Here is a 57671-nt window from a genome sequence, read left to right on the forward strand (position 1 = left end):
TAGTAGTATTAATGAACGTACAAAGTCACTTAATGGTATTGTTAACTTAATTAATGATGTTAATTTTAAGTCTGATGATGGTAAGGATATTCTTGGTGAAATTTATGAATATCTTATTGGTCAGTTTGCAGCAAATGCTGGTAAGAAAGGTGGAGAATTCTATACACCACACCAGGTAAGTAATATTTTAGCAAAGATTGTTACAAGTGATGTTGATGCAAATGATGAAGCTTTCTATGTATATGATCCTACTATGGGTTCTGGTTCTCTTCTTTTAACTGTAGGACAACAACTTGATTGTGATGTTCCAATTAAGTATTATGGTCAGGAGAAAAATACCACTACATACAACCTTGCACGTATGAATCTTATGATGCACGATGTATCATATAAAAATATGGATCTTAGTAATGCAGATACTCTAGAGTCTGACTGGCCTAATGGAATTGATGAAAATTGTATTGATCAGCCACGTGTATTTGATGCTATTGTTGCAAATCCACCATATTCTCAGAAGTGGGATAATGATTCATCAAAACTTAAAGATCCAAGATTTTCAGATTATGGAAAGCTTGCACCTAAAAGTCGTGCAGATTATGCATTCCTTCTTCATAGTCTTTATCACTTAAATGAAACAGGTACAATGGCAATTATTCTACCTCATGGTGTACTCTTCCGTGGAGGAGCAGAAGAGAAAATTAGAAAAACTCTTATTGAAAAAAATTATCTTGACACTGTTCTTGGTGTTCCTGCAAATTTATTCTATGGTACAAGTATTCCTACTGTTATTCTTGTTCTTAGAAAAAATAGGCAAAATCGTGACATCTTATTTATTGATGCAAGTAAGGAATTTAAGAAAGGTAAAAATCAGAATGAACTAACAGATGAACATATTGATAAGATCATAAAAACATACAAGGATAGATGTGATGTTGATAAGTATGCTCATGTTGCAAGCTTTGATGAAATTGAGGAAAATGATTTTAACTTAAATATTCCACGTTATGTTGATACATTTGAAGAGGAAGAACCTATTGATCTTGATGAGGTTTTAGCAAATCTTAAAGAGGATGATGAAAAGATTGCAAAACTTGAAGATGAAATTAATGAACAACTAAAAATACTTGGAGTAATAAAATAATTTGAGGAGTGTGTTATATTTGGCAGATAGTTTAAAACTTGTATTAAAATGTATTGATAAGGATGGTTTTGGTAATCTTTATGCATTAAATCAGAAATTAGATGATGAAACACTTGAAACAGTTAAGGATTACTTCCATAACTACCAGCTTGAGGATTATAAGGATATTATGGAAATTGAGGGAAATCCTCGGGGTTGGATGTGTAAGGAATGTGATGTTGCTAAAGTTGAGGAAATTCTTGGAATTACTGACACTATTCAGAAACAAAAAGATACAATGGAAGCTCGTCAAAAAGAGGCAGATAAGCTTCGTGAAGTTAAAAATAAGGCAATGGATGAAATTGAAGCTGCATTTGCCGGTGCTATGCGTCCATCTAAATTCCTTAAAAAATTACTTAAAAAAGCTGATGTTGTATATGATCCACAGGATGTTTATTATACAGATCATGATGTAGGTGAAGGTCAGCTTTTCATTATTGATTATTCTGGTGGTTATATCTGGTATATTATTAATAATGGTCGTAAAGATGATGATTATGCACTTAATAATATTAAAACTGATGGGAAAGGTGCTGTTGGTTTTAGAGTAGAGTATTCAGACCATCTTCATGATCTTATTAAGATTGTTTCAAATGAAAATATCTATAAGGGTAAATAGATACTTCTATCCCTTATTCTACTTTTTTTTATATTACTACTATTTTGTGAATTAAATACTTTTTTTTACTACTAGTTATAAATGTATATATTAATTATTCAAATAAATTATAAAATTTTTTTTTAATTTATTATTTAGGGGAAAATTTTTTATGACTGATATTATTAAAAGAGCTGATGGTGAAGGTAAGATCTATTCAATAGATCCTAACAGTGAAAATAAAGTTTACAGTATGTCAATAGTTGAGATGCTTAAACAACATTATATGTACTTATATGATAGTATAATTGATGAGAAATATAAAATTTATGAAGATGAAGAATGTATGCTATTTAAGGAAATTGTACATATAGATGAAGTGGTAGGTTTTAGTGCATATAAAGGATCTGATGTTAACCAAACACAAACACTTGTACTTCAACATATCTATGTACTTCCAGAATATCGTGGAAATAATCTACTCATGAAAGATATCTATGATACAATATCACTAGGACGATACGTTTCAATTGAACTACCAACACATTTCATGGTAAATTCACTAATTGAAGCAGGTGTTGCAAAAGTATTTGACGATCGTTTTGTAATAAGTAAAGTACCATTTTCTGCACCACTACATAACTTCTCAGAAGAAGAAAAACAACATCTTAAAAAGGAATATAACATTCCAGATCCAACAGGAATTAGTCGTGAATCATCAATATATGATCTTAAATATTCAGCTATTGTATGTCCACCATTTGATGGATCAACACGTGCATATAATCCAGAAGATCCAACAACTAAGGCAGTTGAAGATGGATATATAAGCCAACCACTAGATGTTGATAATACCTACTTTGATGCTCAAAAAATAAGAGATGAAGATGGCGAACAATATACAAGCCAGTATTTTAAAAGACTTCAAGATACACTTCAAAATAACAATGAAGCAATACATGAATTCTTAAATGAAGAATAAATAAAAAAAAATAGTTTAAATGTTGGAAGTATTTAGTAAATTTAAGTAGTAGCATCTTCCAACATCTAATTAAATTAAAATCTTACTACTACCCTTTTCTTTTTTTATTATTACAAGTTTTTTTTTCTTAGTCTATATTTCATCTTTGTGAGGTGAATTTTTCAATATTATCTAATGATCCTTTAAAGATTATCACATCATCACAGCGGAGATTGAATGAATCATCAATTTTATGAATAATTTTCTTATCACGAATAACAGATATAGCACTAAGATTAAAGTCACTAAATTTGAAATCACCAAGATTTTCCTGACAATCTACACAGGTAGATTCAAGATATTCACCATCAGGTGTTTCAATAAAGTTACTATTCACATCACTAAAGCTTCTAAGTGTTGTGTAATGATCGCCTCTAAGTTCTTGAAGCAAGTCATTTACATCTTCAAGATCCTTATCATAATAGTCCATAATAAGACGGAACATCATAATACTTGTCTCAAATTCCTCAGGTATTACTTCATCTGCACCAGCATCATATAATTCATTAACATTTTTCACATACTTTGTACGTACAATTACATGAATATTAGGATTAAGTCTTTTTGCTGCATCTACAATCTGGATAAGATGATCAGATACAGATGTTGCAACAACAAGTACATTTGCAGATTTAACCTTTAATTCTTCAAGTACACTTTCTGAAAATCCATCACCATATATTATTGGTATGTTATTAAGTTGTCCTTTTTCAACAACTATAGGATCATTATCAACACAGATATATGGAACATCCATTTGCTGACATGAATATGCAATGTTTCGTCCTGTAAGACCATAACCTACAACTATTGTATGGTTTTCAAGGTCATCTGATATTTCATCATCAACAGTTTTAATTTCCTTAATTTCCTCACAACTTTTACCTTTAAGTTTAAGTTTATGATCTGCTTTTTTAAAGTATGGTATTTTCATAAGCATGTCACATACTGCTGGTGCATACTTTGTAAGTAGTGGTGTTAGTGACATTGTAATTATGCTTATTGTAAGGAATGTTGTAAATAATTCACTGCTTATTATTCCATAGCTTATTCCTTCACGTGCAAGTACAAATGAAAATTCCCCAATTTGGCTTAGTAGTATCGATATTGTAACTGTTGTATCAAGTGATAATTTAAGTGCACGTCCTGTGAGGAATGTTGCAATAAATTTAATTGCAATAATAAGAAGTGCCATTGCAACAATAATTACTATGTTTGATATGAAGTAATGTATGTCAATTAAAAATCCTATTGATATGAAAAATAGGCTCATAAATACATCCTGGAATGGTTGAATATAGCCTAGTGTCTGGTGGCTGAACTCTGTATTTGATATGATAAGTCCTGCAATAAATGCTCCAAGTTCTGGTGAAATTCCTAGATTTGATGTTGCAAATGTTGTACCAAGACATATGAATAATATGAGAAGCATAAATAAGTCACGATTCTTTGTTGATGCTGCCTCTTTAAGTGCATATGGTACGATATATTTACCCATTGCAACTATTATAATAACAAGTCCTAAGACATTTAGCAATGTTCTTGGAAGTGTTGAAATATCAATACTTTGTCCACCAAGAAGTGGTGTGAAAAGAAGTACTAATATAACTGCAATGTCCTGGAATATAAGAATACCCAGTGTAACTTTACCTTTAAGTGTATGGTTTAAACCATTTTTCTGTATTATCTTCATAACAATAGCTGTACTGCTGAAACATATTAAAAATCCCATGAAGATTGCACTATTAAGTGGGAATCCTAGGATAAATGTTATAACTGCTACTATTATTGTGGTTATTAAAACTTGTAGTACTCCACCAATTAAAGCATAATGTTTAATGGATGAAAACTTCTCTATTGAAAATTCAAGACCTATAATGAACAATAGAAATATTACACCTAATTCTGAAATTGCACTAATTAGATCTGTTGAATGCATAAAGAAATTTAATATTATACCAGTTAAAAATAAGCCTATCATGGATGGAAGTTTAAGTTTATTAAATATTAGTAATACTATGACTGCTGTTATAAGTACAACAGACATTAGTTTTAGTAGTTCTAAGTCCATGTTATTTCATCCGTAAAATAATAATTTCTCTATATTTTTAGTTAATTTTACTATGTACTATTTATGTTATTAGTTTTTTAAAAAACTTTTTAAATATAGTTTTAAGAAGTTAGAACTATTATTTTTAAGTTATATTTATTTAAATTAAATATTGATCAAAAAATATGAAAAAAAAAGAAAAAATGGGGGGATTAAGTGTTGTTGTTTGTTGTGTTATTTTTCACTTTTGATGTGGAATTACTAACTGGATCTGGAGCTTCATCAAGTATAGCACCACCAGCTACAGCACCAGTTTGTGCATCAATTTCAACATATCCAACAATTGTACCACCTTTAATGAAGTTATAAAGGTAATAAGTTTTACCATCGGAAACATCACTTGAATGATATACAGGTGATATACCTTGAAGTACAGGACTACTACTTGCCCATTTTTGAGCTTTAACTAATCCTTCAGTTATTGAAATTGTTTTAGTTGTATTATTTCCACTAGGTGTTACGTTTGTACCGTTTGTACCATTTCCACTAGGTGTTATGTTAGTACCATTTGTACCATTAGCACCTGGTGTTGTATTAGTTCCATTTCCACTACTATTTCCACTACCGTTTCCACTTGGTGTAGTGTTGGTTCCATTTCCACCTGGTGTTATGTTTCCACTTCCACCACTATGGCCTCCACTACCTTGTGATGATCCACCACTACTGCTACCACTACCTCTTTTAGAACTTTGCTGTTGTGCAGGATTTACTATTGAATCTACACTATATGCAGGATAGTTATAAGGTAGTTTAAGTGAATTTTGTGAATCTCCAGCACCTTGTGCTTGTTGTGAATCAGCAACACCTTGAGATTGTTGTGCATCACCTGCACCTTCTGATCCTGATGGATTTACATCACTTTCAACAGGTGTATTTTCAGTTAATGCTTTACTAAATGCTGTTACTCCATCTGAAACTTGATCATGATATGTTCCAGTTACAACACCAATAAGAGCAACAACTAAAACTGCTAATATAATCTTATTATCCAACTTTATACACCCTCCTATTAAATTATATTTTCTAATATAATGTTTTAATTTTTGTTATTTAAATACAATTCTATAATATCTATGTACTAATTTAAGAGATTTTAGAAAATAGTTAATTATAAGTTAAATAAGATTTAATAAGATAGTTTTAAGTTCTAGATAAATTTCTAAAAAAAAATAAAATAAGAGAGAGGAGGTCAAGGGATGGATTAAATCAAGGGTGGTTAAATTTTTTTTATGGATTAAGTTTTTTTTGATATAATTCCTTTTTAAAGTATATTTTTTATATGAATTGTTATGGAATAATTATTTCAAGTTATTGCCTGATTTGAAATAAAAAAATATTTTCTAATACTTATTAGAAATAATGTGTGGGGTTATAAGAAACCCCGTTGGTTATGAAACCATTATAGTAGAAAGGGATTTTATAGGAGGTAAAGCCCCTAGATAGCTTTATCTCCCACTTCACCAGTTCTAATTCTTACTACTTGTTCAACATCTGTTACGAAGATCTTACCGTCTCCAACATGTCCTGTTTTTGCTGCTTCTACTATTGCATCAATTACACTTTGAACATTATCAGATGATACTACGATTTCAATCTTCACTTTTGGTAGTAAGTCAATTCTGTATTTTGTTCCACGGTAGCTTTCTTCAACTCCTAGCTGATTTCCTCTACCTTTTACATCTGTAATTGTAATTCCGTTACAATTAATTTTTTCTAGTGCAGTTTTCACTGCATCTAATCTTTCGTTTCTTATTATGGCTGTGATTCGTTTCATGATAAATCAAATCCTTTTAATTTATACTCTGTAACCAAGTTCTTCATGTTCGTTAACATCAAGACCTTCGATTTCACTTTTCTCTTCAACTCTAAGTCCCATAGTTTTATCAAGTACTTTAGCAATTACATATGTTACTATGAATGAGTATACTGCAACTGCTACAATACTTATTATTTGTATTACGAGTTGATTAGGGTTTCCATATAATAATCCTGCTGCTCCATTAATTGCTGGACATGCAAATACTCCTGTAAGTATTGCTCCCCATGTTCCTGAAAGACCGTGTACACCGAATGAATCGAGTGCATCGTCGTATCCAAATTTTGGTTTGAGGTATGAGATTGCAAAGTAGGATACAAATGATGTTGTAAATCCTATTACTATTGATGCTGCTACATCTACAAATCCTGCTGCAGGTGTAATTGCTACAAGTCCTGCTACAGCTCCTGTGATTGCACCAAGTACTGTTGGTTTTCCTGTTTTTAATATATCGATTATCATCCAAGATATCATTGCAGCTGCTGCTGCTGTGTTTGTTGTTATGAATGCGTTTGCTGCAAGTCCATTTGCTCCGAGTGCTGATCCTCCGTTGAATCCGAACCATCCGAACCATAGGAGTGCTGCACCTATAACTGCATATCCAAGGTTATGTGGAAGTAATCTTGTATCTTTCCTTTTTCCGAGTACCAGTATTAATGCCAGTGCTGCTATACCTGAGTTAAGGTGTACTACTGCTCCTCCTGCGAAGTCTAATGCTCCGAGTTGCATGAGCCATCCTCCACCCCATACCCAGTGTGCGATTGGTATGTATACGAGTGTAATCCATATTGCTACAAAAGCAATCCATGCTTTTGCTTTCATTCTTCCTGCTACTGCTCCTGATATTAATGCAACTGTAATTGCTGCAAATGTTGCTTGGAATACTACGAATAATAGTTCTGGAATTCCTGTATCAGGATGTAACATATCTATTCCGATTCCTTGTAAGAATAGATTTACTGGTGTTCCTATTAGACCACCTATCGTTGCCCCGAATGAGAATTGATAACCATAGCAGACCCATATGACTGCTGCGATTGCGAATCCCACTAGTGACATGAACATTGTGTTAAGTACATTTTTCTTCTTACTCATTCCACCATAGAATAGAGCTAGTCCTGGAAGTGTCATTAGCATAACTAGTGCTGCTGATATTAAAATCCAGGCTGTATCACCTGTGTTTAGTAACGTTTCTGCTACCACTTATAAATCCTCCTGTTTTATTTAAGATAAGTTAATAAAATTTAATCAAATTTTAATTTTTTCATTTGGTTTTTCTCTTTTAATGTTGTTTTTTTGTTTTTTGAAAAAATTATTTTTATATTTATTTTTTAATCGGAAGTAGGAAATATACTTCCGTTACTAATAGTTTAATGTACATACTATATAAAGGTTTCGTATAACTATGAAAAAATAATTAAAAAATAGAAAAATTAAGTAAAAAATAAAAAAAATAAGAAAAAAAGTTAAAATTAATTTAACTTTCTAGTTTTTGAGATATACTTCTTCAAGTGCAGCTACTCCAGCTCCAGTTTCAAATTCGAAACCAAACTCTTTAAGAGTCATTTCAAGACATGTGAATGTTGCAGATAATTCGAAAAGACCTGTAAGACCCATGTGTCCAATTCTGAATACATTACCTTTAAGGTGATCTTGTCCACCTGCAAGTTCAATGTTGTATTTGTTTCTCATTGTACCACGGAGTTGATCATCAGTTACACCTTCAGGCATTTTAATAGCTGTAAGTGTGTTTGAATAATCTCCTTCATTAGCAAATAATTCTAAACCTAAAGCTTGAGCTGCAGCACGTGTTGCTTCAGCACCAACATGGTGACGTTTAATACGTGCATCGAGTCCTTCTTCAAGTACCATAGTTAATGCTTCTTTCATAGCATATGTCATTGATACATTAGGTGTGTATGGAGTTTGTGCTGGTTGTTTTTCTCCACTTTTTTTCATTTTTAATAAGTCAAGATAGTATCTTGGTGAATTTGTTTTTTCAATAACATTCCATGCATCATCATTAACTGTAATAGCAGCCATTCCAGGTGGTGCTGCAATACATTTTTGTGATCCTGTAAGACAAATATCAAGTCCATAATCTTGTACTTTTACATTGTCCCCTGCAAGTGAGGATACTGTGTCAACAACAAATAATGTATCATAATCTTTCATTATTTCTCCAACTTCTTTAATTGGGTTTACAACAGCTGTTGAACTTTCATTATGTACAAGTGTTAATGCTTTTGCATCATCGTTTTCTTCAACTACTCTTTTAACTTCAGCAGGATCCACTGCATGTCCCCATGGAACTGTGATTTCTATGGATTCTCCACCATATACTTCTGTTAATTGTTGTAATCTCTGACCGAATTTTCCACCAACTACGTTGATAACTTTGTCACCTTTTTCAACGATGTTAGCAATTGCTGCTTCCATAGCTGATGTTCCGGATCCTGTTAATAAGTATGATGGATTGTCTGTTTGAAATACATCAGACATCATTGCGGTTGTTTCACCTAAAATTTCACCATATTCTGCTCCTCTGTGATTTACAATAGGTTGACTCATTGCATCTAATACTCTTTTTGGAACAGTTGTTGGTCCTGGAATCATCAATAAAGTTGTATCATCCATTTGAAATATTCCTCCAAATAATATAATTTTTTTTCTATAAACGTTTATTTTTAAAAAAATTGTATAATAAAGTTAGTCTAAAATAAATAGTCTGCTTTATTTTTATTGGATTATAAAAATAATTTCCTAAAAAAAATAAAAAAATTATTTTCCTTTTTATTTCTTCCATATCTACTAAAAAAATAGCACTATCCTTTACTATAAACATTATTTATGTTTATACTTCTTAATAAAAATATTACTCTTAAAAAAGACAAATATCATTAACATCTAAAATAAAGTAATTTTTTTGTGATATAATATGTGTAATGATTATAATAACTGGAATATGTGGTATGAGAAAATATTAGATGATTTTAATTTTAGTCGGTGTGATGATGAGTATGTTGCATCGTTTCTTAATGATAAAATTTCAGAACTTCCACATTTTTCAATAGAAGATGTAGATGTCAAGGATAAGTCAATTGTATTTGGAGCAGGACCTTCAATTAAAAAACATATAACATACATTAAAGATAACTTTTCACTTAACAATTATAATTTAATTGCTGCTGATGGTACAACAGAGGCACTTATGGAGGAAGGGATAATTCCTGATATTATTGTAACAGACCTTGATGGAAAAATTGATAAAATAAAACAAGCAAATAAAAAAGGTTCAATATTGTATGTACATGCACATGGTGATAATCTTGATAAAATAAAGATGTATGTTGATGAATTAGAAAATATTATACCAACAACACAGGCAAAAAAGCATGGTTATCTTAAAAACTATGGTGGATTTACAGATGGTGATCGTGCATTACATATTGCAGTTTATGGGCTAAAGTCAACTGAAGTTATCATGGCTGGTATGGATTTTGGTAATGTGGTAACTCGTTATTCTCGACCAAATATAAAAGGTGATACTGGTTTTGCTGATGATTTTAAAAGATTAAAACTAGAGTATGCTGAAATTTTAACAAATTCACTTATTGAAAATAATTCTAATGTCAACTTTGTTAATCTTGTTGATATTGTCTAAAATAATTTCTATAAAAAAAAGAGTTTTCAGATTTTAAAAAGAATATAATTAAAATTGTGAGGAGTTATAATTTCTTAAAACATTTTTAATGGAATTATAAGTGATCACAATAATTATATGTTTTTGTGGGTATGCATTATAGTTTGTATGTTACTATTAATATAAAGTAACACATTTAAGGTTAATTTTTATTTAAATGTTGTAAAAATACTTTAAAAGTACAAAAATATACGAACTATATAATAAATTATACGGACATACAAATTTATTTTAAAATATTGCACAAAAATTATATGCCTAAAAAATAGTTAAATAATATCTGAAAATTTCTCTTTAAAAAAAGTCATTAAAAATAAAAATAATAAACAGTGACAAATTATAAAAATTTGATTTATCACTAGTTTTTTTAAATAATTAGTTTTGTGGGTACAAGTAATATTATCTCTAAACTAAAATATATAACATTCTACATATTAACTAAAAAATACATTAAATTCATTAAAAAAAAATTTAATAAAATTTAGAATATATAAAATATAATACTAATTTTTAATTAACACTACTTTTTAATAATAATTCTTACAACATCATGATCTTCAAGAACATGATCAAGTCCAACTTTTTGTCCAGGGAATTTAACAGAATCTCCCCAAACTTTAGCATACTTAAAGTTTTTAACAAAATCTCTGTGAAGCTTATGAGCAACATCCTCAATTGTAGATCCACGTCTAATAATTAAAGGCTCATCCATATCAGCCTTCTTACCCTGTGGTTTAAGATAAAGACGTATTAAATCTAAATCAACAAAGATTCTCTCTTTAAGCTCACTCATATTTATTCCAGCATTAGCAGAAACAAACAATGCATTAGGAAGTTTACGACGTACATCTTCAAGCTGCTCTTTTGTTGCAAGATCAATCTTATTTACAACAACAGTCATAGGAATATATGCACGGTTTGGCTCCATAGCATCAATAAATCTGTCAATTGTAACATCCTCACGAAGAACTACATCTGCACTGTGAATACCATACTGGCTGAGAATAGAATGAATAGTTTTCTCATCAAGATGTGTTAATTCAACAGTAGATACGATGTTAAGTCCACCCATTTTCTTTTTAGATACCTTTACATTAGGTTTCTTTTCATTAGGACGAACACCAATATTACGAACTTCATCTAAAATAACATCCATATGTTCAAGCTGGAATACATCAAGAACCATAATAATAAGATCAGCATTACGTGTTGCAGATAATATTTCACGACCCTTACCTTTACCTTTAGATGCACCTTTAATAATACCAGGAATATCTAAAATCTGAATATTAGCATCATCATATTCCATAATACCAGGAACAATATCAAGAGTTGTAAATTCATATGCACCAACTTTAGAATTTGCATTTGTAAGATAATTTAGAATTGTAGATTTTCCTACAGATGGAAATCCGAGAAGTACTGCTGTTGAATCTCCACTTTTACGTACAAGAAAACCTTCACCTTTAGTTGATGATGAATTACTTTTTTCAATTTTCTCTTTAAGCTGAGCAATTTGTGCTTTAAGTTTACCTATATGGTGTGATGTTGCCTTATTTTTCTGAGTCTTTTTAATTTCCTCTTCTATCTGTTTTATTCGATCCTCTGCTGCTGACATATTAATTTCACACTATTTGTTTTTATTGTTATCTGAAAAATATTTTCATTTTTTCGTGTTTTTTTCTTATCTTATAATCAAAAATATTTTATTTTATAATCTAACTCTTTATATTTATTTGTCTTTCATAATTAATATTATTTTATATAATCATTACACATAATAGGAAATTTAGTTTATATAAATAAACACATAATAGGAAATAAATTTTTTAATTTTAGATAATTATTTATATACATATAAATATAATATTTTGTATAGAGATTATGGCATTTTTATTAAGTTTTAATAAAACTTTTCAGAATAAAAAAGATAACTTTTCAAATAAATGTCTAAATTATTAGACAATTTTCAATAATGAACCAATATTTTGTATTGATTTTTTACAATATAGAAAAATTTGAAAATTTAGATATTTTTCTTTTAAAAGGGAGCCCATATAATGGTATATGAATTAACAATAGAAAAAGAATTAGAAGAAGAATTAAATGAATTAAAACGTATAAATATAAGAGAATACACAATACTACAAAAGAAATTCGAAGAAATGAAACTTCATGCATCAGTGATAGTAAATCATAAGGCAAAGTTCAATTCATTTGAAAAACCATTACAAGACTATAAATGGATTGAAATCAATGAAAAAATTCTTATATTTAAAGTAGATCCTAACGATCAAAATATTCACCTATGTGAATATCTACCAAAAGATGAAGTATTCCAATAGAAAAAAAAGAAATTTTTTTTTACTTAAAATTCTAAAAAAAGTAGTAAAAAAAGTATTATATAAATTCTCCACAAAAAATAAAATGAAAAAATAGAATTTCATTAAAAAAAGCTGAGAGAATAAAAAAAAGTATTAAGAGGAATAGATAATATCTAATCCTCCATCTTGCCCATCTAATTTTTTTTGAAAAAAATATAGTTAAATTTTTCCTTTTAATATAACTTATTTTTTAACTATATCATTCCAAGGTCTTATAGTAAATTCACTAATTAGACCACTGTTTGTTGATGAATTTGCAACAATTTTAGCAAATGAATAAATTAAATTCATAAATCCAATCTTAGTTTCAGCATCAATCATTACACATTTAGGAGCTTCAAAGTCAGCTTGTGATTTTTCAATAATTTCATCTGCAACTTTAATATATTCATCTTTGCTGAGTGTAATATTTTCTTTTAAATTTTCACTTGAAACCTTAGGATTTGCAACCTGATATGTTGAAATAGATGTACAATCACATACATCAATATCTTTAACAGCTGAAGCTAAAATAAAGAGAAGATGTCCAACAGGAATCTGTTTATCTGCAATTGCAATTTTACCAGGAAGTTTTTTATTAACATCAATCCAACGAGTTAAGCGGTAATTTGCATTTTGAAGATCAAATGCTGGAATATCAACAAATTCTACATCACGAATATAAAGTTTTGCTGAATAATCTGCAGGATCACATTCATCGTTTCCACCATAGATTATGTCAAGATCATATTCTTCATTTTTAAATTCATCAAAGTCAAGTTGTGCTGAAAATTTACCTTCAACAACTTCTCCTCTAAGAACTGTTTTTTTATTAAGTTTAACTACAGTTTTTCCACCATCTACTGGTTGGTCATTTTCATCTACAACTTCAAATTCAATAGGTTGATCTTCCCCACGAATAAGTGTAGTATTTTTAATTTTTATTTCTGAATCCATTACTATCACTTTTATTAAATATTATTAAGATTAAATAAAAAGAAAAATTTAAATTTTTTTCAATTAATATATTATTATGTTTTTTAATTTTTATAATATTAATGGATTATTTTTAAAATTAAATAGAAAAATGTAATTTTTTAAAAAAAAGAATTCTAAAAAAAAGTTTTAGAATGGGTGAATTATTATTTTTTTTTATCTTATATTATTGCTAGATACTGAAGTAATAATAAAACTACCATTAGAAGTATTGTTATAAGCAGGTATGCTATACTTTTATTTGAAAGTCTTTCATTATCTGTATATAACTTGCTTTCTGATGAATATCCACGACATAACATACTTTCAAATACAACTTCACCTTTTTCATATGCACGTAAAAACATCATAAGAACCAGATATCCTGCATTTTTTAGTCTCCACATATATGGTAAATCACTTGATAGTCCATGACAACGACTTGCTTGTGCTTGTCTGAGATTTTGAAGTTCATCAAAAAATAGGAATAGAAATCTTACAAATAATGAAAATATCATTGCAAATTCATTTGGTATGTGAAGTTTTCTAAATGCTTCTGCAACATCCTGCATTGGTGTAATATATGAAAATAGTACTACTGATGTTACACTTATAACAAGTCTTGCAAGGAGAAGTTCTGCAAATGCAATTCCCTGTTGTGTTATATGTATTCCAAGTGGTAGATTATATATTATATCACCAGGCTGTATAAATGGCTGGAATAGTGCAATAAATAGTCCAAATGGTATGATGAGTGCAACACGCATTAATGCTTCTTTTATTGAAATATTTGATAGATATATTAATATGAGAAGATATGCTTCAACTGCTGCAAAAACTATGTAGTTTTCAGAACTTACTGCAAAAATAATAATTAAAACAAGGACAATTAGCTTGATACGACTGTCAATATCATGTAATAGGCTGTCACTATTTGAGATAGAATCTTGTTTCATTAGTTCGGTGATACTTGCCATATTTTTTTATACCCCACATTTTTTTTATTTATAGTATATAAGAATGTATTTTTTATATTATATTAAGTTATTATTATTTAAGTTGAAATTATGATAAAATAAGTAATATTTTAATGAATAAATTTAAAAAATCTTTTATTTTAATTAGATAGAATATAAATAGTTTATTTTTATTTATATTAAAAAAAAGTATACTAGGAGGAGGGGGGGTAGTTAGAATATAGATATGTAGTCTATTTCTTGGTGATTTACACTAAAGTTAATGAGTGAGTGAGTAAATCTAGTGTACATATGTTACAATATTTTTTTATTATTTAAACTATATTTTTTCTTCTTCCTATTAAATTAATATTATTTTATACTTTTTTTAGTTACTAATTGCACGAAATACACCATATGCAACTGCAACTGATCCGAGTGTACCAAGAATAAGACAACCTACGCCAACAAGTGGGTTATCTTCCATATCAGGGAGTGTGTAATCTGGCATAATTGGATCAATTACTTGGGGTGATTCGAGAATTTCAGGGTTAATAACTTCTGCAGATTTTTCAAGTCCATCTGGATCTCCTGATGCTAAAAATGGAGATAATACACAAACAATTATTGCTACTGCAAATATTGAGATGTATAAATTCTTCTTATTCATTTTATTTTCCACCTCTATTGTATGATAGTAGATCTGGTCTTACTGATTCGATTCCCTTGATTATTATCACTGTAATTGCAGCTTCTATAACTCCTATCATTGCATGGTATCCTCCCATAAACATTATTCCTTCCATGAGTGGGAATTTTCCACTTATTGCAAGTTCTAATGCTGCAACTACTGCTGCAATGAAACATGCTGCCCATGAGGATATAAATATTGATGGGTATTTACCTATTATATTTTTAAGTGTTGTAAATCCATAGTAACCTACGAATCCTCCAACAACACCCATATTTAGGATGTTTGCACCTAGTGCTGTGATTCCTCCGTCTCCGAAGAATAGTGCTTGTATTATAAGTACTATTGCAAGTACAAGTATTGCTGCATATGGGCTGCAAAATATTATTGCAACTAGTGCTGCACCAAGTAGGTGTCCGCTTGATCCAAATGGTACAGGTAGGTTAAATGACATGATTGCAAATATTCCAGCTGCAAGTACTGCAAGTAGTGGTGTGTATTTTTCATCTAGGTTTTCTTTGCTCCATTTTATTGCTAGTGCTATGAATAGAATTGCTATGATGTATGCAATTATCCATACTGGAGTGCTTAGAAATCCATCTGCTATGTGCATTTTTTGCCTCCTATTTTTTTATATTTTTATTATTTCTCTTAATATTTTCTTATTTGTAATACAAATTAATAACTTCTTATTAACTAGTACTATTTATAAAATATAATTAAATTACTATATAAATATATTTATTACAAAAACGCTGTAAAATCCATTAATTGTAATACAAAGCATAAAATAATATTCAAATTTGAAAATAAGACAAAAAAAGTAATACAAATACACTAAAAAAAGTCATAAATGTATTAATTTGTAATACAAAACACTTTAAATTAATAAAAAAAGTAATACTTTTATGTAAAATAATAATAAAAAAATCGTTTTAAAAACTCTAAAAAAAATAAGAAAAGAAATTAATAAATAAAAACTTATTTATCAACTTCATCAGCTTTTCTTGAAAGAAGATCATCCATTTCTTGCTCTTGTTGAGCATAGAAGTCAGGATCATGTATTGGACAACATTTAAGTTTTTTATATGGTGAGTAAAGCTCAGTAATTTCACTTTTATTTACATTTCTAATTTCTTCAAGTCTTTTAAGAATAGTTAGAATTGTACCATCATCCATAAGAGTTGCCATAAATCCAGGTCTTGCATGTTCTTTTTGCATGATAAGATAGATAAGCTTCATAATAGTTAAAAGATCAAGTCTTTTAATTAACTCGTGATTGTTAATATATCTCCAACCAGTCTCTTCCCAATCTTTTAAGTTATCAAATGTTCTGTAAATATTTTCCTGATAAAGATCATCCTTAAAGAAGTCAGCATCATCATCATAGTAACGTTTACCATTTTCAACAATCATAAACTGACTTTCTGGATCTTCAAAGTATGGAATATATTCAAGAATAGCATCCACATTTTCAATATTAGGATACTTAAATATGTTACCAAATGATTTGTTAAGACCCATTTGAAGTGTTTTATAATCAAGTACTTTAATGTGTGATTTTTCATCATTAAATAATCTGTGATCCCATACAACTAAGATGTTACGGATATCCTCTGTTGCTTTACATTTATACTTAATTTGGTTATCTGTAATTCTTTCAATTTCAAGAAGAAGATAACTAGTACGTGTAATATTACGTGCTTTTACAGAGTTTTTCATACGTAGACAGATGTATGGATATTTAAGTATAGGTTTAAATTTAGCATCAAGCTCTTCAGGTAAGTCATGGAAGAAAATCTGCATAACTGTTGTATGTTCCATACTGTTTTCTTCAACTTGGAAGTAGTACTCTGCAAGTTCACGAACACCAGCTTTCTGGAATGTAATTTTACCTTTAGTTTTTTCAAGAGCTTCAAGAGTATTAAGAAGTACATATAACTCAAATAACTTATCATTACTCATAGCTTTAAGTATTACATCAACAATTGCATTGTAAAGTTCAAGTTTAGTAGGGAATACGAATAATTCATCATATACCTCATATACACGTGCAAGATTGTAAATTTCATCAGTATTTTTTGCTGCAACCTCAAGAAGGTTAACATCAATAATATCAGGTGTTTGAATATCTGCAAATAAGTCACTTTTAAGAATAGATGATATTGCTTTTTTATTTTCTAGTATATCAGCATTGATTTCATCAAGTTTATCTGCATCAAAGTTTTTATTTTTAATACTTCCAGAATCATCATTTTTAATGTTTTCAAACATGTACTTGATAACACCAAGAATTTCACAATAAGGTGATGTTGTTACATCTTTACCTTCAAGCATTTCTTCAAGTTTATTAAAGTTACCTATAAGATCCTGAGTTTCAGCAATTGAGAGGAAATGTTCAATTTTAAAAGCTCTAAGTTCAAGAGCATTAATTTCAATAATTTTAGACATTATCTCTGCTTCATCTTTAAATATTTTAGTAAATAAGTAGTGATGAAGTCTTGTTTCTACATAATTTGTAACTGTTTGTCTGTCATAATTAGTCCAAATTTCTTCTAATTCTTCAGCCATAAATATAACTCCCATTATTTTGGTTTTAAAACTTAAAAATATAAATTCAAATATAATCTAAGAACTATTTCTTTTAAATAAATAGTATAAAAATCCTAAATTTATTTTTTTTTGTCAAGTAATTATTATATTAAAAAGACAATTTATTTAAATTTTATATAGATTTAGTAGAAATTAAACTAAAGAAATAATTGAAATAATTTAAAAATTTTAAAAAAATATTGATTAAATAAAAGAAAAATAATAAAAAAAGGGAGGTTAAAGAAGTTATGTGTTAATTTATAATAGTTTTTCTGCAATCTTTCGTGCTTCATCTGTTTTTGAATGAACATCTTCAAGCATATCAGCAAGAAGTTCTGCAGCACAATTTTTACATTCACCACAAAGAACTTCACCTGCAAGACATCTCTGTTTTAAATCCTTAAGTTCATCATCACTATCAACAAGATGATAAACAAGAAGTTCATAAATAGAACATTTATCAGGTTCTCCACCAAGCTCTTTTTGTTCCTTAAGACTTTCACGACCACCAGTTTTTGCACTTTTAGCCTTTTTAGTTGCATCTTTTATTGAATCTGTAAGATAAATAGCACTTTTTGGATCACTACTACTCATCTTATCACCAGTAAGACCTGTCATGAAACGATGGAACGTTGCTGAAGGTTCAATAAATCCATATTCATCATTAAATTTAGATGCAAGATCACGAGTTAACCGGATATGAGGATCTTGATCAGGACCTACAGGTACAATAACACTTTTAGGACCACCATACTTTTCAAGTTGAGGATGTAGAATATCTGCAACCTGAAGAAGAGGAGTGTAGATATGTGCTACATTTGTACTGTTATCAAATCCATAAATACTACGCATCTGACTAAATGTTACCTTACGACCAATAGTATATGCAAGATCTTTAACATCATCGTTTTGAGATTGAAGATAAATATGGAAATTATCAGCTTCAACATCAAGACCAAGAGCAATATAATTTATAATATACTCCTCAAGTGCAAGTTCTCTTGACTTTACAGAACTAATACCACGTGCTGCATATGCTTCCATATCAGCAATAGATAAGAAGATGTCAGAACCTTTCTGTTGGTACCATTTAAGTTGATCTACAACCATTTTATGTCCAATATGCATCTTACCACTAGGCATCATACCAGTCATTGTAGCAAAATCATCACCATTTTTAAGTGCATCTGTAATTTTTTTATAATCACGCTGTCCAAATATAATTCCACGTTTCATTAGTTTGCTTGGATCTTCTATTTCTCCAACAACATCACCAAATGCTTTTATACCAAATTGTTGTGTAAGCTTATCATAGTCAATTATTGAAGAACCCCATGGATCTATCATATTCATATTTTTCAAAAACTCCCTAATTTTTTTTCTAAAATTTAAAAATATTCTATTTTATAATTTAATTTTCCCATACTTCCTTTTTTCTATGGTCTTGTCCATTCAATATCATAATATGTTATGTCATATTCATCATCAACAACAGCAAGAAGAAGATTTTTACGCACACCATGTGCAACACGTACATAACTTGAAAAATCACGTACCTTAATTGTCTGTTCTTCTGATAATATCTTTACAAGATAGTTTGAATGTCCATCACCAGGTTTATGTCCACGTTCATAAATCCTAAAATCACTACCATACTTAAATCCTGTCTTTATAATATATCCACGAAAACGTAGATCTGAATATACAAGGTAGTGTGCATAGGTATGATTGTTTCGTATAATATCAGTTAGAGATTCTTCATCTACCACTTCATTTTCTGGTGTGAAAACTTCAATCTTATCTTTTTTAAGTAGATATAATGCTTCAATAAAAGATAATTCAAGACCACTATCTGTTAGATTTCCATAGTATCGTTTATTATATAGGTTATGTGCATGTTCATCTTTAACAATAACTCTATCATCATATAGAATTGATTTCATTGAAATAAAAAACACCCGCCACTTTTATAATATGCCAATACTTTTAAGGTAATCTATACTTTTAAGAACCTGTAGTTTTGATTTAACTTCAATTACACAGATATCATCATATTTCTTTTCTTTAAGTATTTCAAAGATTCTTTCAAAGTCAATATTATGACTTCCAAGATAATCATGCATATCATATGATCCATCATTATCACTAAGATGAATATGGTGAATTCTATCTGATTTAAACATTTCATCAACACTAAAGCCATTATTATGTGCATGTCCAACATCCATTGTTATAGCTGAATGAATTTCCTCATCAATAAAATCTGCAAGTACTTCAATATCTGTAAATAGCATTCTTTCAAAAAGTGGCATATTTTCAACACACATCATAACACCATAGTCTTCTGCTGATTTTTGACATTTAAGAAGTGATTGTCTGTTGTATTCAAGTATTTTATCTGGGAATTTAACACCCATTATAGGCATTGTACCAGGATGTACAACAACACGCTGTGCTCCTATTTCATTTGCCATTTTAAATGCATCACACATTGCCTCAACTGATGCATCACGAATCTTATCAACATGTGATGCTATGTTAATATCAGACATTGGAGCATGAATTGAAAGACCTACATCATAACTTGAAAAGTCATCTGCTGTAAGATTATCATATGGATATTCTTTGACAACTTCAAGATATTCTATTTTCTGGTCTGTAATGAAGTTAAGTACATTTTCAATTTTTGCTGGATATAAACCTAATGTAGAAACACTTATTTTCATAAATAACACATCCCCTTTCATTATTTGTTTTTTTATCTAAAATCTTTTAATTAAGTAATAATTTATAATTACTACTGAATATTTATTTTTATAATTATAAAACCTAAAGTTAGTATGCTTCCTCATTTCTAAGACGTGCATATACAGGTTCATCTTTTTTCATAGCTTTAAGTATAATTTCTGCCATTTCAATATCCTTTTTAAGGCGGATATTTGCCTTTTTACCAACAGTTGCTGTAAATAGGTATTCATCTTCAACAATAATATCAAAGCTTGAACCAATATCTTCTTTATTAAAGTTTAAAGACAAGTAATTTCCTGATACATTTACATTAATTGGAATTCTTGAGTCAATATTTTTAATTTCAAGTTCTTCAACTTCTATACTAATACCAGCTTTCTCCTCAATTGCTGCAATTGTCTTACCATTTTTACCAATTATAACACCAGCATGATCAGGGTCAATTTCAACAAGTGCACGTCTATCAGATAGTAGTGATACTTCAAGTATTGCTTTAGGTGCAACTTTAAGAACTTCTTTTCTTACTGTACGTTCTACAATCTTTTCAACAGGACTTTTCTGTACATCTTCATCTGTTGCATTTTGAGTATTTGCCTTGTTAATATCCATAACTATTGTCTGTTCACCATAGGTATAGATTTCATATAGTAGTGTGTCATGTTCAAAGTCTTTTATCTCAATTACAGGGCGTGAAAGATCTGCTTCAAGCATACCTGTTGGTACTTTTACTGTAAGTTCTATTGAATATACACTTGCTATTTGTCCATTTTCAATGTAGATTGTTGTATCAACAACAGATGGTATAATACCAAGTTCTAATCTTCCAAGAAGTCTTTGAACAGCATCAATTGCACGTGTTGCATGTACAACACCAATCATTCCTACCCCTGCAAGACGCATATCAGAATATATTTCAAAGTCACTTGTTTTACGTACTTCATCAAAGATTGTAAAATCAGGTCTTACAAGAAGAAGTATGTCTGCTGTATTTTCCATACGTCCATCAAGTGGAGCATACTGTGTTATGTTATCATCTAAGTTAAGATCTCTTGGTGATTCCATTGTTTTTACAATCTGTTCCATGTCATAGTAGTAGTACTCAGCAAGAGCCTGTGCAAATGTTGATTTTCCAGCACCTGGTGATCCTGCAATAAGTATTCCTTTTGCATCGTTTGATAGTCTTTTTAGTAGTTTATCTGATACATCATAATCTTCAAGGTCAAGCTTATTTACAGGCTTGATTGCTGTTATTTCAAATCCATCTGCAAATGGTGGTTTTGCTATTGTAATTCTAAGATCATCAAATTGTATTACACTTACACCTTTTTTGTCAATTTCAACGAAACAATCATGTCTAATTTTTGTTTGTTCCATAATTTCCTTTGCAATACGGTCAAGATCATTGTATCTTAGTGGTACATAGTCAATTTCAATTAACTCTACACTTCCTGGTACTCCTCTTTTTGCAATAGGTGTTGTGTTTTCTCTGAGATGTACTGATGATACATTTTCTGTAAAGTATCCTTCAAGTTCAGTTTTCTTAATTGGTGTATATTCCTTTGGTTTTTGGTAGTAGTATGTTTCAACACCCTGTGCTTCTGCTACATCTTTTTGTAGTCTGTCACTTGTAAGGAGTGTTGCATGATATTTTCGTGCAATATCACGTATCATTGCATCTATTTCTCCACCATTTGCTATTGAAATTTCCTCAAGTGTTGGTCTGCGTCCTACATATAGAAGATCTATTATTCCATCTTCACTGAGTTTTCTGATATTTTTTAGCTCATCAATTCCAAGATAGCCTATTTCTTTTTTCTTATTTGCATGATTTTCAATTTCAGATGGTACAGCTTCAGGTATTAGTACTTGTATTTCATCATCTTTTTCTAGAAATTCATCAACTATCAGCCTGCTTACTTGTTGATCTATAATTATACTTGTATCTGGTACAACTTTTATCATCTTTTATCTATCCCTCCTAGCTTTTATTTTCATCTAGTATACTTCATCAGGATTAAATACAATGTCTGATGTATCTTCTATGATTTCATCTCCATTTTCTGATAATTTTTTATAGAAGCATGAGTAGTGTCCTGTATGGCATGCTCCTCCTTTGCTTTGTTCTACTTTAAATATTATTGCATCCATGTCACAGTCAAGTAGAACTTCTTTTATATCCTGTGTATGTCCTGAACTTTCACCTTTGAACCATACTTCATTTCTTGATGTACTATAGTAGTGTGCTTTTTTTGTTTCTATTGATTTATTAAATGCTTCCTTATCAATAAATGCTACCATTAGTATTTGGTTTGTTTTATAGTCCTGTGCTATTGCTGTTGCAAGTTTTTTTCCATTAATTTCATGTCTAAAGTTAGGCTTTATCATACATATCCCTAGTTTAGTATTGTATCAACAATTTCATCTTGTGGTACTGTTACTTGCTCTTTTGATGCCATATCTTTTATTGTTGCTGTGTTTTCTTCAACTTCTTTTGCACCAAGAATTATTACCTTATTTATGTTATGTGCATTTGCATAGGATAGATTCTTTTTAAGTTTACGTCCTTTAAGGTCAACGTCTGTAATTATATCGTTTTGACGTAGTTTTTGTGCAAGTTTTATTGCATCGCCTCTGAAGTCTGTTTTTAGTGGTACTATTAATGTTCTTGTTGTTGAATCTTGTGGAATTTCAATTTCTTGTCTGTTGTATGCTTCCATTATACGATCAAATCCAAATGCAAATCCTGTTGATTCAACTTCTTGTGCATCAAATAATCCCATGAGGTTGTATGTTCCTCCACCTGTTATTTGTTTTTCAGCTCCAAGATCTGGTACATATACCTCAAATACAAGTCCTGTGTAGTAGTCAAGTCCACGTGCTATTGAAAGTTTAACTGTGTAATCTTCAAATCCAAATGCTTCAATATTAATGAGAATTTCATTAAGTTCATCTACAGCTGCAAGACTATCATCAATACCTGCAAGTTTATCTTTAAGTGCAATTAGATCACTACGTCCACCATTAACATCAATAATACTTGTTATAATATCTTTACCCTCATCATCTATATTAAGTGATGTAAGAATATCATCAAGAAGTTGGAAGTCTTCTTTATCAATTGATGCTATAATTTCTGTCTGTTTTTCAGCTTCAATATCATAATAATTAAGTACTCCTTTAATAATTCCAAGGTGTCCTATTGCAACTTCAAAGTTCTGGATGTTAAGTTTACATAAAGCCTCATTTGCCATAGCAATAATTTCAGCTTCATTATATATTGGTGTTCCACCAATTACTTCAACACCAAACTGCCAAAACTGTCTGAAACGTCCAGCTTGTGGTCGTTCATATCTAAAACAGCTACCAAAGTAGTACATTTTAAGAGGTTTTGCTTCTCTTTGTAGGTTGTTGTTATATAATCTTGCAACAGATGCAGTCATCTCAGGTCTAAGTGCAAGGTCACGTTCACCTTTATCTTTAAAGTGATAAATTTCATCTTTTATACCTTCACCTGATCTTGTTGTGAAAAGTTCTAAATCCTCAAATATAGGTGTTTTCACTTCTTTAAATCCATAGTTTTCAACAACACTACGAATTGTATTTTCTACATATTTTCTTTTCTGCATATCATCAAAAAGAAAGTCTCTTGTTCCTCTTGGTTTTTTAAATTCCATATTAACTTAAACTCCTAAAGATTTCAATAATATAATTTTTAAATTCCTACTAAAATAAGATCCTCTAAAAAAATCTTATTTTAATCCCTAAAAATGTGGATAAAATTTTTTATATAACATTAGAATACTCACCTGCTGTGATAATAATTCCATATCTAGATTTATTATGTAGATAAATAAACTAACATTTAAAAAAATTCTATCTAAAGTAAAGATAAAATTGTCAATTTTAATTATTAAATTTTTTCTATAAAATTAAAATAAAAAAGCAATTCTATCTAAATAAATAAAAGTCAATCCATAATGATAAAATTAGACATCCACTATAAATAATTAAATAAATTCATAAATTACAAAAATATTAATTACCTAAACAGACATTTAATAATCATTTACAAATTATATATATTATATATAGTTTTTAGTATAAAATTTTATCACAATACAATGGAGGAATAATAACTTTATGATAACAGCAAAAACAAAACTAATAGGTCTTATAGGACATCCTGTTGGACATTCATTTTCACCACAAATACATAATAATGCATACAAACAGATGGATATGAACTATGTATATCTTGCATTTGACATTGATCCTGATGATATAGAAAATATTATAGATTCTGCTAAAGTATTAAATATTCAAGGTTTTAATGTTACAATTCCACATAAAACAGCAGTAATACCATATCTTGACGAGATTGATGAAACAGCAAAAAAAATTGGAGCTGTAAATACAATACAATTTAGAGATGGTATAGCAAAAGGATTTAATACAGATGGTATGGGTGCTGTAATGTCACTTCAAAACTATACAGATGTTGAAAATAAAGATGTTTTAATTATTGGTGCAGGAGGAGCAGCAAAGGCAATTGCATTTACACTTATTAATTATAATATTAAATCTATGAAAATAGCAAATAGAAGCCGTGAAAATGCTGATGTTTTAATTAATAACTTAAAAGATCAAACAGAATTCAGTAATATTGAATATGTATCACTAACTGATGCAAGTGATTTAATTGATGATGTTGATATTATTATAAATACAACCCCTATTGGTATGTATCCTAATGTTGATGTAGAACCTCCAATTAAGACAGATAAAATTTCATCAAAACATACTGTTATGGATATAATATACAATCCACTTAAAACAAATCTTCTAAAACAAGCACAAGCAAATGGTGCAACAGTAATTGATGGAACACAGATGCTTATAAATCAGGCAATTGAATCATTTAAGATATTTACAGATAAAACTCCAAAGTATGAATATATGGAGAAAGTATTACTTAGAGAACTTCAAGGATAAGAAAAATTAGTATTTATTTATTCTCTTTTCTTTTTTTTTAATCTTTTTTTTAATAATTTTAATTTAAATAATTTTTTTTTAGTTTTAGAAAAAGTAGTTGTTATATCTAAAAAAAATATAGGGGAAGGATTGTTTTTTCTGGAAGATTTTTCCCCTATTTATACCTATTTCCCGTTAGTTAGTATTGTATCATGTTATTTAATATGTAAACTGAGAAGTGGTAGTGAATTTATATTTATCTTTTTTATTTATTCTTTTTTAATTCCTGTGATTCTTATTCCACCAAAGTGTGATTTATATTTGATGTTTAATCCAATAAGAAGAGGTGTGATTTTTTCAATCATTCTTGCTTTTTCAAGTTTACCACAGTCAATACAGTCTACACCAGGGATTTTTTCAATAAGTTCAATTGCTACTTTTTTAGCTTCATTATCATTTCCTGCTATGAGACAGTCACAATCAATTGGTTCTGGAATGTTTTCAAGAAGTGAGTTACTTATGTTACAGAATGCTGATATTACTTTTGCATCTGTTTTTTTAAGGATTTTTGCTGTTCTTTCTGCTGCTGATCCTTCCATTAAATCTACAAATCTTGCAGGTGATCCACCAATTGCTGTTTCAAGTGGTACTGTTGCATCAAGTACAATTTTATCTCCAACAAATTCTTTTATTGATTGAAGTGTTGGTTTTTGTGCAGCTAGTGGTACTGTTAATATTAATAGATCTCCTTCTTTTGCTGCATCTTCATTACACATTCCTACCATGTTTATGTTATCGTAGTCTTTGAGTAATTCAAGTGTTTCTTCTACTTTTGTTAATGCTTTTTCTTCTTTACGGGATCCGATAATTACTTCTTCTCCTGCGATTGCAAATCTTTTACCAAGGTTTAATCCTTGTGAACCTGTTCCACCAATAATTGCTACTTTCATTTTAATAACCTCATGTATTTTATTAATTAAATTTTTTCTGATTTGTAATTATTAATCATTACTATTATTTATGTTTTTAAATAATATATATAATTAATTATATATTCCACTATCTCTTTTTTAATATATTAAAAAATTTTCAAAAAAATAATAAAAATTAGTAGTTTTATTAATAATTCTACTAATTAAGATATTCCTCCATTGTATCTATATTAGAGGAACACCTGTAATTTGTGATGCTTCCATACTTAAAGCAACAAGATCTTGTTTTTCAAGTTTCTGTAAATCAGTATTACCTGCTTGTTGTGTTAGCATTTCAGCTTCTTTTGTCATTGCATTAATATAATTTGCAAGATTTTGACCACTACGTACAGGGTCAAGTCTACGTCTAAGTGTTCTTTCCTGTGTTGCTATACCTTTAGGACATCTACCATTACTACATGCTTGACATACATTACATCCAATTGCAATAAGTGCAGAAGTTGCAATATATGTAGCATCAGCACCAAGAGCAATAGCTTTTGCAACATCAGCACCAGATCTTATACCACCTGCTGCAACAAGATTAACTTCAGATCTTAAATTAACTTCTTTAAGAGCTTCATCAGCTTTAACAATTGCCTCAATTGTAGGAATACCAGAATGTTCTACAATAACATCAGGAGCAGCACCAGTACCACCCTGCATACCATCAATAACAATTATATCTGCTCCAGCTTTAGCTGCAATTTTAACATCCTCTTTTACACGACCTGCTGTAAATTTCACAATAATAGGAACTTTCCAGTCCGTAATATCACGAAGTTGACTAATTTTCATTGCAAGATCCTCAGGACCTACAATATCCATATGACGTGCAGGACTTAGAGCATCTACACCTTCTGGAATATTACGTATCTTTGCAACTTCAGCAGTTACCTTGTGTGCAAGAAGATGTCCACCCATACCAGATTTTGCACCTTGTCCAATTTTTATTTCAACAGCATCAGCATTGTTAAGATATTCTGCAGACACTCCAAATCTACCAGATGCATACTGTGCAATGAGCTTATCTGCATATTTACGTTCCTCAGGTAGCATTCCACCTTCACCTGTATTTGCAATGGTATTTGCAAGTGTAGCACCACGAGCAAATGCAAGTTTTGTTTCTTTACTTACAGCACCAAATGACATTGCACCAATCATGATAGGTGTACCTATTTCAATTGGATTTTCAGCAAAACGTGCACCTAGTGTAACTTTTGTATTACATGGTTCACGATATGAATCAATAGGAGGACGTGATACCTGTGCTGGAAGTATACTTAAATCATCAAATGTTGGAATATGACGTGTTGCTCCACATCCACGTACTTTATAGTTACCTGTCTGTGTTTTACGTCTAATTTCAGATATTGTTGATGCATCCCATACTCCACGTGTCTCATCAGGCATAGATTGAATATAAATAGCATTTGTAGGACACATTCCCTCACATATTCTACATCCAACACATCTTTCCTGATGTACAGCCATTGGTTCATCATTTATTACTTCATATACATCGTGTGGACAGTTAACATAACAGCTATAACAGTTTTTACAATTCTTCTCACGTGGCTTATCACAGAGATATCCACAACATCCAGGTCTGTTATTTTTAGATTTACATATTTCAGATCTTCTATTTACAAAAAATGCCACCTTATTTTCCCTCCTCTTTAAGTTCTTTTAATGGTTTAAATACAGGACATACTGAGTATTTTGTACCAGATGCAGCAATTACATCATTAATATCATCTGTTAGTTTTGCATATGGTTTCCATGGTTGATCTTCTTTTTTATCTACAATAACAGTTTTATCTACATATTCATTTTCCATTAAGTACTCAAGAAGTGTTGTTATTACACCACCATCTTGTGTTGGATAATCTTTTAAGCTTTTAAGTGACATTATAGATGTATATTCACCGATAGCTTTTTTATTATCAAATTTTAATTTATCTGGTGTGTATGTTCTTGGACAGATTATAAAACATGCATGACAATCATCAGGACATTTCTTGGTTGTAAATGGTTTTGTATCATCAATTTTAATAAGATCATATGGACACATATATTCACATCCACCACAATGTACACATGATGCATTATCTATAACATTAGCTTTAAGATCAACAAAGTTTGATACCATATTTTCATCAAGTATATGGCTCATTTCTACATCACGCATATAAAGTACTGGTTTTGATCTTGATTCTTTTTCTTCTATATTTTCAAGATTTCTTTTCTTTTTATTTGAAGATAATCTTTTAAGAATCTTTTCTTGTTTTTCACTTAGTAGTTTTACTTCAAAATATCCATCATCTATAGCTTTTTGTATGATTTCATCAAGCTTTTCATTTCTTATTATTACTGTTGAATATCCATCAGCTGAACCTATTGATCCTATTGAAATGTCAGCTTTTTCTGATGTTAAATCAACACAGATGTTACAGTTTTTACGTACAACATCTTGAAGATCTGATATTGGTATTTTTATTTGTGAATCATCATTTAGTGTTAAAAATCCAAATCCTTTCTCTATTCTGAATTTTTTAATATCATCATAGTCTACATCATATTGACTCATTAGGTTGCTAAGATATGAATATGAGAAGTTTTCCATACAAAATAGTCCAATTTTATATTCTATAGGTGATTGTGTATAGTGTTGTAGTTTTGCTGCAGTTAGCATCTCACATGGAGTTCCAACAAGTGCTATTTTTTCTGTCACTACTGATCAACTCCTGTTGCATCTTTTTTATTTGTTATTTTTTTGAAGTTTTTATATTGTTTATCTGTTAGTTTGAAGTCGTATTTTTCTAGTACTTCTTTTAGTTGTGCTATGTCTTCATCTGTTGTTGGACTAATTACTGCATCTTTTCCAAGACTTTTAATTTCTCCACCTACATAGATGGTTCCACGCATTATTGATTCACCAGCATCATCTGATACATCACCTAGTACTATGAGTCTTCCTCCCATCATAAGAAGTCCTGTCATAAATCCACTGTTTCCACCTATTATAACAGTTCCTCCTTTCATGATTTCTCCTGTACGTGATCCTGTATCTTTACGTATTACAACTACTCCATCATAGATTCCTTGTCCTGCTCCATCACCAGATCCACCATCTACTATTAATTCACCTTCTGTCATATTATCTCCAGCAAACCATCCAGCATTATGTGTGATGTGAACTTTTGGACCATTTATCATTGTTGCAACAAAGTATCCTGCAGATCCTTGTATTTCTAGTTCTACATCGCTTGTTAGTCCTGCTGCAATGTTGTGTTTTGAGTGTGGATTTGTAATTATGATTTTATCATATTCATCTGCATGTTCTTTAATGGATCTTGTAATCATCTTCTCTGACATATCTTTTGCATCGATTATGTATTCTTTCATGAACATCTACTCTCCTAGTTTTATCATCAATACTCATTTTTTTTTACATAGTATATGCTCGTACTTCACCTGGTGCAATTTGTTCTACATGGTCTGTTTCCATTACATCTTGTAGTGCCATTTCCTCTGATGCTATTGCAAATACTTCATCATTTTCTGCCATTACTCCTGGTCTTAGTCCTAGTTTATCTTTTGCTATTCCTATACCATTTGGTGTTCCTACAAGGAGTGAAAATGGTCCGTCAAGATCTTCTACTGCATCTTCTAATGCTTCTTCGAGTTTGTATCCTTCATGGAGTTTATCTGCTATGTAGTGTACTATACATTCTGTATCATTGTTTGATTCAAAATGATGTCCTTTACGTTCTAGTGGATCTCGTATTTTCCAGTAGTTTGTTATTTGTCCATTGTGTACAACTGTTATATCAGGTGTTATGTAGCTTTGATATGGGTGTGCATGGTATCTGTCAATTGTACTTTCTGTTGCAAATCTTGTATGTCCTATTGCATGTGTTCCTTTTATTGATTTTATATCATATCTTTCTGCTATATCTTTTACAAGTCCTACATCTTTTATCATTTCAAATGAGTGTGATCCATTTATTACACGTAGATCTTCAATTCTGTTAAGGTTTTGTATTAATGCTTCAAGAAGTTCATATTTATCAAGTTTAATTATACATCTGTATATTATGTATCCATCGGGTGAGTTGAATGTTTGTTCATTAAATATAGGTGTAATCTGTGTTAGTGTTGTTTTTAGTTGGTTTAGTAGTCCTGGTTTGTTTTTAAGTTCTACATTTAATTCATACTGGTTATCTGCAAGTTCAAGTCCTCCATAGATTGAAAATCCTGCAGAGTCAGGACCTCTGTGTTGTAGTGAATGAAGCATGTCAGTCATTTCTTTTCCGACATTATGTGTTTTTTTATCTTTATATAGTAGTCCTGCTATTCCACACATTCTATTACCTCTTCTATAAATTTTCTATGTATAAGTGTATTTTCTGTTAATTCTGGATGGAATGCTATTGCCATATATTGGTCTTGTTTTACTCCTATTACTTTTCCATCGTATTTACTTAGTATTTCTACATTATCTGCTATATTTTCTGCATATGGTGCTCTTATGAATATTCCAGGATATTTTTCTCCATCAAATTCTATTTCTGTTTCAAATGACATTCTTTGTCTTCCAAATCCATTTCTTTTCACTTCCATATCTATAAGTCCTAGTAGGATTTGGTCTTTTTTTGTATCTTTTGATAGAAGTACAAGTCCTGCACATGTACCTAGTACAGGAATTTTAGATTCCCTTATATATTCAAGTAGTCCTGTTCTTTCAAGGTGCATTCCTATTGTGGAACTTTCTCCACCTGAAATTATTAGTCCGTCACAGTCTTTAATATCTTCAAGAACATTTACAAGCTTTGTTTTTCCTTCAATTTGCATTTCATCAAATGCTTTTTGTGTCATTATTTGGTGTTCTTCTACATCTCCTTGTAAATCTAAAATTCCCATTGTTATCATTTTAATATCGTCTCACATATTTTTAAGTTTATAATTATATTTTTTTGATTGTTGATTTTTTTTTATTATAAAACCTTATCTTAATTATATATAACATTTGTATTTATTCTAAAATATAGCTAACGTTATTTAGTTAAAGTGAATATTTTTTAGTATTGTTTAGTTTTTAGTATTTTTTATTGTATATTGTTTAAAAATTAGTATTGTTTTATTTTCTTTTATTTAGAAAATCTATAACTTTGTTATATAAAAAATATTGCCGTCGAAGGAAGTATATTTCCGACTACTGTTTAAAATTAAAAAAATACTAAAAAATAATAAAAAAAATAAGATGAGGAGTTTAAAATAAAAAAAATACTATAATCCAAGTTCACGTCTTACCTCATAGGTACTCTTTTTAACAGCACGAGCTGCTTCAAGGAACTGTTTTTTCTCATCTTCTTCCATTTTAAGGGGAACAATACTTCTAATACCTTTTCTTGATAAAATTACAGGAATACCAAGTGATACATCATATACACCTTCAACTTCACCTTCAAGGTAAGTACTTACTGTTAATATTTTACGACTATTATTAAGAATTACTGAAATAATATTTGTAACAGCAAAAACAGGACCATACTCTGTTGCACCCTTACGACTAATAATAAAGTTACCAGCAGAACGTAGACGTTCAACCATCTCCTCAACACTAAGAGGTAATTTATCTGCAAAGTTCTGTATTAATACCCCACCAATTGTAGTATAACTTAAAAGTGGCACCATATGATCTCCATGTTCACCAATAACACGAGTATTAATTTCACCACTATTTATACGGAAAAACTGTGCAAGAATCTGTTTTAATCTAAGAGAATCAAGGTGATTTCCAAGACCAATAACTTTTGATTTATCAAATCCTGATGCACGAAGTGCAATTGTTGTCATTACATCTACTGGATTTGTAACAATTAATATAATAGCATCTGGTGCATACTTTGCAACAGCCTCAGAATATTCCTTCACAATCTTACCATTAGGTATAGCAAGATCAAGTCTATTCATTCCCTCTTTTCTTGGAATTCCTGATGATATAAGAACTACCTTTGAATCTTCAAGATCTTCAAAGCTACATGATGCTTTAAGATAACAATCTATATCTTCTGCTGCAAGTGCATCATACATATCTGATATTTCACCAGTTATTTTATCATAGCTACTTTCACGTCCAAACATTACAATTTCACTAACACTGTCTTCTTTTGCAAGGTTAAATGCTACATTTTTACCTATTGTTCCTGATGCTCCCATTATTGTTACTTTTGACATTTAATATCTCCATTAATTTTGAATAAAAAAAATAATTTTTAATTATATTTGTACTTATTTGATTTTTTTTAATTTATATAAACTAAATTATTTAATATCTATTTAATATTTATATATTTCATTAATTATTATATTTCTTATAAAATAGATTAATAAAACATTTAATTTATTAGAAAATTTTTAAGTTTTAGTGAATTTGTCTAAAATAATATAGAATTTATTAGTTAAATGTTTAATTTATAATATGAATCTTAATGAAATATTAAATTATTATATTAAAATTATATAATGTATAAAACTTTCTTATAAATATTATAAAAAAATAAAAATCTTATTTAAAAGAAAAAAGAATTAAGGGTGGTTAAAAAAATTCTTTTAATTGAATCTATTGTTCATCATCTTCTTCTTCAAATTTAGCAAGGAATTCCTTAGCATTATATTTTACATAACCACTTTCATCGTTTTCAACTAATTCTTCAAGTGCTGCTTTTGCTTCTGGAGTTCCAATTGAACCAAGTCCAAATACAGATCCTGAACGAACAAAGCTTTTTTCATCTTTTGCAGCTTTTATGAATACATCAACTGTGTCTGGATTTCCAATTTTAGCTAAAGCCCATACAGCTCCTCCTCTTGCTCTCCAACTTTTATCTTCTGCAAGTTCAAGAAGTGTAGGAATTGCCACATCACCATAATCTGCAAGAGCAGAGCTTGATGCACGTCTTACCCATTTGTTTTGGTCGTGAAGTAATTGAGCAAATACTTCTATTGATGATTCATCTTTTACACTTTGAAGAATTTCAATAAGACTTGTTTTTATCTGTTTTGGATATTCTTTTTTAACAATTTCTTCATGTATTGTATCTAATTGTTCTGGTATGCTCATTGCAATTGTATTTTCTGCTTCAAGTTTAACAAAATCATCTGGGTTTGCTAGATCTCCTATAGCTTTTACTACTTCTTCAGCGCTCATAATAATTAACTCCATTAAAAACTTAGTATATTATATTTTTTTTCTACATCTATTATCTGCTAATCTATACCTTTTTTATTCTATCTGTATATTCATTTTTTTTTCTATAGATTAGTTTTAATTATTTTACCATTCACTTTTTTGTATTTATATTTTTTTTTAATATACTTATTATTTTGTATGTTTTACAAAATATTTAAAATTGAATATAAATAATAGAAAATTCAACTAAAATATATAAGTTAATAATATAAATTATAAAATTTATTTTTTTTCTTTAAATTAAATAATAAAAAAAAATTTTATGGATAGTGATATATTTTGTATAAAATTACAACAATACCTGGTGATGGAATAGGAAATGAAGTAATGAAGCCAACAGTTGAAATTCTTGAAACACTAGATGCACAGTTTGACTTTATAGAAAAAAAGGCAGGAAAAGCATGCTATGATGAATGTGGAACAAATTTACCTGATGATACAATAGAAAGTGCACGAAATTCAGATAGTATATTATTTGGTGCTGTAACATCAATTCCACAACAAAAAAGTGCAATTGTAACATTAAGACGTATGCTTGATTTGTATGTAAATCAACGTCCAATAAAATCATATACAAATAGTAATATTGATTTTACAATTATTCGTGAAAATTCAGAAGGTCTCTACTCTCACATGGAAACATTAGATGGTGATGTGGCAACAGCAACTCGTAAAATTACACATAATGGTTGTGAAAGAATTATAAACTATGCATTTGACTATGCAAAAAAAGTAGACAGAAACAAGGTTACAGCTGTACATAAAGCAAATGTTCTTCCAACAACTGATGGAATATTTAAAGACACCTTCTATAATATTGCAGCAGACTATAAAAATATAGAATCTAATGACTTCTATATAGATGCAACAGCAATGTATCTTATAATGCAGCCAGAAGATTTTGATGTAATTGTAACAACAAACCTATTTGGAGACATACTATCTGATGAAGCAGCAGGACTTGTAGGAACACTAGGACTACTACCATCAGCAAACATAGGCAAAAACAATGGACTCTTTGAACCAGTACATGGATCAGCACCAGATATTGCAGGACAAAATAAGGCAAATCCAATAGCAATGATACTATCAGCAGCCCTAATGCTTGAATTTTTAGATCTTAAAGAAGATGCAAAAAATATACAAAATGCAGTAGAACAAACAATAGTTGAATCTAAAATAAAAACACCAGATATGGGAGGATCAAATACAACACAACAAATGGCAGATGCAATCCTTCATAAACTCTAAATAATGGCAATTTTAGTTTTTCAAATTTAAGTTAATATAAATAAATTTATAAATATAAAAAAAGAAATTATTAAATACTTAAAAAACTTTTTGTTTTAGTTTTATAGTAATTCACAAAATTGGTGAATTATTTTATTTAATATATCATTTTAAAATTATATTATACAAAGACAAATAGTATAGAATTCTATTTTAGTATAACAAGTTTTGAATTTTGGTATATGATTCTTTACCCAAGGAGGTATATTTAGAAATGAAAACAACTGTAAGTATTATTAAAGCAGATATTGGTAGTGTAGGTGGACACGCTGTAACACACCAAAAATTATTAGACTCATGTAATAATCATCTCGCAGAAGCAAAAGAAGATGGACTTTTAACTGACTTCTACATAACCCACTGTGGTGACGATATTGACATGATCATGACACACACAAACGGACCTGACAATGAAGAAGTACACAAATTAGCATTTGATACCTTCATGGCAGGAGCAGAAATAGCAAAAGACCTTAAATTATACGGTGCAGGTCAAGACTTATTATCTGAAACTTTCAGTGGAAACATCAAAGGTATGGGTCCTGGAAGTGCAGAAATAGAATTCAAAGAAAGAGGAGCAGATCCTGTATTTGCTTATTGCTGTGACAAAACAGAACCTGGAGCATTTAACTTACCATTATTTAAAATGTTTGCAGATCCATTTAACACAGCAGGACTTGTAATCGACCCAACATTACACGGTGGATTCGACTTTGAAGTATACGATGTAATTGAAAACAGAAAAGTTATAATGTCATGTCCTGATGAAATGTATGATTTACTCGCACTTATCGGTTCAACAGGAAGATACGTAATTAAAAGAATCTTCAGAAGATCCGACGGTGAAATTGCAGCAGCTGTAAGTACAGATAAATTAAACATGCTTGCAGGTAAATACGTAGGTAAAGACGACCCAGTAGCAATCGTAAGATCACAATCTGGATTCCCTGCTGGTGGAGAAACAACAGAAGCATTTGCATTCCCACACCTCGTAAGTGGATGGATGAGAGGATCACACAACGGTCCATTAATGCCTGTAGGAGAAAAAGATGCAAGACCTGTAAGATTCGACGGACCTCCACGAGTAATTGGACTTGGTTTCCAAGTATGTAATGCACACCTTGTTGGTCCTGTAGACATGTTTGCAGATCCTGCATTTGATGATGCAAGAGCAACAGCAACAAGAGCAGCAAACTACATGAGAAGACACGGTCCTTTCGAACCTCACAGATTACCAGCTGATGAAATGGAATACACATCACTTCCTGGTGTTCTTGAAAAACTCGAAGATAGATTCGAAGATATGTAAATTTAATTTTTACATAATTTCCTTTTTTTTACTTTTTTTTACATTAAATTAATTCAACACAAAAAAAACTACTACTTTTTAGAATAAATATTAAACAAACTATTTTTTTTATATAAATTATTAACTACTTACTAAAAAAATAAAAAATTTTAAAAAAAGATAATTTTATGAAGGGTGGTTAAGTATTTCATCTATTTTCATTATAGTTGATATGAAATGATGTGATATTTCCAATGATATGATTCTCATCATCAACTACAGGAATTGATGAGATTCTATTTTCATTCATTAACTTTTTAATATCATCAATTGAATCGTTTTCATGACATGTAATAACATCTTTTGTCATGATATCATCAATATTATTAGTACCTTCTGCAATAGATTTAGATAAATCCCATGCTGTAATAATACCAATTAGTTTTTCATCATCATCAACAATAGATATATGTGTTTTTTTTGTTGAAAGCATAAGCTTTGCTGCTTCTTTAATATCTGATGAATCATTTAATGTAACAACATTATCAGACATTAAATCAGATACAGTAGCATTTGATATGAAATTATTAAGAATATAGTTCATCTGACCATTTTCAATTAAAAATGCATCATGACCATAACCTGAGTTGAGTCTTACATATTCAACATCAACATTGTTTGCCTGTAATGCTTCAACAACTTCTTCCATATGAGTTGGTGTATATAGCCAGTCTGATGATACAGAAAGAAGTAACATTTTACATTTAATATTTTTAAATGCTTCTTCTAGTGAATTATTTATACGTACATCAAAATAATCTAATGCTTTTGTAATGTAGATGTAACTGTTTGCATCAAATATCTTTGTAAATGTTGATCCTTGATGGTGAAGATAGCTTTCAACTTCAAATACATCATCAAAATCATAGTTAAAATCTTCCTTATTTTTATCTTGAAGACGTCTTCCAAATTTCTTATGCATTGATTCATTACTAAGATATGTGATGTGTCCTATCATTCGTGCAACTGATAATCCTATTTCTGGTGTTTTATCACTTTCATAGTAGTTTCCATTTTGCCAGTTTGGATCTTCAAATATTGCACCTCTTTCAACAACATTAAATCCTATCTGTTGAGGTGTAGAATATGCACCTGTTGCTATCATTATTGACTTTTTAATCATATGTGAGTAGTCAAGTGTCCATTGTAGAACTTGCATTCCACCCATTGATCCACCAATAACTGCATAAAGTTGTGATATTCCAAGAGAGTCAAGAAGTTTTTTCTGTGCATTTACCATATCACGTATTGTGATAATTGGGAAGTCCATTCCATATTCTTTTCCTGTTTTTGGATTTATTGAACTTGGTCCTGTTGAACCTTTACAACTTCCTATAACATTTGAACATATAATGAAGAACTTATTTGTATCAAGTGGTTTTTTAGGTCCAATTATTATGTCCCACCATCCAGGTTTTTCATCTCCTTCATGGAATCCTGCAGCGTGTGCATCACCTGTTAGTGCATGACATACAAATATTACATTTGTTTTATCTTGATTTAGCTGTCCATATGTTTCATATGCTATTGTGGGAGTTTCAAGTTCTTGTCCACTTTCTAGTTTTAAATTTTCCTGCATTTTAAAATACTGAGTTTCAACAATACCAACTGTCTTTTTAGATGTGATAATTTTCACCTCCAAGTATTAATTAAATTTTAAAGAATCCTAATAATTAATAAGTATTTTTTCTTTAATTATTTATTAATTTTATTTTGTAAGATTTATAATAATTTTTATGATTTTAGTTTTTTTATTATAAAATTAATTGATTATTTACTAAAAAAAGTGGGGGATTAAAAAAAAGGTTCTTGGATTATCATCAGTTTAATGTGCATTTTTAGATGATAATCACTAATAAATATGGTTTGATACGTATTTTGTCTATAAATTTCTATGACTTTTTTAACTTTTCTTTTTAACTTGATTTTATCTATTCAATTTTATCAAGTGCTTGATCAACATCAGCAAGGATGTCTTCAAGATCTTCAATTCCTACTGCAAATCTTATAAGATCTGGTGTTACACCTGTTGCTGCTTGTTGTTCTTCTGTAAGTTGTGAGTGTGTTGTTGATGCAGGGTGAATTATGAGTGATTTTGCATCTCCTATATTTGCAAGGTGTGAGAGTAATTCAACATTTTCAATAAATTGAAGTGCTCCATCATATCCTGCTTTAAGTCCAAATGATACAATTCCACCATAACCTTTTTCTGCATATTTTGATGCTACTTCATGGTTAGGGCTGCTTTCAAGTCCTGAGTATGTTACCCATGCAACTTTTGGATGTGCTTCTAGGTGTTTTGCTACAGCTAGTGCATTTTCTCCGTGTTTTCTTATTCTAAGATCAAGTGTTTCAAGTCCTTGTAGGAGAAGGAATGATCCAAATGGACTTGGTACTGCTCCTGTATCACGTCCAAGTACTGCTCTTATTCTTGTTGTAAATGCTTTTGGTCCACAGTCTTTGTAGAATGATAGTCCATTGTATGTTGCATCTGGTTCAACAAGTGCTGGGAATTTTCCATTATCCCATGGGAAGTCTCCTTTTTCTATAATTACTCCACCGAGTGTTGTTCCATGTCCTCCAATGTATTTTGTTGCAGAAGATGATATGATGTCAACACCATGATCAAATGGTCTTACTGTTCCTATTCCTACTGTGTTATCTGCAATTACTGGTATTCCGTGTGAGTGTGCAATTTCTGATATTTTATCAAAGTCTGGTATGTCAAGTTTTGGGTTTCCTATTGATTCAACATATATTGCTCTTGTATGTTCATCGATTGCTTCTTCGAATTGTTCTGGTGATTGTGAATCTACGAATTTTACACTACGTCCGAGGTCTTTTAGTGTGTTTTCAAATAATTCAAATGTTCCACCATATAGGTTGTCTGCTGATACTATGTTGTCTCCAACTTGTGTTAAGTTGATAATTGTGTAGAAAATTGCACTCATTCCGGATGCTGTTGCATATGCTGCTGTACCACCTTCAATTGCTGCTATTCTTTCTTCAAGTGCTTGGGTGGTTGGGTTTGTTAGTCTTCCGTAGATGTTTCCTTCTTCTTTAAGTGCAAATCTATCAGCTGCTTGTTTTGGATCTTTAAATACATAAGATGTTGTTTGATATATTGGTACTGCACGTGATCCTGATTCATCAGTTTCTTCTTGTCCTGCGTGTAGTCCGATTGTTGCTATATTTTTCTTGTTCTTTACTTCATAAGACATCGTTTCACTTCCTTTAATTTTATCGTATAAATTTTGTTAATGTTATATTATTATGTTTTTTATTTTATGTTTTAATATTGTTTGTTTTTTTTCTCAAATAGGGGTTTAGTGTGTTTAATATATAAGTGGTGGTTATTATATGTTTTTTTTTGGATGTGTTTTTTTTATTTTGGAGTGTATAATTTTTTTGTGGTGATTAGTTTTTTTTAGTCTTTTTTTTATGTGTTTAATTTGGGTTCACATATTTTTTTTTAATAGGATGATTATAACTAATGTCAGTTTTTTGTTTTGGATATAGGATATAAAATTAACATTGTTATATTTCATATTATAATACTTGACTTGGCTTTTGAAGTATTATAAAAATAATCACTACTGTGATATAACAATGTTATATTTTTTATAGTATATAAATGTTTACTATATTCAACATTGCTATAATTCCATATTACATTAGGATATTTTTTTTAAATATAGAATAAATCACTACTGTGATATAACAATGTTATATTTTTTATAGTATATATAGTTTTAGTATAATTAACATTGTCATACTTCTATGGTATTTAAAAAATGTTTTTTCAAATATAGAATGAATCACTTACTGTGATATAACAATTGTTATATTGTTCATCATATATAAAGCTTACTCTTTTAGTCTAAAAAAAATAAAAAAAATAAAAAGATTACAAATCAAAAAGCTTATAAATCAAACATATCAGATAAATAAAACCTATTAAGCTCACCAATCATACTAAAAAGACTTCTCATATTAGCAGATGTAGATAAAAACCCAACATCACCAATAATAATCAATTTCATACAAGCACGAGTTAATGAAACATTAAGCTGATTAACATTAGAAATAAAATCCTCCTGAAACTTACTAAGAGATGTATCATTACTTTTACAAAAACTTAAAATAATAACATCCTTCTCACGACCCTGAAACCTATAAACAGTATCAACTTCAACATTAAAACCCCTCTCATCTAAAATTCTTTTAATATACAACTTCTGACAACGAAACGGGGAAATAACACCAATATGATCATCTGAAATATTATTATATCTAAGATTTTCAACAATAGAAACAATAATATCAGCTTCAAACCTATTATAACAACTAGATGAAATTTTCTCTTCATAAAATTCAATATCAGATGTATCAATAAGACAAACAGCCAAATTATCAACAAAAATATTACTACAATCACAACTAAGAAAACTATCATCACATCCTGTCATTAACATACCATTATAGTATAAATTACTTGCAATAGAGCAAATTTCACTATTCATACGATACTGGATGTTAAGAAAACTATAATTATCAGGATAAAGATCAATAAGTGTTGAAAAAACTGATTTATTAAGATGTGATGATGCATTCATATTATAAATAGGTTCAAGTTGATGATTATCACCAATAAGAATGAATTTATCAGTCTTAATTAGAACCATTAATGCAAGATATAATGGAATCTGACTTGCTTCATCCATAATAACATAATCAAATTCAATATCACCAAGTAGCTTTGATGATGCAGAAATAACAGTAGATGCAACAATAGATGCACACTCAACAATTTCACTACTTATTGACGTTTTAATATCATGAATTTCACAGTTAAGCTCATAAATACTATCAACATTAGAAGATTTACTGCTATTATCTATAATATCACCATCATCTTCATCTACTTCATTAATTCCAAAAAGTGATCTAAGAAATCTTGAAATAAAAGATTCATTTACAACATGATTTTGCACATTAAAAATATCACCACTACCAGTTTTTTTATTTTCAAATTCATTGATAAGATCTATTCGTCTTTGAATTTCACTATATCTTGGATGTTTTTTAATATGTTCATCAAGACAATACTTCATTGTTTTATTTGTAATTTTTTCATCATCACCAATTCTTATAATTTCATTATCATCAATCATTGTAAGTTTTTCAACAACATTATCAACTGCAATATGTGTATGGCTTGTAAGTAGAATCTTCTTATTTTGTATGTTAAGTTTTTTAATTATTTCAACAATAGTATGAGTTTTTCCAGTTCCAGGAGGTCCAAGAATTAAGTGGAACTTATTACAACTAAGAGCATTTCCTGCAGCCATGCTTTGTGCTGTATTTAATTTCTTAGATATAAAGTGATACTTTGAATTTTCTATATTAATTTGATTAAAAAGAAGTTCTAAATTTTCATAGTTTTGCTTATTTAATTTATTATTCTCAATTAATGTAAGTGTATTTTTTAGTTTATGTGTTATGACATCTTTTTGTATGTCTTTTATTGTAACTTTAGAATTTATTTTAAGATCTGATTTTTTATGAAGTTTTAATGTGATATTTTTATAATTATTTTTAATAATAGTTGCATCTATATGGTTGATTTTGATTTTCATACCTTTCATGAGTGGTATCTTATTTTTAAATGATACATCTATTATTTTATTATCAATACTTGTAACTATACCGTTATATGTGGAGGTTTTTGATTCTTTTGCTATCAGATCTTTTAGTGGATATATTATTTTTTCTTTAATATTTTCATTATACATAACAAATGTATTACTATTTTTATAATAATTATTACTAATATTTTATGAAAAAATAAAATCACATATGAAAATTAAAATTAAAATAAAAAAGATTAAAAAACAGAGACAATAGTCTTATTATTTTTAGGTTAAGTAATAAAATGAAAAAGAGACTGCTATATCCAAAATCAGTCTCAAATCCATTTTAAATAGGATATAATTTGGTTTTTACCAAAAAAAATATAATCTTTAATTTAAGATCTAAAATTTTTTTGGATGTAAAACATATTAAATTATTATTTGTACTAAATATAAATTTAACATATTTTATTGTTTAATCTAAAATTTAATTAAACTAATTAATAATTATATTTTTATCTATAAATAAACTTTAGTATAAAAAAATTAAAGATTTAAGTTATACTCCAAAATTATACATAATAAAATAAATACTTCATATTTTCCAATTATATGTCATTAATAAATGTAATATAATCATCTTTTCTTGGAGTTTCAACAGGTTCAAAATCATCAGCAGGATAACCTAAAACTACATGACCAATACCACGATATTTACTGTCAATACCTAATAGTTTAAGTAATTCCTGACCTTGAAGACTGTCAATTTCCTCACGTGCTCTGTGAATCCAACATCCACCAACACCAATTGAATGTGCAGCATTTAAAATATTACCAATTACTAAAGTTCCATCTTCAATGTATGTTGGAATTGTAGAATCTGCAATTACAATAACAAGAGTAGGAGCATTAAACATTGGATTAATATCTCCTCTTAGTTTTTTAATTTCCTCAGGGAAGTATGATTTATTCCATTTAGCAAATCTTTCAATTGTTTCACGATCTTGAATTACAAGAATTTTTGCTGATTGTTTTCCAAGACCTGATGGAGCATATGTACCTGCTTCAAGTATAACATCAAGATCTTCTTTTTTTAGTTGTTCATCTTTAAATTTTCTAACACTACGTCTTGTTTTTAAATCATCAATTGTTGACATATAAATTAGTCCTCCATTATTTTTAATATTATAAGTAAAATTTAGTAAAAAAATTTTTTTTTATTCTATATTATTTTATTAGATCAAACTAAAATTAAAATATTTACATACAAAAAAAAGAGAATTAAAATATAAAATATGTGTTATTTTATAAAATGGTGGTGAGGATTAAATTACTTGAAGTTTATCATCTATAAGCTGTGTGAATTAAGATTTTCTTCAAGCATGTTAATTAAGCTTCTTGCAACTTCAGGTGTAAATACAAGTTGTGTATCACATTGTTGTACAATTGTAATGTTTCCATATTCATCGTTTGTAAGTTTTTCTTCAAGAAGACCAAGTCTTATCTGGTCAGGTGAACTTACACATACTGCTCCTGAAACTTGTTTTGTTTTTGTATCTTGAAATTCAATTTTTGGTACTTCTGGATTATAATTATTCATTTCCATCTTATTTTCCTTCCTTTAGTTTTTGTCTTTGTTATTTATATTAATAGTGTTATCTTATTTAAATATTAATAAATAAAAAAGGACATATAATTATAATAGTAAATAATTTTAGTATTGATATAAATTCTAATTTTTTTTTATTTATCTAAAAAAATATGATACTAATTGAAAAATTTATCAGTGTAGCTAAAAAATTATAATTTTCTTTTTTCTTTAAATTTTCATAATTAAACTACACACAAAATGAAATTCACATCTAAAAGAAAAAAAATCCCTTTACATGTAATTTAGAGAAAAAATAGTTTTAGGGATTTAAATTTTTTTTAATTTAAAATTGAGTTAATTTAGAGGTTATAAATAATATGGTTTTAACAGAATTACTAGCACCTGCAGGTTCATATGACATTTTAGTTGTTGCAATTAATTCAGGTGCAGATGCTGTATATATTGCAGGTCAAAGATATGGAGCAAGAGCATTTGCTGATAATTTTACATCAGAGGAACTTGAAAAGGCTGTTGAATATGCACATCTTAATGGAGCAAGCATACATGTTACAGTAAATACACTTTTTAATTCAAAAGAAATTCTTGATGTATTAAAATACATACAATTCCTATATAGAATAGGAGTAGATGCAATAATTGTACAAGATGTAGGTCTTGTATATCTTGTAAATAAATACATACCAGATATGGAAATACATTCATCAACACAGATGACACTACGTGACTATGAAAGTATACTATGGGCAAATGACAATGGAATAAAACGTGTAATACTTCCACGTGAAATGCCAATAGGAGAAATACGAAAAATATCAGATAATTTAGAGCGTGATGGTATTGATGTAGATTTAGAAGTATTTGGACATGGATCATTATGTTATTGTATATCAGGTGATTGTTATATGTCATCATTTATATCAGGACGTAGTGCAAATAGAGGAGCATGTGCACAGCCTTGTCGTTCAAATTACAAACTTAAATACAGAAATCATAGTATAAACAATGGATGTTTAATATCAACACATGATCTTGCAACATTTAAAAATGTAAAAGATATATCAGATGCTGGTGTAAAATCACTAAAAATTGAGGGAAGATTAAAAGGTGATGACTATGCACGTAATGTTGTAGGTGCATATCGTAGTATGATAGATAATATGGATGAAGCAGACAATAGTGATCTTATAAAACAACTCCAGTGTGAACTTGATCTTACATTTAATAGATACTACACAAATGGGTATATAATGAATGATACACCAGGAGATGTGATGGGACGTGAAAGTTCCTTCCACCAGGGATTATATCTAGGAAAAATTAAATCAATTGAAGGTGATCTTGTAGATATAGAATTTGAAAGTACTGATCATCCAACACTTGAAATTGGTGATGGTATAGGATTTAAACATAACAATCATATACGTGGAATTTATATTGATAAGATTGTTAAACAGGATTTAAATCATATACTAATTGAAACAACACGTGATATTCGTGTAGGATCTGAGGTATATATTAGTTATTCTAAAAAACTACGTGATAGAGTAAAACCATACCATAAAGAACAAATAAAACCACATCTTCCTTTATCATTTGATATATCTGTAAATAAAAACAATCAAATGGCAGTAAATACAAGCTTTAAGATTGAAAATGAAGTAATAAGCTTTGGATATAAATCAAAATATGAATTTAAAGAAGCAATAAATAAGCCACTTACTGAAGAAATTATAACACAACAAATGGTAAAAAGTGGAGATACACCATTTATTGTAAATAAGGTACGTATTGATAATCTTCCTGATAACTTATTTATGCCAATAGGTAAAATTAATAATATTCGTCGTGACATATTAAATGAAGCACAAAGAAGACTTCTTAAATACTACCTGCCTAATGATGAAAAATCAGAAGCTATACGAAAAGATATTAAAAAGCTCATAAAATCTGATAAAAAAGATACACATGGCATTGAAAAATCAGAATATGTGGGAGTTAATGTGTATGTTGATAATTTAGAGTTACTTGAAGTTGCAAATCGTAATGCTATAAATAGAATCTACTTTGATGCATCATACATCTATGATAATGCAGATGATTACTTTGCAAATATTGAGCAGTTATTAACAAAGGCAAGACAGATTGCCATTGATAAGGAAGTTGTATGGGTTCTTCCTGCATTTACATCAGATGAAGATCTTGATAAAATTAAGAAAATCTATAATAATCTACGCTCTAGTAATATCATTGTATCAATTATGGGTGATTCTCCATCACTACCTAGAATATTTAAAGATACAAACATTTATGGTGCACATAACCTTAACATATGGAATAATTATTCAGCAAAAATGCTAGAAAAGAGTGGCTTTAAATCACTTACAATTTCAAGTGAACTTTCAAGAAAAGAAATCAAAGAACTACTAAGAAAATCAAGAAACTATGATATTGGTCTTGAATTAATAGTACAGGGAAATCAGGAAATAATGGTTTCAAAAGATGACTTCTCAAAACTAAATGGTGGATTTGATCTTGACATAGAAACTGATGAATACGTAGTACTTGAAGATCCAAAAAATAAGGCTAAATTTAAAATATACTTCGACTACAACCATCAAAGTCACTTCTTCAACGATGAAATGCTCTGTTTAATTGATGAAATTGATGAAATTAAAAATATGGGAATTGAAAACATAACACTTGACTGCAGATTTACAAAAGAAAAATACACCTCACGTATAATAAATCTCTACATACAAAGACTACGTGATGCAAATCCTAAACGTAAATATTCAGAGTCAATAGGTGAAATTTCATATTCAAAACTAAATAAGGGTAACTTTGAACAAGAAAGAGTACTTGAAGATAGAAAAAGTCAAAGTAAACGTAAAAAAGCAAGAAGTTAAAATTATTATAATTTAACCTCTCTCCTTTAATACTCTTTTTTTTAGATTCTTTTTGTCATTGATATTATACTTCGATTTGTTTTTGATTTATCAACTACTATATCAAATAGGAAGCCTTTTTTTATAAAATAGATACAAAATTCAATGAATAAATCAGCAACAATAAAGTTAAATTCATAAATCTTTGTTGTATATACACAATAGATAATATCATCAATTATATTTGAAATTACCTCACCATCAATATATTTTTCAAAAATATAGAAACATTCTATTTTTAAGATATTCTTTTTTAAGTATTCTTTATTAATACTAAAAAAACCAATTGGATCATATTCATAAATAACAATATATGTTTGATATTTTCTGAAATTAAGTAGTTTTTTAAAATTTTTAACTCCTATAAGTTCAGCTAATTGCTTATTTTCATGGTTTAATGTTTGAAATTCAGCTTTTCGCACTATCTTTTTATAACTACGTTTTTTAGTTTTTATATTCATAATGTATTTAAAATTTAAAAGTAACAACTTTTAATTATATATTTTATATTTTAATATATATAAAATTAAACAATGTTTAAATAAATGCTATTTAATGTTTAATAAAAACTAAAACTAAAAAACTCTAAAAACTATTAAAACTAAGAAATAAGCCTAATAAAAACTTATTTTTTTTAAGTAAACTATATATTTAATCAGGTTACGTGTGAATAAAACTTGATAAAAAAAGAGCGATTATAAATAATATAAAACTAAATATTATAATGTTGAAATAAATTTTATTTTTACATATTTAATAGAATTTATTTTTCTTTTAATGTTTAATACTAAAAATTATTTATTTAAAATAGATTTTATTATTGGTTAAAGGATCAAAGACTCAAGTTAAGCCTTAATCTATTAATAAACAATAACAAAAATACTATACTTTAAATTTATATTTATTTATACTTATTTAATTTGAAAAAATAAAGGACGATGATGAAATGTTAGAAGCATATTTACCTTTTTTAGGTTTAATAATTTTTGGAAACATAGAAAACTTAATCCTAGCATCACAAGGAGTAGTTAAAGGAGCAAATCCTTTAAAATTAGGACTTTTAAGTATAGTAATTGTAATACTATGGTTTATAATAGGAACAGTAGGAACATCTATAGCAATGAGTTATGCAAATGCTATTGAATTTGTAGGTGGACTTGCAATATTTATACTCGGTATACAATCAATGTTAGATGCAATTAAAAGTAGAAGTTAGGATGAGTGATTTTTATGGCAGATGAACAAAAAAATGAATACGGATTAGTAGATGTAGAAGAATTAGATGTTGATGAATCATTATCATACTTTCTAAAAACACATAAAAACTTCTGGGCATTACTAATTTTTGGTAACATAGAAAATTTAGTTCTATCATCACAAGGAGCAGCAAATGGTGTTGATCCAATAGGACTAGGAATTCTTACACTAATTGCTGTAATAGCTTGGCTACTTATAGGAACATACGGAACAAAAGTAGCACTTAAATATGAAAGCGTAATATCATTTATTGGTGGATTTGCAATATTTATACTTGGTATCCAATCAATGCTTGGAGCATTAGGAATACCATTATAATCAAAAAATAGGATCTACTAATAATTTAGATGATTATTAGAATTTATAGATAACACTCTAAAAAAGGAAAGGAGATTATTTATAAAATTAAGTAAGATATAAAAAAAAAGGCTAAATAAATATTTTAGAAAAAAGAGTTTTATTATTAACTTTTTTCTAATAAAACCTCTTTTTCCCCTAATAAAAAAAAAATAAACATTATAAAAAAAAGAAATTTCTCATTTTTTCTATTTTAAATTTTTAAAATTACACTACTTTTTAAACTTTAATATCCATGAGTTATGAAAACATCAAACATCTTATATCTAGCTGTTTTTAGGATGTCATGAGTATTTGTTCTGTTATATTCCATGGATAATTGTGTGGTTTTCTGAAATATGCGACCTTCTGCAATTTTTATTAAAAGTTGAATTTCATTAGCTGTAAGTACACGTTTTGGATCTTCAAGAATAGTGTCAAGTTGTTCATTTAGTTTTATAATTTCAACTGCAATTTCACCATCATATTGAAGGTCATACTTCATACAATGACGAAGAAGAAATTTATGATAATCACGAATAAATTCAACTTCCTCAATAATATCAAGATTCTCTAAAGTTAAATTCTTAGTATTCATATATCCACATCTTTTTTTTCTTTTTAGTTTATATTACGTAAGTATCCATCTTCATAGATTGCAACATTACTATATTCATTAATTTTTGTACATACTTTAACATCATCAAATGAACCACATTTTTTAAGACGAATTCCACCTTCAGAATTTAAGATAAGTTCACATGCTTTTTCATGATCACTTGCAAGATTTAAGCTTGCAACAGCAGAATCATTGAGTTTACATTCTTCCTGAGAGTTTTTAAGGATTTCCTCAACAATAATTCCAGCACCTATTGCATCTTCAATATTAAATCCTCCACGTCTTCCTGCCATAACCACATATATTTCATTTTTTGCAAGACGTAATGCTTCTTTTGCAACAGCTTCTGCATTTATAGCTGTACCAATGAGTGTTGTAACTCCATCATTTTCTTCGACTTGTTCAAGAATTTTAGTACCATTTGTTGTTTTAAGAACAAGTGTGTCACAATTTGGATAATTTGTAACTTCAACAGGGGAGTTGTTAATATCAAATCCTTCAATGAGTTTTGAAGATTCTTCACCTGCAAGAATAACATCATCATCTTCCTCTTTAATTTTAAGTGCTTTTTGACTATCATTTAGAGGTATTACTTTATTAAAATAATTTAATGCTACAGTTATTGTTGTACTTGCTCTTACTTGGTCAACAACAATTGCAACATCATCTGTCTTACAGTTACATAAACTTACATTTATATTCATATTTTATCACTTACTATTTTATATGAATTTACAGCTATATTAATTTTAATAATGAGACAATATTAATTTTATAATGAAAATAATTAAATAACTTAATTTTAAAATATAGTTAATTATAAACTTAAATGGAGGCAAAAATCTGTGAGTGAAAATGATGACAAAACAAACAACATAATACAACTAACAGAAAATTCAGAAAAAATAATACAGAAAGCTCAAAACAACCAAAGCAAGCCACGAAGCATACATAATGTAAATTTATACATGCTTATGTGTATGACAGGACTTCTAGTATATCTTGTATTTTTAGGATTGCAAAATACTAAATACTCAGATGTAATGATGATGGAAATGCCACTTCTTGTAATATTTACACTTGCTTTAACATACCTTACACAAAATGGACATAAATATACAGGATATTTTGCATTTATAGTTTTTACAGTATTATTCCTAGAATTATGCAGGCCAATTGCAATTATCACACTAATAGTACTTACTGTACAAATTGGTATTCAATGCATAATGAAAATTTATTTAAATAGAGACGATTTCCAAGTAGAATTTAAACCTATTCGTGCTGGAAGTAAAAAACAAAGAATTAAAGATGTATTTTCAAGACTAAAATATCATATTCTTCTTTCAGCATTACTATTATTTATTGGATGTGTATTTGGGTATTTATTCCCTGATGTATTCCAGTCAATACTTGTATCACCACTTGATGGTATGAGACAATCAGCAAATTCTATTACAACAATGGGATTATTTATAAATAATTCATCTGTTGCTGTGATGATGATTGCAGCTTCAATATGTCTTAGTCTACCTACTGTGTATCTATCATTTTTCAATGGTCTTTTCATTGGATTTGTAGGAACACAAACACCATTTGCAACACTTATTGCTTTTACTCTTCCACATGGAATATTTGAATTAACAGCAATAGTGATTGCTGGTGCTATAGCATTTAGAATAACACAGGCATTATTTGAAGTATTTAATGGAGTAATAAATTCAAAAGTTAAATTTGCAGATGAATTAAAAGTAGCATATCATATGATAGCAGATTGTATAATTCCAGTAATTGTTATGTTTATATTACTTATTATAGCAGCATTTATTGAAGCTAACTTAACTATATCTATAGGACAATTACTTCTAACTCCATTATAAATTCTTTACTTCTCCTCCCCCTTTTTATAGATTAAATATAACTATTTTTTTTGAGAGAATTATCTTAATACTAACTATATGAAATTATATTTTTAAAAAAAAGTAAAAAAAAGTTAATTGTGTGGGGTGGTTAATATTTATATGATCTATTCATCATCTTTTGCATCACGATACATGTGTGCAAAGTGTGGATCATAAAGTTTTGATTGTTCTCCACTTTGTTGGTCAAGTACATCTCCAACAACAATCATAGCAGTTTTTGTAAATCCTGCTTCGTGTACTTTTTGTGCTATGTTGTCAAGATTTCCACGTAGGATTTCCTGATCTGGCCATGTTGCTTTTTTAACTATTGCAACAGGTGTTTTTGCATCATATTCTTTTTTAAGTTCTTCTACAACTTCTTCAATCATGTGAATACCTAGGAAGATACACATTGTAGCATTGTGTGTTGCAAGTTTTGCAAGAGCTTCTTTTGAAGGTTTAGGTGTTCTACCTTCAGGTCTTGTGATAATAATTGTCTGTGATACTTCAGGTAGTGTGAGTTGTGATTCAAGTGCTGCTGCTGTACCAAATAAACTACTTACACCAGGAATTATTGTAAATTCAATATCAAGTTCTCTGAGTTGGTTGATTTGTTCTGCAATTGCACCATAAATTGATGGATCACCAGTATGTACTCTTGCTGTAATTTTATTTTCTTCATGTGCTGTTTTTATAACATCTATGATTTCATCTAGGTTCATTTCTGCACTGTCATAGATTTTTGCATCATCTTTTGCCATGTCAAGTATTGCTGGATTTACAAGTGATCCTGCATAAATAATAACATCAGCATTTTTTACAGCTTCTGCTCCTCTAACTGTTATAAGATCTGGTGCACCAGGTCCTGCTCCTACAAATATTACTTTTCCTTTATATTCATCAAAATTCATTTTAGTTATCCTCTTAATAAATTTTCTTTTAATTAGTTAATCATATTTTTGTACTTGTTTAATAATATAAATTTACTCAAAATTGATCTAAAACATATAAAACTAAGTTTATTTTCAAAAATAATCCATATAATTTTATTTTCTAGTTCCTATTTTTTGAGATATGAAACAGTATCAGATATAAGTCCCATAAATACAAGTATTACTCCCATAATAACAACACAAAGTCCCAGTGCAAGAAGATATATATTACTCATTGCAGATGACAAGTAAACTGTTAGTGAAATTAGAAGTCCTATAAATATTACAATAGCACCACCTATACCATAGAAGTATAATGGTCTATTAAAGCGCATAATTTCAAATATCCTCATAAGTACACTTAGTCCCTGTGTTATTGGATTGTCTGTTGTTGTATATACATCGTATCTTACAGTAATTTGTACCTCTGCAATTGTAAGATTATTTTTTGCTGATTCTATAATCATGTCAGATTCAATACCAAATCCATCAGGATCAAAATTAAAATGATCAATTGAATATGCAGAAAATGCCCTAAATCCACTCTGTGTATCTGTTAATTTAACTCCACTTGCTATGTTTGTTGCAGAATCAAGAACTGTTTGACCAACACGTCTATATATTGGTGTGTCTGTATCTTGACCATTAAGATAACGGCTTCCATTTACAATATCAGCATTACCTTCAACTATTGGCTTTATAACATCTGGAATTTCAGCAGGATTATGTTGTCCATCTGCATCTATTGTTACAACAATATCAAAGTTGTTTTTCTTTGCATATTCAAATCCTGTTTTTAGTGCAGCTCCTTTTCCCTTGTTTGTTTCATGTGATAGTACTGTTGCATTTGCTTGTTGTGATACTAGTTTTGTTCTATCACTACTTCCATCATCAATTACAATTACTTCATCTGCATATTGTGATGATAAAATAATCATACTTGCAATGGATACCTCTTCATTGTATGCAGGCAGTAATACAGCAACTTTACTCATTAGTTTAACAACTCCAAAATTAAAAAATTAAAAGAAATTATAAAAAAGTTTTTTCATCCCTTTTTTTATATCAAAAAAATTGTTTATTTATACTATTATTATTTTTGATTAATTAAAGTATTATATTTAAGTATTATTAATATTTTAAAATTAAAAAAATCGTGAGAACTTTTAAAAAAACAATAATATAAAAATACTATGAATAATAAACCTATTAATCACTAAATACAAAAACAAAGGGACTAATTTATATGAATTTCAAAGATAAAAACGTACTAATTACAGGAATAAGTGGGTTTGTTGGAGCATACCTTGCAGAAAGACTAGTAAATGAAGGCAGTAATGTTTATGGTATAATTAGAAGAAGAAGTGATGGACAAACACCAGCAAATATTAAAAATCATGAACTTGAAGATAAAATCACACCAATAACAGGAAATCTTAAAGACATAACATCAATAGCAAATGCAATAGATGAAGCACAACCAGATTATGTATTCCATCTTGCAGCACAATCATTTGTACCACAATCATTTGACAATCCTGCAGATACAGAACAAAACAATTCAATGGGAACAAGTAATCTTCTTGAAGCAATGAGAATGAAAGATTCAGATGCACGTATGATCTTTGCAGGTTCATCAGAAGAATATGGTCTTGTAATATCATCAAAACAACAATATGACCATGTAATAGGACAGTATGGAACAATCTTCCCAGATCTTAAGGAAGGTCAAACAAATGAATTACCAATATCTGAAACAAATCCTCTAAGACCAATGAGTCCTTATGCAGTTTCAAAAGTATATGGAGACTTCCTAACACGTAACTACTACCACTCCTATGGACTTGACACAGTAGTATCAAGAGCATTTAACCATGAAGGTGCAGGACGTGGAAAAATGTTTGTAACATCAGTTGTTACAAATCAAGTAATGCAACTTAAAATGGGATTATGTGACAAAATCACAATAGGAAATGTAAATGCATTCAGAGACTGGACACATGTAAATGACATAGTAGATGGATATCTCACACTTGCAACAAAAGCAAACAGTGGAGATGTATACAACCAGGGATCAATGAGAACAAACTCAATATTAAGCTATATTCTTTTAAGCTTACAAGAAGCAGGATATAATGTTGAGGAAATTTCCACATTTAATGGAGATAAAAAAATTACAGATCCAGCTGCAATTAACAACGATAAATACTATGGTGTAGCATTTGATAAAACAAAAGTAGATTCAATGCTTCTTGATGGTGAAGTTGAATATACAATAGAAGATAAAGGAATTATTGTAAAAACAGATAAAGAAGATGTAAAAGTTGAATTTAATGCAGCAAGATTCAGACCAGCTGAAGTACCAATTCTCTTTTCAAATACAGAAAAAATACAAAAACTTGGTGTTCAACCAAAACATACTGTATCTGACATAATTAAAGATCAACTAAACTTCTTCATTGACAAAGAAAACCAGTAGAAAAAAAGTGGTGATGAATTAATTTAACATCACACACTACTATTTTTTTTTAATAACTAAAAACTCATTTTTTTTACTATTTTTTATTATTTTTTATTCAATTTTTTTTATTTTATAGTAGAAATTAAATTTAGAGCATAGGAGTGAAGCATAATGAATATCTGCATTGTAACTGAATACTTTCCACAGTCAAAAGATCTTGAAATTAAAGGTGGAGTAGAAGTATGTGCATTTAATGAAGCATCAGAACTATCAAAATATAATAATATTACAGTTATCACATCAAAAGAAACAGATAAAGATGACTTCTACATAGATGATATACACATTATATGTTGTGGAAGTAAAAGAGGATATACACAGAAAGGCTCATTTATTAAAAGATTAGACTTTATGTATCAAGCATATAAAAAGCTACTAACACTAGATGATATTGATATGATAATAGGATATAACTTCATAACATATCCTGTTGCATGGAAAGCATCACGTAAACTCGATACAAAAATTGCAGCCAGATATCATGATGTATGGATAGGACGATGGATTGATACAATAGGAATAACAGGAATATTTGGAGAAGTAATGGAGAGATACTTCCTAAGACAAGATGTTGACTTAATACTTCCAGTATCAGACTATACAAAAGATAACTTGAAAAAGTATGTTGATGAGAGAAAACTTAAAACTGTACATAACATAGTAGATTTTCCAATTGTAAAATCAGATCCATATGATGCACCTACAATAAGCTGTGTTGCACGACTTGTTGAATATAAAAGAGTTGAAGACTTAATTCGTGCAGTAGCTATAATTAAAGATACAATTCCTAATATTCAATGTAAAATTATAGGTACAGGACCACAGGATTCATATCTTAAAGATTTAACACAAAAACTAGAACTAACAGGTAACATAGAATTTCTTGGATTTGTTGAAAAACATGATGATGTAATGTGTGTTGTAAATTCATCAGATGTATTTGTACTACCAAGTATAGTTGAAGGATTTGGAATTGTAATAGTTGAAGCATTATCACTCAGAACACCATTTGTTGCAGCAGAAATTCCACCAGTAGTTGAGGCAAGTGGACGAAAAGGTGGTTTGTTTTATGAACCTAAAAACTATAAACAATTAGCTGAATGTATTCTTAAATTATTATCAGATAAAGAACTATACAATAAACTTCAAGATGAAGGATATATTCAATCAAAAAATTATTCAAAAAAAGCTATTGGACTTAAATTAAATGAGATATTTAACAATCTCTAAAAAAAAGATTAGTTAGTAATGTATATTTTTATAAAGGTTATAATTTCAAAAAAAGGAATTATGAATTGTAGAAATAATACAATCTACAAATTAAACATCTACTTTTCCCTTTCTATTTTTTTGTTGTATTAAATTTAAATGGTCTTATTCATCATCAAGACGATAATACCATTTCATCCATTCTGCAGTCTTTTTAATACCTTCTTCAGGTTTTACTTTAGGATCATGTTTAAGATCACGTATAGATTTTGAAAAGTCTATAGTTTTAACTTTTGTTGTGAAAGCTTCAGCTTCCTCATATGTTACAAGAGAATCATCACGACCTGTTGCCTTTAAAACAAGATCAGAATAATCCTTAATATCCATTTCCCATTCCTGATTTCCACCAATATTGTATGCTTCACCAGGTATGAAGTTGTCAACTATGTTTGCAAATGTTGTTGCTGTATCTCCAACATAGTCAATAATTCTTTTATGTCCTTTATATACAGTGTATGGTTTGTTATGAAGAGCAAGATATGTGAATTTAGGAATAAAACCACGATATGGTGTGTATTTTTCACCAGGTCCATAACAATTTACAGGTCTTACACGTACAGTTTCAGTTCCATACATTTTCTCTGAATTCATACACATAAGCTCACCATCCCATTTACTTATTGCATAATCATTCATCTGGTATGTATCACGAATTGGATTGTTTTCCATAACATCTTCTGACATTATACCATCATAGTCACCATAAACTTCAGCAGATGAAAAGAATATCATACGAAACTTATTTTTTTCCTGTAATCTTATCATATTTTTTGTACCTATAACATTTGTCTGCCATAGATTTTCATAATATGCTTCACCATTCCAACGACCATACTCAGCAGCAAGGTGATATACATAGTCAAAGTCACCATACTCTTCAAATGTACGTTCAAGTTGTCTGTATGATCTTACATCAGTTCTTACATAATCTTCAAGATCATTATTTAATAAGTCTGCTGCTATAACTTCATGTCCTCTACTTCTTAATTCCTTAACAAGATTTTGTCCAATAAATCCTGATCCACCTGTTACTAAAATTCGATTAGTTTCCATATTATTACCCTTATATTACTATATAAAAATTATATATTTTGTAGTATTAATATTATATGTAGAATAAAAATACAAAAAAACAAAGAAAATCATGAAATAAACTAAAATAATTAAAAATAAATTAAATAGGAGTGAAAAAAAGTTAATGTTTACAATAGGAGCACACTTATCAATAAATAAAGGATATGAACATATTGCAAATGAAGCATTAAGTATTAATGCAAATACATTCCAGTTTTTTACAAGAAGTCCAAGAGGAGGTCAGGCAAAACCTCTTAATATGGCAGATGTAGTAGCACTTGCTGGTGTAATGGATGAAGGAGAAATTCCTGTAATACTTGCACATGCACCATATATTATAAATCTTGCATCAAAATCAGAAAAAACACGCCAAAATTCATTTGAAATATTTGAAGATGACTTAAAAAGACTTGATCAACTACCAAATAACATGTATAACTTCCACCCTGGAAGTCATGTAAAACAAGGAGTAGAAAAGGGTATTGAGTTAATTGTCAAATCATTAAATAAACTTATACGTGATGATATGAAGACAACAATTCTTCTTGAAACAATGGCAGGAAAAGGAACAGAAATAGGAAGAAAATTTGAGGAATTACAGTCAATCATATCAAAAGTTGAAAATACAGAAAATCTAGGTGTATGTATAGATACATGTCACATCTATGATGCAGGATATGATATTGTAAATAATCTTGATGGTGTAATTGATGAATTTGACTCAATTATAGGACTTGACAGACTTAAAGCAATCCATCTTAACGATAGTATCTATGGACTTGAAAGTCATAAGGATCGTCATGCAAGAATTGGTGAAGGTAAAATTGGACTTGATGCAATTGTTGATATTATAAATCATAAAAAACTCAGAGATCTTCCATTTTATCTTGAAACACCAAATGATACTATCTATGGATATAAAGAGGAAATTGATAATTTAAGAAGTTTATATAAAAACTAGATAAAATAGGAGGCATTAAAATT

At 29.1% G+C, this 57671-nt stretch carries 51 protein-coding genes; 15 read left to right on the forward strand and 36 right to left on the reverse strand.

Features of this window, described 5'->3' with window-relative positions; translation table 11 throughout:
• The 3 genes from MRZ80_RS06960 to MRZ80_RS06970 all read left to right on the forward strand — a co-directional run.
• Window positions 1-1141 (forward strand): type I restriction-modification system subunit M (locus tag MRZ80_RS06960; RefSeq protein ID WP_292537700.1); only part of this gene is annotated, 1141 nt, incomplete at its 5' end.
• 19 nt (window positions 1142-1160) lie between these two features.
• The gene (locus MRZ80_RS06965; RefSeq protein WP_292537702.1) at window positions 1161-1799 is read left to right on the forward strand and encodes a hypothetical protein; all 639 of its coding nucleotides are present in this window, start codon (window positions 1161-1163) and stop codon (window positions 1797-1799) included.
• Window positions 1800-1950: 151 nt separating this feature from the next.
• Window positions 1951-2760: a hypothetical protein gene (locus MRZ80_RS06970; protein WP_292537704.1), complete on the forward strand. Its 810-nt coding sequence runs from the start codon at window positions 1951-1953 to the stop codon at window positions 2758-2760.
• Between the two features lie 139 nt (window positions 2761-2899).
• On the opposite strand, the gene MRZ80_RS06975 is transcribed toward MRZ80_RS06970, so the two are convergent.
• The 5 genes from MRZ80_RS06975 to MRZ80_RS06995 form a co-directional block, all read right to left on the reverse strand.
• Window positions 2900-4870 (reverse strand): cation:proton antiporter, encoded by a 1971-nt coding sequence (locus tag MRZ80_RS06975; protein WP_292537705.1) that lies wholly within the window; start codon window positions 4868-4870, stop codon window positions 2900-2902.
• A 191-nt stretch (window positions 4871-5061) separates the two neighbouring features.
• On the reverse strand, window positions 5062-5901 hold the full coding sequence (locus tag MRZ80_RS06980) for a hypothetical protein (protein ID WP_292537707.1): 840 nt from the start codon (window positions 5899-5901) through the stop codon (window positions 5062-5064).
• A gap of 443 nt (window positions 5902-6344) precedes the next feature.
• The gene (locus MRZ80_RS06985) at window positions 6345-6683 is read right to left on the reverse strand and encodes a P-II family nitrogen regulator (protein WP_292537709.1); all 339 of its coding nucleotides are present in this window, start codon (window positions 6681-6683) and stop codon (window positions 6345-6347) included.
• A gap of 21 nt (window positions 6684-6704) precedes the next feature.
• The gene (locus MRZ80_RS06990; protein WP_292537711.1) at window positions 6705-7928 is read right to left on the reverse strand and encodes an ammonium transporter; all 1224 of its coding nucleotides are present in this window, start codon (window positions 7926-7928) and stop codon (window positions 6705-6707) included.
• A gap of 282 nt (window positions 7929-8210) precedes the next feature.
• On the reverse strand, window positions 8211-9362 hold the full coding sequence (locus tag MRZ80_RS06995; protein ID WP_292537713.1) for an alanine--glyoxylate aminotransferase family protein: 1152 nt from the start codon (window positions 9360-9362) through the stop codon (window positions 8211-8213).
• Between the two features lie 301 nt (window positions 9363-9663).
• On the opposite strand from MRZ80_RS06995, the gene MRZ80_RS07000 reads away from it, so the two are divergent.
• Window positions 9664-10389: a 6-hydroxymethylpterin diphosphokinase MptE-like protein gene (locus tag MRZ80_RS07000; protein WP_292537715.1), complete on the forward strand. Its 726-nt coding sequence runs from the start codon at window positions 9664-9666 to the stop codon at window positions 10387-10389.
• A gap of 559 nt (window positions 10390-10948) precedes the next feature.
• On the opposite strand, the gene MRZ80_RS07005 is transcribed toward MRZ80_RS07000, so the two are convergent.
• Window positions 10949-12046: a GTP-binding protein gene (locus MRZ80_RS07005; RefSeq protein WP_292537717.1), complete on the reverse strand. Its 1098-nt coding sequence runs from the start codon at window positions 12044-12046 to the stop codon at window positions 10949-10951.
• Between the two features lie 442 nt (window positions 12047-12488).
• Between MRZ80_RS07005 and MRZ80_RS07010 the strand changes: the two genes are divergently transcribed.
• Window positions 12489-12773 carry a hypothetical protein gene (locus tag MRZ80_RS07010; protein ID WP_292537718.1) on the forward strand — a complete coding sequence of 95 codons (285 nt, stop codon included), beginning with the start codon at window positions 12489-12491 and terminating at the stop codon, window positions 12771-12773.
• Between the two features lie 222 nt (window positions 12774-12995).
• Here the strand turns inward: MRZ80_RS07010 and MRZ80_RS07015 are convergent, their stop codons facing one another.
• From MRZ80_RS07015 to hisS, 11 genes are all read right to left on the reverse strand, one after another.
• Window positions 12996-13748, reverse strand: a complete 753-nt coding sequence (locus tag MRZ80_RS07015) for a hypothetical protein (protein ID WP_292537719.1) — start codon at window positions 13746-13748, stop codon at window positions 12996-12998.
• 200 nt (window positions 13749-13948) lie between these two features.
• Window positions 13949-14743, reverse strand: a complete 795-nt coding sequence (gene cbiQ / locus MRZ80_RS07020; protein WP_292537720.1) for a cobalt ECF transporter T component CbiQ — start codon at window positions 14741-14743, stop codon at window positions 13949-13951.
• A 367-nt stretch (window positions 14744-15110) separates the two neighbouring features.
• Window positions 15111-15392 carry a PDGLE domain-containing protein gene (locus tag MRZ80_RS07025; protein WP_292537722.1) on the reverse strand — a complete coding sequence of 94 codons (282 nt, stop codon included), beginning with the start codon at window positions 15390-15392 and terminating at the stop codon, window positions 15111-15113.
• A gap of 1 nt (window position 15393) precedes the next feature.
• Entirely contained in the window at window positions 15394-16026 is a 633-nt protein-coding gene (gene cbiM / locus MRZ80_RS07030) for a cobalt transporter CbiM (RefSeq protein WP_292537723.1), read from the reverse strand.
• Window positions 16027-16394: 368 nt separating this feature from the next.
• Window positions 16395-17984 (reverse strand): DUF6508 domain-containing protein, encoded by a 1590-nt coding sequence (locus MRZ80_RS07035; protein ID WP_292537725.1) that lies wholly within the window; start codon window positions 17982-17984, stop codon window positions 16395-16397.
• A 279-nt stretch (window positions 17985-18263) separates the two neighbouring features.
• Entirely contained in the window at window positions 18264-19352 is a 1089-nt protein-coding gene (locus MRZ80_RS07040; RefSeq protein WP_292537823.1) for a tryptophan--tRNA ligase, read from the reverse strand.
• Window positions 19353-19441: 89 nt separating this feature from the next.
• Window positions 19442-19948 carry a tRNA-intron lyase gene (gene endA, locus MRZ80_RS07045; RefSeq protein WP_292537727.1) on the reverse strand — a complete coding sequence of 169 codons (507 nt, stop codon included), beginning with the start codon at window positions 19946-19948 and terminating at the stop codon, window positions 19442-19444.
• Between the two features lie 24 nt (window positions 19949-19972).
• Window positions 19973-20731: a sugar phosphate isomerase/epimerase family protein gene (locus MRZ80_RS07050; protein ID WP_292537729.1), complete on the reverse strand. Its 759-nt coding sequence runs from the start codon at window positions 20729-20731 to the stop codon at window positions 19973-19975.
• A gap of 109 nt (window positions 20732-20840) precedes the next feature.
• A complete protein-coding gene (locus MRZ80_RS07055) occupies window positions 20841-22715 on the reverse strand; it encodes a PINc/VapC family ATPase (protein WP_292537731.1) in 1875 nt (624 codons plus the stop codon).
• Window positions 22716-22748: 33 nt separating this feature from the next.
• The gene (gene hisI / locus MRZ80_RS07060; protein WP_292537825.1) at window positions 22749-23135 is read right to left on the reverse strand and encodes a phosphoribosyl-AMP cyclohydrolase; all 387 of its coding nucleotides are present in this window, start codon (window positions 23133-23135) and stop codon (window positions 22749-22751) included.
• An 11-nt stretch (window positions 23136-23146) separates the two neighbouring features.
• Window positions 23147-24427 (reverse strand): histidine--tRNA ligase, encoded by a 1281-nt coding sequence (hisS, locus tag MRZ80_RS07065; RefSeq protein ID WP_292537732.1) that lies wholly within the window; start codon window positions 24425-24427, stop codon window positions 23147-23149.
• 466 nt (window positions 24428-24893) lie between these two features.
• Here hisS and aroE point away from each other — a divergent pair, with 466 nt between their 5' ends.
• Window positions 24894-25745, forward strand: a complete 852-nt coding sequence (gene aroE, locus MRZ80_RS07070) for a shikimate dehydrogenase (RefSeq protein WP_292537734.1) — start codon at window positions 24894-24896, stop codon at window positions 25743-25745.
• Between the two features lie 248 nt (window positions 25746-25993).
• Here the strand turns inward: aroE and npdG are convergent, their stop codons facing one another.
• The 8 genes from npdG to MRZ80_RS07110 all read right to left on the reverse strand — a co-directional run bounded on the left by npdG (window position 25994) and on the right by MRZ80_RS07110 (window position 33908).
• Entirely contained in the window at window positions 25994-26674 is a 681-nt protein-coding gene (gene npdG / locus MRZ80_RS07075; RefSeq protein ID WP_292537737.1) for an NADPH-dependent F420 reductase, read from the reverse strand.
• 207 nt (window positions 26675-26881) lie between these two features.
• Complete coding sequence (locus MRZ80_RS07080) at window positions 26882-28357, reverse strand: glutamate synthase-related protein (RefSeq protein WP_292537739.1); 1476 nt, start codon at window positions 28355-28357, stop codon at window positions 26882-26884.
• Between the two features lies 1 nt (window position 28358).
• Window positions 28359-29429, reverse strand: a complete 1071-nt coding sequence (locus tag MRZ80_RS07085) for a Coenzyme F420 hydrogenase/dehydrogenase, beta subunit C-terminal domain (protein WP_292537741.1) — start codon at window positions 29427-29429, stop codon at window positions 28359-28361.
• Window positions 29429-30103, reverse strand: coding sequence for a tributyrin esterase (locus MRZ80_RS07090; protein WP_292537828.1), 675 nt, complete (start codon window positions 30101-30103; stop codon window positions 29429-29431). The genes MRZ80_RS07085 and MRZ80_RS07090 overlap by 1 nt, the downstream gene beginning before the upstream one ends.
• 43 nt (window positions 30104-30146) lie before the next feature.
• On the reverse strand, window positions 30147-31064 hold the full coding sequence (locus MRZ80_RS07095) for a glutamine amidotransferase family protein (protein WP_292537743.1): 918 nt from the start codon (window positions 31062-31064) through the stop codon (window positions 30147-30149).
• Window positions 31052-31630, reverse strand: coding sequence for a pyridoxal 5'-phosphate synthase glutaminase subunit PdxT (gene pdxT / locus MRZ80_RS07100; protein ID WP_292537745.1), 579 nt, complete (start codon window positions 31628-31630; stop codon window positions 31052-31054). Before pdxT ends, MRZ80_RS07095 begins: the two co-directional genes overlap by 13 nt.
• A 357-nt stretch (window positions 31631-31987) precedes the next feature.
• Window positions 31988-32938: a malate dehydrogenase gene (locus tag MRZ80_RS07105; RefSeq protein WP_292537747.1), complete on the reverse strand. Its 951-nt coding sequence runs from the start codon at window positions 32936-32938 to the stop codon at window positions 31988-31990.
• Between the two features lie 385 nt (window positions 32939-33323).
• On the reverse strand, window positions 33324-33908 hold the full coding sequence (locus MRZ80_RS07110) for a HEAT repeat domain-containing protein (protein ID WP_292537749.1): 585 nt from the start codon (window positions 33906-33908) through the stop codon (window positions 33324-33326).
• A 321-nt stretch (window positions 33909-34229) separates the two neighbouring features.
• Here MRZ80_RS07110 and MRZ80_RS07115 point away from each other — a divergent pair, with 321 nt between their 5' ends.
• Together MRZ80_RS07115 and fbp are read left to right on the forward strand one after the other, a co-directional pair.
• Window positions 34230-35201, forward strand: coding sequence for an isocitrate/isopropylmalate dehydrogenase family protein (locus tag MRZ80_RS07115; protein ID WP_292537751.1), 972 nt, complete (start codon window positions 34230-34232; stop codon window positions 35199-35201).
• Between the two features lie 253 nt (window positions 35202-35454).
• A complete protein-coding gene (fbp, locus tag MRZ80_RS07120) occupies window positions 35455-36549 on the forward strand; it encodes a fructose-1,6-bisphosphate aldolase/phosphatase (RefSeq protein WP_292537753.1) in 1095 nt (364 codons plus the stop codon).
• Between the two features lie 187 nt (window positions 36550-36736).
• Here fbp and MRZ80_RS07125 read toward each other — a convergent pair whose 3' ends face one another.
• The 5 genes from MRZ80_RS07125 to MRZ80_RS07145 all read right to left on the reverse strand — a co-directional run bounded on the left by MRZ80_RS07125 (window position 36737) and on the right by MRZ80_RS07145 (window position 43827).
• A complete protein-coding gene (locus tag MRZ80_RS07125; RefSeq protein WP_292537830.1) occupies window positions 36737-38215 on the reverse strand; it encodes a homoserine O-acetyltransferase in 1479 nt (492 codons plus the stop codon).
• A gap of 304 nt (window positions 38216-38519) precedes the next feature.
• Entirely contained in the window at window positions 38520-39809 is a 1290-nt protein-coding gene (locus MRZ80_RS07130) for an O-acetylhomoserine aminocarboxypropyltransferase/cysteine synthase family protein (protein WP_292537755.1), read from the reverse strand.
• Between the two features lie 702 nt (window positions 39810-40511).
• Window positions 40512-42383: an AAA domain-containing protein gene (locus MRZ80_RS07135; protein ID WP_292537757.1), complete on the reverse strand. Its 1872-nt coding sequence runs from the start codon at window positions 42381-42383 to the stop codon at window positions 40512-40514.
• A 446-nt stretch (window positions 42384-42829) separates the two neighbouring features.
• The gene (locus MRZ80_RS07140; protein WP_292537759.1) at window positions 42830-43378 is read right to left on the reverse strand and encodes a nitroreductase family protein; all 549 of its coding nucleotides are present in this window, start codon (window positions 43376-43378) and stop codon (window positions 42830-42832) included.
• 191 nt (window positions 43379-43569) lie between these two features.
• Entirely contained in the window at window positions 43570-43827 is a 258-nt protein-coding gene (locus tag MRZ80_RS07145; RefSeq protein ID WP_292537761.1) for a hypothetical protein, read from the reverse strand.
• A gap of 362 nt (window positions 43828-44189) precedes the next feature.
• On the opposite strand from MRZ80_RS07145, the gene MRZ80_RS07150 reads away from it, so the two are divergent.
• The gene (locus tag MRZ80_RS07150) at window positions 44190-46739 is read left to right on the forward strand and encodes a U32 family peptidase (RefSeq protein ID WP_292537763.1); all 2550 of its coding nucleotides are present in this window, start codon (window positions 44190-44192) and stop codon (window positions 46737-46739) included.
• 41 nt (window positions 46740-46780) lie between these two features.
• On the opposite strand, the gene MRZ80_RS07155 is transcribed toward MRZ80_RS07150, so the two are convergent.
• Window positions 46781-47200, reverse strand: coding sequence for a hypothetical protein (locus MRZ80_RS07155; RefSeq protein WP_292537765.1), 420 nt, complete (start codon window positions 47198-47200; stop codon window positions 46781-46783).
• A 524-nt stretch (window positions 47201-47724) separates the two neighbouring features.
• On the opposite strand from MRZ80_RS07155, the gene MRZ80_RS07160 reads away from it, so the two are divergent.
• Together MRZ80_RS07160 and MRZ80_RS07165 are read left to right on the forward strand one after the other, a co-directional pair.
• Window positions 47725-47994 carry a hypothetical protein gene (locus tag MRZ80_RS07160; protein WP_292537767.1) on the forward strand — a complete coding sequence of 90 codons (270 nt, stop codon included), beginning with the start codon at window positions 47725-47727 and terminating at the stop codon, window positions 47992-47994.
• Window positions 47995-48119: 125 nt separating this feature from the next.
• Entirely contained in the window at window positions 48120-48353 is a 234-nt protein-coding gene (locus tag MRZ80_RS07165; RefSeq protein ID WP_292537832.1) for a hypothetical protein, read from the forward strand.
• A 265-nt stretch (window positions 48354-48618) separates the two neighbouring features.
• Here MRZ80_RS07165 and MRZ80_RS07170 read toward each other — a convergent pair whose 3' ends face one another.
• Window positions 48619-48969 carry a hypothetical protein gene (locus tag MRZ80_RS07170; RefSeq protein WP_292537769.1) on the reverse strand — a complete coding sequence of 117 codons (351 nt, stop codon included), beginning with the start codon at window positions 48967-48969 and terminating at the stop codon, window positions 48619-48621.
• 23 nt (window positions 48970-48992) lie between these two features.
• Window positions 48993-49694 carry a 2-phosphosulfolactate phosphatase gene (gene comB / locus MRZ80_RS07175; protein ID WP_292537770.1) on the reverse strand — a complete coding sequence of 234 codons (702 nt, stop codon included), beginning with the start codon at window positions 49692-49694 and terminating at the stop codon, window positions 48993-48995.
• Between the two features lie 141 nt (window positions 49695-49835).
• Here comB and MRZ80_RS07180 point away from each other — a divergent pair, with 141 nt between their 5' ends.
• The gene (locus MRZ80_RS07180; protein WP_292537771.1) at window positions 49836-50870 is read left to right on the forward strand and encodes a stage II sporulation protein M; all 1035 of its coding nucleotides are present in this window, start codon (window positions 49836-49838) and stop codon (window positions 50868-50870) included.
• Window positions 50871-51016: 146 nt separating this feature from the next.
• Here the strand turns inward: MRZ80_RS07180 and cobM are convergent, their stop codons facing one another.
• Entirely contained in the window at window positions 51017-51802 is a 786-nt protein-coding gene (gene cobM, locus MRZ80_RS07185; protein WP_292537772.1) for a precorrin-4 C(11)-methyltransferase, read from the reverse strand.
• A gap of 149 nt (window positions 51803-51951) precedes the next feature.
• Window positions 51952-52818: a glycosyltransferase family 2 protein gene (locus MRZ80_RS07190; protein WP_292537773.1), complete on the reverse strand. Its 867-nt coding sequence runs from the start codon at window positions 52816-52818 to the stop codon at window positions 51952-51954.
• A gap of 251 nt (window positions 52819-53069) precedes the next feature.
• On the opposite strand from MRZ80_RS07190, the gene MRZ80_RS07195 reads away from it, so the two are divergent.
• On the forward strand, window positions 53070-54302 hold the full coding sequence (locus MRZ80_RS07195; RefSeq protein WP_292537774.1) for a GDP-mannose 4,6-dehydratase: 1233 nt from the start codon (window positions 53070-53072) through the stop codon (window positions 54300-54302).
• Window positions 54303-54455: 153 nt separating this feature from the next.
• The gene (locus MRZ80_RS07200) at window positions 54456-55574 is read left to right on the forward strand and encodes a glycosyltransferase family 4 protein (protein ID WP_292537775.1); all 1119 of its coding nucleotides are present in this window, start codon (window positions 54456-54458) and stop codon (window positions 55572-55574) included.
• 144 nt (window positions 55575-55718) lie between these two features.
• Here MRZ80_RS07200 and MRZ80_RS07205 read toward each other — a convergent pair whose 3' ends face one another.
• Complete coding sequence (locus MRZ80_RS07205; RefSeq protein WP_292537776.1) at window positions 55719-56666, reverse strand: NAD(P)-dependent oxidoreductase; 948 nt, start codon at window positions 56664-56666, stop codon at window positions 55719-55721.
• A gap of 145 nt (window positions 56667-56811) precedes the next feature.
• Here MRZ80_RS07205 and MRZ80_RS07210 point away from each other — a divergent pair, with 145 nt between their 5' ends.
• A complete protein-coding gene (locus tag MRZ80_RS07210; protein ID WP_292537777.1) occupies window positions 56812-57648 on the forward strand; it encodes a deoxyribonuclease IV in 837 nt (278 codons plus the stop codon).
• Window positions 57649-57671 lie beyond the last annotated feature (23 nt).

It is taken from the genome of Methanosphaera sp. (assembly GCF_022768985.1).
GTDB lineage: Archaea > Methanobacteriota > Methanobacteria > Methanobacteriales > Methanobacteriaceae > Methanosphaera.

Bases quoted from the DNA above. Each gene is read 5' to 3' on its own strand.
- MRZ80_RS07025 (WP_292537722.1), bottom strand. From the start codon at position 15,392: ATGAATAAGAAGAATTTATACATCTCAATATTTGCAGTAGCAATAATT.
- MRZ80_RS07200 (WP_292537775.1), top strand. From the start codon at position 54,456: ATGAATATCTGCATTGTAACTGAATACTTTCCACAGTCAAAAGATCTT.
- pdxT (WP_292537745.1), bottom strand. From the start codon at position 31,630: ATGATAACAATGGGAATTTTAGATTTACAAGGAGATGTAGAAGAACAC.
- MRZ80_RS06970 (WP_292537704.1), top strand. From the start codon at position 1,951: ATGACTGATATTATTAAAAGAGCTGATGGTGAAGGTAAGATCTATTCA.
- hisS (WP_292537732.1), bottom strand. From the start codon at position 24,427: ATGGAATTTAAAAAACCAAGAGGAACAAGAGACTTTCTTTTTGATGAT.
- fbp (WP_292537753.1), top strand. From the start codon at position 35,455: ATGAAAACAACTGTAAGTATTATTAAAGCAGATATTGGTAGTGTAGGT.
- comB (WP_292537770.1), bottom strand. From the start codon at position 49,694: ATGAATATAAATGTAAGTTTATGTAACTGTAAGACAGATGATGTTGCA.
- MRZ80_RS07105 (WP_292537747.1), bottom strand. From the start codon at position 32,938: ATGTCAAAAGTAACAATAATGGGAGCATCAGGAACAATAGGTAAAAAT.
- aroE (WP_292537734.1), top strand. From the start codon at position 24,894: ATGATAACAGCAAAAACAAAACTAATAGGTCTTATAGGACATCCTGTT.
- MRZ80_RS07010 (WP_292537718.1), top strand. From the start codon at position 12,489: ATGGTATATGAATTAACAATAGAAAAAGAATTAGAAGAAGAATTAAAT.
- MRZ80_RS07210 (WP_292537777.1), top strand. From the start codon at position 56,812: ATGTTTACAATAGGAGCACACTTATCAATAAATAAAGGATATGAACAT.
- MRZ80_RS07035 (WP_292537725.1), bottom strand. From the start codon at position 17,984: ATGGCTGAAGAATTAGAAGAAATTTGGACTAATTATGACAGACAAACA.
- MRZ80_RS07015 (WP_292537719.1), bottom strand. From the start codon at position 13,748: ATGGATTCAGAAATAAAAATTAAAAATACTACACTTATTCGTGGGGAA.
- MRZ80_RS07195 (WP_292537774.1), top strand. From the start codon at position 53,070: ATGAATTTCAAAGATAAAAACGTACTAATTACAGGAATAAGTGGGTTT.
- cbiM (WP_292537723.1), bottom strand. From the start codon at position 16,026: ATGCACATAGCAGATGGATTTCTAAGCACTCCAGTATGGATAATTGCA.
- MRZ80_RS07160 (WP_292537767.1), top strand. From the start codon at position 47,725: ATGTTAGAAGCATATTTACCTTTTTTAGGTTTAATAATTTTTGGAAAC.
- MRZ80_RS07130 (WP_292537755.1), bottom strand. From the start codon at position 39,809: ATGTCTTATGAAGTAAAGAACAAGAAAAATATAGCAACAATCGGACTA.
- endA (WP_292537727.1), bottom strand. From the start codon at position 19,948: ATGAAATCAATTCTATATGATGATAGAGTTATTGTTAAAGATGAACAT.
- npdG (WP_292537737.1), bottom strand. From the start codon at position 26,674: ATGAAAGTAGCAATTATTGGTGGAACAGGTTCACAAGGATTAAACCTT.
- MRZ80_RS07005 (WP_292537717.1), bottom strand. From the start codon at position 12,046: ATGTCAGCAGCAGAGGATCGAATAAAACAGATAGAAGAGGAAATTAAA.
- MRZ80_RS07055 (WP_292537731.1), bottom strand. From the start codon at position 22,715: ATGATAAAAGTTGTACCAGATACAAGTATAATTATAGATCAACAAGTA.
- MRZ80_RS07110 (WP_292537749.1), bottom strand. From the start codon at position 33,908: ATGAGCGCTGAAGAAGTAGTAAAAGCTATAGGAGATCTAGCAAACCCA.
- MRZ80_RS07140 (WP_292537759.1), bottom strand. From the start codon at position 43,378: ATGTCAACAATTGATGATTTAAAAACAAGACGTAGTGTTAGAAAATTT.
- MRZ80_RS07090 (WP_292537828.1), bottom strand. From the start codon at position 30,103: ATGAAAGAATACATAATCGATGCAAAAGATATGTCAGAGAAGATGATT.
- MRZ80_RS07095 (WP_292537743.1), bottom strand. From the start codon at position 31,064: ATGTGTGGAATAGCAGGACTACTATATAAAGATAAAAAAACACATAAT.
- MRZ80_RS07135 (WP_292537757.1), bottom strand. From the start codon at position 42,383: ATGTATAATGAAAATATTAAAGAAAAAATAATATATCCACTAAAAGAT.
- MRZ80_RS06985 (WP_292537709.1), bottom strand. From the start codon at position 6,683: ATGAAACGAATCACAGCCATAATAAGAAACGAAAGATTAGATGCAGTG.
- MRZ80_RS07205 (WP_292537776.1), bottom strand. From the start codon at position 56,666: ATGGAAACTAATCGAATTTTAGTAACAGGTGGATCAGGATTTATTGGA.
- MRZ80_RS06995 (WP_292537713.1), bottom strand. From the start codon at position 9,362: ATGGATGATACAACTTTATTGATGATTCCAGGACCAACAACTGTTCCA.
- MRZ80_RS06975 (WP_292537705.1), bottom strand. From the start codon at position 4,870: ATGGACTTAGAACTACTAAAACTAATGTCTGTTGTACTTATAACAGCA.
- cbiQ (WP_292537720.1), bottom strand. From the start codon at position 14,743: ATGGCAAGTATCACCGAACTAATGAAACAAGATTCTATCTCAAATAGT.
- MRZ80_RS07190 (WP_292537773.1), bottom strand. From the start codon at position 52,818: ATGAGTAAAGTTGCTGTATTACTGCCTGCATACAATGAAGAGGTATCC.
- MRZ80_RS07040 (WP_292537823.1), bottom strand. From the start codon at position 19,352: ATGATAGATCCATGGGGTTCTTCAATAATTGACTATGATAAGCTTACA.
- MRZ80_RS07050 (WP_292537729.1), bottom strand. From the start codon at position 20,731: ATGAAAATAAGTGTTTCTACATTAGGTTTATATCCAGCAAAAATTGAA.
- MRZ80_RS07145 (WP_292537761.1), bottom strand. From the start codon at position 43,827: ATGGAAATGAATAATTATAATCCAGAAGTACCAAAAATTGAATTTCAA.
- MRZ80_RS07170 (WP_292537769.1), bottom strand. From the start codon at position 48,969: ATGAATACTAAGAATTTAACTTTAGAGAATCTTGATATTATTGAGGAA.
- MRZ80_RS07150 (WP_292537763.1), top strand. From the start codon at position 44,190: ATGGTTTTAACAGAATTACTAGCACCTGCAGGTTCATATGACATTTTA.
- cobM (WP_292537772.1), bottom strand. From the start codon at position 51,802: ATGAATTTTGATGAATATAAAGGAAAAGTAATATTTGTAGGAGCAGGA.
- MRZ80_RS07000 (WP_292537715.1), top strand. From the start codon at position 9,664: ATGTGTAATGATTATAATAACTGGAATATGTGGTATGAGAAAATATTA.